Origin of the sequence: Paucibacter sp. XJ19-41 (genome assembly GCF_028462495.1) — a bacterium.
Classification (GTDB): Bacteria; Pseudomonadota; Gammaproteobacteria; order Burkholderiales; family Burkholderiaceae_C; genus Roseateles_E.
In genome coordinates, this window is the sequence record NZ_JAQOWX010000018.1 from 1 (window position 1) to 54,184 (window position 54,184).

General features: G+C 66.5%; 60 protein-coding genes and 2 pseudogenes (1 of these 62 cut by a window edge). 19 read left to right on the top strand and 43 right to left on the bottom strand.

The features are described 5' to 3' along the window. Together PO768_RS06755 and PO768_RS06760 are read left to right on the top strand one after the other, a co-directional pair. Nucleotides 1–69, top strand: a 69-nt coding sequence (locus PO768_RS06755; protein WP_272645500.1) for a DUF933 domain-containing protein, incomplete at its 5' end; no start/stop codon positions are given. Nucleotides 70–402: 333 nt separating this feature from the next. Continuing rightward, entirely contained in the window at nt 403–1,227 is an 825-nt protein-coding gene (locus PO768_RS06760) for a LuxR family transcriptional regulator (RefSeq protein ID WP_272645452.1), read from the top strand. An 82-nt stretch (nt 1,228–1,309) separates the two neighbouring features. Here PO768_RS06760 and PO768_RS06765 read toward each other — a convergent pair whose 3' ends face one another. The 9 genes from PO768_RS06765 to PO768_RS06805 all read right to left on the bottom strand — a co-directional run bounded on the left by PO768_RS06765 (nt 1,310) and on the right by PO768_RS06805 (nt 12,047). After that, nucleotides 1,310–2,566: a pyridoxal-dependent decarboxylase, exosortase A system-associated gene (locus PO768_RS06765; RefSeq protein ID WP_442953192.1), complete on the bottom strand. Its 1,257-nt coding sequence runs from the start codon at nt 2,564–2,566 to the stop codon at nt 1,310–1,312. Continuing rightward, complete coding sequence (locus PO768_RS06770) at nt 2,563–3,777, bottom strand: acyl-CoA dehydrogenase family protein (RefSeq protein WP_272645453.1); 1,215 nt, start codon at nt 3,775–3,777, stop codon at nt 2,563–2,565. Before PO768_RS06770 ends, PO768_RS06765 begins: the two co-directional genes overlap by 4 nt. Then, complete coding sequence (locus PO768_RS06775; protein ID WP_272645454.1) at nt 3,774–5,549, bottom strand: carbamoyltransferase family protein; 1,776 nt, start codon at nt 5,547–5,549, stop codon at nt 3,774–3,776. Before PO768_RS06775 ends, PO768_RS06770 begins: the two co-directional genes overlap by 4 nt. Nucleotides 5,550–5,556: 7 nt before the next feature. Then, complete coding sequence (locus PO768_RS06780; protein ID WP_272645455.1) at nt 5,557–6,672, bottom strand: acyl-CoA dehydrogenase family protein; 1,116 nt, start codon at nt 6,670–6,672, stop codon at nt 5,557–5,559. Continuing rightward, complete coding sequence (locus PO768_RS06785) at nt 6,669–8,270, bottom strand: acyl-CoA ligase (AMP-forming), exosortase A system-associated (RefSeq protein ID WP_272645456.1); 1,602 nt, start codon at nt 8,268–8,270, stop codon at nt 6,669–6,671. Before PO768_RS06785 ends, PO768_RS06780 begins: the two co-directional genes overlap by 4 nt. Beyond that, nucleotides 8,254–9,789, bottom strand: coding sequence for an MATE family efflux transporter (locus tag PO768_RS06790; protein ID WP_336297752.1), 1,536 nt, complete (start codon nt 9,787–9,789; stop codon nt 8,254–8,256). Before PO768_RS06790 ends, PO768_RS06785 begins: the two co-directional genes overlap by 17 nt. Further along, nucleotides 9,705–10,637: a 3-oxoacyl-ACP synthase gene (locus PO768_RS06795; protein WP_272645457.1), complete on the bottom strand. Its 933-nt coding sequence runs from the start codon at nt 10,635–10,637 to the stop codon at nt 9,705–9,707. Before PO768_RS06795 ends, PO768_RS06790 begins: the two co-directional genes overlap by 85 nt. A gap of 2 nt (nt 10,638–10,639) precedes the next feature. Continuing rightward, a complete protein-coding gene (locus PO768_RS06800; RefSeq protein ID WP_272645458.1) occupies nt 10,640–11,704 on the bottom strand; it encodes a 3-oxoacyl-[acyl-carrier-protein] synthase III C-terminal domain-containing protein in 1,065 nt (354 codons plus the stop codon). 61 nt (nt 11,705–11,765) lie between these two features. Then, a complete protein-coding gene (locus PO768_RS06805) occupies nt 11,766–12,047 on the bottom strand; it encodes an acyl carrier protein (protein ID WP_272645459.1) in 282 nt (93 codons plus the stop codon). Nucleotides 12,048–12,261: 214 nt separating this feature from the next. Here PO768_RS06805 and PO768_RS06810 point away from each other — a divergent pair, with 214 nt between their 5' ends. Genes PO768_RS06810 through PO768_RS06830 form a run of 5 tightly spaced genes read left to right on the top strand, consistent with a single transcriptional unit; the run spans nt 12,262 to nt 17,061 of the window. Beyond that, nucleotides 12,262–13,380 carry a 3-oxoacyl-[acyl-carrier-protein] synthase III C-terminal domain-containing protein gene (locus PO768_RS06810; RefSeq protein WP_272645460.1) on the top strand — a complete coding sequence of 373 codons (1,119 nt, stop codon included), beginning with the start codon at nt 12,262–12,264 and terminating at the stop codon, nt 13,378–13,380. Next, nucleotides 13,380–14,357: a 3-oxoacyl-[acyl-carrier-protein] synthase III C-terminal domain-containing protein gene (locus PO768_RS06815; protein WP_272645461.1), complete on the top strand. Its 978-nt coding sequence runs from the start codon at nt 13,380–13,382 to the stop codon at nt 14,355–14,357. The genes PO768_RS06810 and PO768_RS06815 overlap by 1 nt, the downstream gene beginning before the upstream one ends. A 31-nt stretch (nt 14,358–14,388) precedes the next feature. Continuing rightward, nucleotides 14,389–15,468, top strand: coding sequence for an LLM class flavin-dependent oxidoreductase (locus PO768_RS06820; RefSeq protein ID WP_272645462.1), 1,080 nt, complete (start codon nt 14,389–14,391; stop codon nt 15,466–15,468). Between the two features lie 17 nt (nt 15,469–15,485). Beyond that, nucleotides 15,486–16,724, top strand: coding sequence for an ATP-grasp domain-containing protein (locus PO768_RS06825; protein ID WP_272645463.1), 1,239 nt, complete (start codon nt 15,486–15,488; stop codon nt 16,722–16,724). A 25-nt stretch (nt 16,725–16,749) separates the two neighbouring features. Beyond that, nucleotides 16,750–17,061 carry a pentapeptide repeat-containing protein gene (locus PO768_RS06830; RefSeq protein ID WP_272645464.1) on the top strand — a complete coding sequence of 104 codons (312 nt, stop codon included), beginning with the start codon at nt 16,750–16,752 and terminating at the stop codon, nt 17,059–17,061. A 6-nt stretch (nt 17,062–17,067) separates the two neighbouring features. On the opposite strand, the pseudogene PO768_RS06835 reads toward PO768_RS06830, so the two are convergent. The 4 genes and pseudogenes from PO768_RS06835 to PO768_RS06850 all read right to left on the bottom strand — a co-directional run bounded on the left by PO768_RS06835 (nt 17,068) and on the right by PO768_RS06850 (nt 20,096). Then, nucleotides 17,068–17,895 (bottom strand): annotated as a pseudogene (locus tag PO768_RS06835) (IS5 family transposase). 162 nt (nt 17,896–18,057) lie between these two features. Further along, the gene (locus PO768_RS06840) at nt 18,058–19,059 is read right to left on the bottom strand and encodes a porin (RefSeq protein ID WP_272645465.1); all 1,002 of its coding nucleotides are present in this window, start codon (nt 19,057–19,059) and stop codon (nt 18,058–18,060) included. A gap of 68 nt (nt 19,060–19,127) precedes the next feature. Beyond that, a complete protein-coding gene (locus PO768_RS06845; RefSeq protein ID WP_272645466.1) occupies nt 19,128–19,649 on the bottom strand; it encodes a flavin reductase in 522 nt (173 codons plus the stop codon). Nucleotides 19,650–19,655: 6 nt separating this feature from the next. Beyond that, entirely contained in the window at nt 19,656–20,096 is a 441-nt protein-coding gene (locus PO768_RS06850; protein WP_272645467.1) for a DUF2141 domain-containing protein, read from the bottom strand. 441 nt (nt 20,097–20,537) lie between these two features. Here PO768_RS06850 and PO768_RS06855 point away from each other — a divergent pair, with 441 nt between their 5' ends. Continuing rightward, a complete protein-coding gene (locus tag PO768_RS06855) occupies nt 20,538–20,768 on the top strand; it encodes an MASE1 domain-containing protein (protein WP_272645468.1) in 231 nt (76 codons plus the stop codon). Between the two features lie 2 nt (nt 20,769–20,770). Here the strand turns inward: PO768_RS06855 and PO768_RS06860 are convergent, their stop codons facing one another. Next, nucleotides 20,771–20,920 carry a hypothetical protein gene (locus PO768_RS06860; RefSeq protein ID WP_272645469.1) on the bottom strand — a complete coding sequence of 50 codons (150 nt, stop codon included), beginning with the start codon at nt 20,918–20,920 and terminating at the stop codon, nt 20,771–20,773. Nucleotides 20,921–20,994: 74 nt separating this feature from the next. On the opposite strand from PO768_RS06860, the gene PO768_RS06865 reads away from it, so the two are divergent. The 6 genes and pseudogenes from PO768_RS06865 (at nt 20,995) to rpoH (ending at nt 26,808) form a co-directional block, all read left to right on the top strand. After that, nucleotides 20,995–21,261, top strand: coding sequence for a hypothetical protein (locus PO768_RS06865; protein WP_272645470.1), 267 nt, complete (start codon nt 20,995–20,997; stop codon nt 21,259–21,261). After that, nucleotides 21,179–21,460, top strand: a complete 282-nt coding sequence (locus PO768_RS29265) for a hypothetical protein (RefSeq protein WP_442953193.1) — start codon at nt 21,179–21,181, stop codon at nt 21,458–21,460. Before PO768_RS06865 ends, PO768_RS29265 begins: the two co-directional genes overlap by 83 nt. Next, nucleotides 21,421–21,963 (top strand): annotated as a pseudogene (locus tag PO768_RS06870) (DUF933 domain-containing protein); the annotation flags it as partial. The gene PO768_RS29265 and the pseudogene PO768_RS06870, both read left to right, overlap by 40 nt. 58 nt (nt 21,964–22,021) lie before the next feature. Further along, nucleotides 22,022–25,195 (top strand): CHASE domain-containing protein, encoded by a 3,174-nt coding sequence (locus PO768_RS06875; RefSeq protein ID WP_272645471.1) that lies wholly within the window; start codon nt 22,022–22,024, stop codon nt 25,193–25,195. Nucleotides 25,196–25,232: 37 nt separating this feature from the next. Then, nucleotides 25,233–25,739 (top strand): chemotaxis protein CheW, encoded by a 507-nt coding sequence (locus tag PO768_RS06880; RefSeq protein WP_137943112.1) that lies wholly within the window; start codon nt 25,233–25,235, stop codon nt 25,737–25,739. 151 nt (nt 25,740–25,890) lie between these two features. Then, entirely contained in the window at nt 25,891–26,808 is a 918-nt protein-coding gene (gene rpoH, locus PO768_RS06885) for an RNA polymerase sigma factor RpoH (RefSeq protein ID WP_137943113.1), read from the top strand. Nucleotides 26,809–26,859: 51 nt separating this feature from the next. Here the strand turns inward: rpoH and PO768_RS06890 are convergent, their stop codons facing one another. Genes PO768_RS06890 through PO768_RS06910 form a run of 5 tightly spaced genes read right to left on the bottom strand, consistent with a single transcriptional unit; the run spans nt 26,860 to nt 30,871 of the window. Then, nucleotides 26,860–27,477, bottom strand: coding sequence for an SCO family protein (locus tag PO768_RS06890; protein ID WP_272645472.1), 618 nt, complete (start codon nt 27,475–27,477; stop codon nt 26,860–26,862). Beyond that, complete coding sequence (cyoE, locus tag PO768_RS06895; RefSeq protein ID WP_137943115.1) at nt 27,474–28,385, bottom strand: heme o synthase; 912 nt, start codon at nt 28,383–28,385, stop codon at nt 27,474–27,476. Before cyoE ends, PO768_RS06890 begins: the two co-directional genes overlap by 4 nt. Then, nucleotides 28,382–29,488 (bottom strand): COX15/CtaA family protein, encoded by a 1,107-nt coding sequence (locus tag PO768_RS06900; RefSeq protein WP_272645473.1) that lies wholly within the window; start codon nt 29,486–29,488, stop codon nt 28,382–28,384. The genes cyoE and PO768_RS06900 overlap by 4 nt, the downstream gene beginning before the upstream one ends. After that, entirely contained in the window at nt 29,488–30,132 is a 645-nt protein-coding gene (locus PO768_RS06905) for an SCO family protein (RefSeq protein WP_272645474.1), read from the bottom strand. The genes PO768_RS06900 and PO768_RS06905 overlap by 1 nt, the downstream gene beginning before the upstream one ends. 16 nt (nt 30,133–30,148) lie before the next feature. Beyond that, nucleotides 30,149–30,871 (bottom strand): SURF1 family protein, encoded by a 723-nt coding sequence (locus tag PO768_RS06910; RefSeq protein WP_272645475.1) that lies wholly within the window; start codon nt 30,869–30,871, stop codon nt 30,149–30,151. Between the two features lie 42 nt (nt 30,872–30,913). Between PO768_RS06910 and PO768_RS06915 the strand changes: the two genes are divergently transcribed. Then, nucleotides 30,914–31,126 carry a DUF2909 domain-containing protein gene (locus PO768_RS06915; protein WP_272645476.1) on the top strand — a complete coding sequence of 71 codons (213 nt, stop codon included), beginning with the start codon at nt 30,914–30,916 and terminating at the stop codon, nt 31,124–31,126. A 75-nt stretch (nt 31,127–31,201) separates the two neighbouring features. Here PO768_RS06915 and PO768_RS06920 read toward each other — a convergent pair whose 3' ends face one another. The 7 genes from PO768_RS06920 to PO768_RS06950 all read right to left on the bottom strand — a co-directional run bounded on the left by PO768_RS06920 (nt 31,202) and on the right by PO768_RS06950 (nt 37,157). Further along, the gene (locus PO768_RS06920) at nt 31,202–32,086 is read right to left on the bottom strand and encodes a cytochrome c oxidase subunit 3 (protein WP_137943120.1); all 885 of its coding nucleotides are present in this window, start codon (nt 32,084–32,086) and stop codon (nt 31,202–31,204) included. 43 nt (nt 32,087–32,129) lie between these two features. Further along, nucleotides 32,130–32,369: a DUF2970 domain-containing protein gene (locus PO768_RS06925; RefSeq protein ID WP_171018254.1), complete on the bottom strand. Its 240-nt coding sequence runs from the start codon at nt 32,367–32,369 to the stop codon at nt 32,130–32,132. Next, nucleotides 32,366–32,971 (bottom strand): cytochrome c oxidase assembly protein, encoded by a 606-nt coding sequence (locus PO768_RS06930; protein WP_269837895.1) that lies wholly within the window; start codon nt 32,969–32,971, stop codon nt 32,366–32,368. Before PO768_RS06930 ends, PO768_RS06925 begins: the two co-directional genes overlap by 4 nt. A 7-nt stretch (nt 32,972–32,978) precedes the next feature. Then, nucleotides 32,979–33,092 carry a cytochrome oxidase small assembly protein gene (locus PO768_RS06935; protein WP_262971178.1) on the bottom strand — a complete coding sequence of 38 codons (114 nt, stop codon included), beginning with the start codon at nt 33,090–33,092 and terminating at the stop codon, nt 32,979–32,981. Nucleotides 33,093–33,102: 10 nt separating this feature from the next. Further along, a complete protein-coding gene (ctaD, locus tag PO768_RS06940; RefSeq protein WP_272645477.1) occupies nt 33,103–34,725 on the bottom strand; it encodes a cytochrome c oxidase subunit I in 1,623 nt (540 codons plus the stop codon). A gap of 28 nt (nt 34,726–34,753) precedes the next feature. Continuing rightward, nucleotides 34,754–35,932, bottom strand: coding sequence for a cytochrome c oxidase subunit II (gene coxB, locus PO768_RS06945; protein ID WP_137943179.1), 1,179 nt, complete (start codon nt 35,930–35,932; stop codon nt 34,754–34,756). A 304-nt stretch (nt 35,933–36,236) separates the two neighbouring features. Further along, nucleotides 36,237–37,157, bottom strand: a complete 921-nt coding sequence (locus PO768_RS06950; protein ID WP_272645478.1) for a biotin synthase — start codon at nt 37,155–37,157, stop codon at nt 36,237–36,239. A gap of 21 nt (nt 37,158–37,178) precedes the next feature. On the opposite strand from PO768_RS06950, the gene PO768_RS06955 reads away from it, so the two are divergent. Both PO768_RS06955 and trmL read left to right on the top strand, forming a co-directional pair. Beyond that, the gene (locus PO768_RS06955) at nt 37,179–37,925 is read left to right on the top strand and encodes a ComF family protein (protein WP_272645479.1); all 747 of its coding nucleotides are present in this window, start codon (nt 37,179–37,181) and stop codon (nt 37,923–37,925) included. A gap of 10 nt (nt 37,926–37,935) precedes the next feature. Further along, entirely contained in the window at nt 37,936–38,406 is a 471-nt protein-coding gene (gene trmL, locus PO768_RS06960; RefSeq protein WP_272645480.1) for a tRNA (uridine(34)/cytosine(34)/5-carboxymethylaminomethyluridine(34)-2'-O)-methyltransferase TrmL, read from the top strand. Here trmL and PO768_RS06965 read toward each other — a convergent pair whose 3' ends face one another. The 9 genes from PO768_RS06965 to PO768_RS07005 form a co-directional block, all read right to left on the bottom strand. Continuing rightward, nucleotides 38,407–39,372: a Bug family tripartite tricarboxylate transporter substrate binding protein gene (locus tag PO768_RS06965; protein WP_442953194.1), complete on the bottom strand. Its 966-nt coding sequence runs from the start codon at nt 39,370–39,372 to the stop codon at nt 38,407–38,409. 14 nt (nt 39,373–39,386) lie between these two features. Then, complete coding sequence (locus PO768_RS06970) at nt 39,387–40,394, bottom strand: NAD(P)H-dependent glycerol-3-phosphate dehydrogenase (protein ID WP_272645482.1); 1,008 nt, start codon at nt 40,392–40,394, stop codon at nt 39,387–39,389. Nucleotides 40,395–40,467: 73 nt separating this feature from the next. Further along, complete coding sequence (gene secB, locus PO768_RS06975) at nt 40,468–40,935, bottom strand: protein-export chaperone SecB (protein WP_137943127.1); 468 nt, start codon at nt 40,933–40,935, stop codon at nt 40,468–40,470. Between the two features lie 91 nt (nt 40,936–41,026). Continuing rightward, nucleotides 41,027–41,287: a glutaredoxin 3 gene (gene grxC / locus PO768_RS06980; protein WP_137943128.1), complete on the bottom strand. Its 261-nt coding sequence runs from the start codon at nt 41,285–41,287 to the stop codon at nt 41,027–41,029. A 9-nt stretch (nt 41,288–41,296) separates the two neighbouring features. Further along, nucleotides 41,297–41,704: a rhodanese-like domain-containing protein gene (locus PO768_RS06985; RefSeq protein WP_269837902.1), complete on the bottom strand. Its 408-nt coding sequence runs from the start codon at nt 41,702–41,704 to the stop codon at nt 41,297–41,299. A gap of 57 nt (nt 41,705–41,761) precedes the next feature. Beyond that, a complete protein-coding gene (locus PO768_RS06990) occupies nt 41,762–43,276 on the bottom strand; it encodes a methyl-accepting chemotaxis protein (protein WP_269837903.1) in 1,515 nt (504 codons plus the stop codon). Nucleotides 43,277–43,321: 45 nt separating this feature from the next. Next, complete coding sequence (locus tag PO768_RS06995) at nt 43,322–43,747, bottom strand: hypothetical protein (protein WP_137943131.1); 426 nt, start codon at nt 43,745–43,747, stop codon at nt 43,322–43,324. 17 nt (nt 43,748–43,764) lie between these two features. Then, entirely contained in the window at nt 43,765–44,991 is a 1,227-nt protein-coding gene (locus PO768_RS07000; RefSeq protein ID WP_171018268.1) for a porin, read from the bottom strand. Beyond that, nucleotides 44,991–45,194: a hypothetical protein gene (locus tag PO768_RS07005; RefSeq protein WP_269837904.1), complete on the bottom strand. Its 204-nt coding sequence runs from the start codon at nt 45,192–45,194 to the stop codon at nt 44,991–44,993. The genes PO768_RS07000 and PO768_RS07005 overlap by 1 nt, the downstream gene beginning before the upstream one ends. Here PO768_RS07005 and gpmA point away from each other — a divergent pair. Further along, the gene (gene gpmA / locus PO768_RS07010) at nt 45,193–45,936 is read left to right on the top strand and encodes a 2,3-diphosphoglycerate-dependent phosphoglycerate mutase (protein WP_272645483.1); all 744 of its coding nucleotides are present in this window, start codon (nt 45,193–45,195) and stop codon (nt 45,934–45,936) included. The two genes, PO768_RS07005 and gpmA, sit on opposite strands and share 2 nt — an antisense overlap. On the opposite strand, the gene PO768_RS07015 is transcribed toward gpmA, so the two are convergent. From PO768_RS07015 to PO768_RS07050, 8 genes are read right to left on the bottom strand one after another with little or no spacing between them, the layout of a single operon-like run. Further along, nucleotides 45,921–46,820 carry a ribose-phosphate diphosphokinase gene (locus PO768_RS07015; RefSeq protein WP_272645484.1) on the bottom strand — a complete coding sequence of 300 codons (900 nt, stop codon included), beginning with the start codon at nt 46,818–46,820 and terminating at the stop codon, nt 45,921–45,923. The genes gpmA and PO768_RS07015 overlap by 16 nt on opposite strands. Next, nucleotides 46,820–48,382, bottom strand: coding sequence for a thymidine phosphorylase family protein (locus PO768_RS07020; protein WP_272645485.1), 1,563 nt, complete (start codon nt 48,380–48,382; stop codon nt 46,820–46,822). Before PO768_RS07020 ends, PO768_RS07015 begins: the two co-directional genes overlap by 1 nt. Before the next feature lie 45 nt (nt 48,383–48,427). Continuing rightward, nucleotides 48,428–49,159 carry a lysophospholipid acyltransferase family protein gene (locus tag PO768_RS07025; RefSeq protein ID WP_272645486.1) on the bottom strand — a complete coding sequence of 244 codons (732 nt, stop codon included), beginning with the start codon at nt 49,157–49,159 and terminating at the stop codon, nt 48,428–48,430. 1 nt (nt 49,160) lies between these two features. Continuing rightward, nucleotides 49,161–50,477, bottom strand: a complete 1,317-nt coding sequence (locus PO768_RS07030; RefSeq protein ID WP_272645487.1) for a dihydroorotase — start codon at nt 50,475–50,477, stop codon at nt 49,161–49,163. Next, the gene (locus PO768_RS07035) at nt 50,474–51,436 is read right to left on the bottom strand and encodes an aspartate carbamoyltransferase catalytic subunit (protein WP_272645488.1); all 963 of its coding nucleotides are present in this window, start codon (nt 51,434–51,436) and stop codon (nt 50,474–50,476) included. The genes PO768_RS07030 and PO768_RS07035 overlap by 4 nt, the downstream gene beginning before the upstream one ends. A gap of 16 nt (nt 51,437–51,452) precedes the next feature. After that, nucleotides 51,453–51,947 (bottom strand): bifunctional pyr operon transcriptional regulator/uracil phosphoribosyltransferase PyrR, encoded by a 495-nt coding sequence (gene pyrR / locus PO768_RS07040; RefSeq protein ID WP_272645489.1) that lies wholly within the window; start codon nt 51,945–51,947, stop codon nt 51,453–51,455. Further along, the gene (gene ruvX, locus PO768_RS07045; RefSeq protein WP_137943140.1) at nt 51,944–52,336 is read right to left on the bottom strand and encodes a Holliday junction resolvase RuvX; all 393 of its coding nucleotides are present in this window, start codon (nt 52,334–52,336) and stop codon (nt 51,944–51,946) included. Before ruvX ends, pyrR begins: the two co-directional genes overlap by 4 nt. Continuing rightward, a complete protein-coding gene (locus tag PO768_RS07050) occupies nt 52,333–52,911 on the bottom strand; it encodes a YqgE/AlgH family protein (protein ID WP_272645490.1) in 579 nt (192 codons plus the stop codon). Before PO768_RS07050 ends, ruvX begins: the two co-directional genes overlap by 4 nt. A 33-nt stretch (nt 52,912–52,944) precedes the next feature. Here PO768_RS07050 and PO768_RS07055 point away from each other — a divergent pair, with 33 nt between their 5' ends. Beyond that, nucleotides 52,945–54,184 carry the 5' portion of a cryptochrome/photolyase family protein gene (locus PO768_RS07055; protein WP_272645491.1) on the top strand. 188 nt of this gene lie beyond the right edge of the window, so only the first 1,240 of its 1,428 coding nucleotides appear in the window; its start codon is at nt 52,945–52,947; its stop codon lies off the right edge, out of view.

Sequence of the window (54,184 nt, forward strand, 5' to 3'; positions counted from 1 at the left end):
ATGCGGGCCGAGGGCAAGGAGTACGTCGTCAAGGATGGCGATGTGCTGAACTTCCTGTTCAACGTCTGACGGCAATCGAGGCGTGCCGCTGAATGAACCACGCGGTGCGCCGGGAAATGCTGCGTACCATGATGCATGGACCGCACCGACGGGCTCGTCGAGACGGGGCCGGCCACCCAAGCTCGCACCGCCCATCTTCAGGGTGATGGAACTGTAAGCTCTGACAGCTTGATGCCTCAGATCCTTTTCATAGACTCGCACGCGCTATTGAACTGGCAAATGCCACCACCTGAAGGGTGGCCAGAACGATGACTGACGGCTGACGAAGAGCGCCCCACAGACCATCGATGACCAGGACAACCGCAGCAATAAATGCGTGTGGCATGGGATGGAGGGGAGCAGATGTATCACATCGACGAAAGACCATTCGCCAGCACTCAGGCGTTGGCGGAAGTCTTCAACGAACTGGATTCCGTCGGTAACGTCGCCGAGTTGAAGGCGACGCTCGGCAGGGTCTGCAAAGGCCTTGGATTCGACAAGTTCCTCCTTACCATGGTGATGCCGACCATGACGGGGAGGTACAGCAAGTTCACGCTGACAAACTATCCGGAAGACTGGTCGGAGATCTACCTTAGACATAAGTACTTCCACGTGGACCCCGTATTGCACCACTGCAGACTGCGCTCCACGCCGATCGACTGGCGGGACTTGCGCTGCCCCGCCGCAGTAGGTCTGGATCAGTTTCTACCGTTCACGGAACAGGTCAGGCAGTTCGGCCTGCTCAACGGTGTGAGCGTGCCATTGCGCGGCGTGGGTGGGGCCTGGGGACTGCTCAGCCTGAACTACGCCGACACCACGGGTGCGGGCAGACGGAGCTGGACCGACATGGCCACCGCCAAGCTGCTGGGCTCCTACTTGCAGGATGCTGTCTATCGCTTGATCGTGGAGCAGGGACGTGAGCCGCGCAAGGAGGGCCTCTCCGCCCGCGAGACCGAGTGCCTACACTGGATCTGTGCCGGCAAGACCGCCGGCGAGGTAGCCCAGATACTCGAGATCTGCGAATCCACGGTGGTGTTCCATCTGAAGAACATCATGCGCAAGACGGACGCCGTCAACCGGCTACAAGCCGCTGTCCGGTCGAGTCACTGGCTTGCCACCGACCCGGATTTCTTCTTCTCTAATTCGGCCGCCGCTCCTTTGCTGGAACAGTTTGGTTCGATGGGCTAGGGCCCGTTGTTGAGCAGGCTCTGGTTGCGAGGCTTCGTCGGGCTGCGGGCCGGGCCGCTCGGGACCTGCGGCTCGGCCCCGCTCAAACCAGTACTTCGGCCGGCCCCGGGTGCCCAAGGAAGCCAGTCGGACTTGCAGACAGGCCATAGGCCCCCGACTGGGCGACCACCACCAGATCCCCGTCCTGCGCCACCGGCAGGGCCATGCGGTCACCCAGCAAGTCAAGCGGCGTACAGAGCGGGCCTACGACCGAGACCACCTCCGTCCCACCCTGCTCCCCTTGCACGCGGTTGCCGATCAGCACGGGATAGTTCTTGCGTAGAACTTGCCCGAAATTGCCGCTGGCGGCCAGATGATGGTGCATCCCGCCATCGGTCACGAGGAAGACCTCGCCGCGCGAGACCTTGCGATCGAGGACACGGCACACGTAGAGGCCGGCTTCGCCGACGAGATAGCGCCCCAGCTCGATCACCAGTCGCGCCGACGGAAGTTCGCCCGCCGCCGTCGCCGCGAGCTCATGCAGGTGCGCGCCGACCGCCGCGAGATCGAGCGGGCGGTCGTTCGGGAAGTACGGGATGCCGAAGCCGCCGCCCAGGTTGAGCACGCGCGGCGCACACGGGGCGTGTTCACTCAGACGCACCGCCAACGCGAAGGCCTTGGTCTGCGCCTCGCAGACAGCCGCAGCATCCAGATTCTGCGAGCCCCAGAAAATGTGAAACCCTTCGAAATCGAGCTCTCGGGACCGGATCTCATGCAGCGCCTGCGGTACCGCTTCGGCATCGATGCCGAAGGGCTTTGCACCGCCGCCCATGCGCATCCCGGACGAGCGCAGCTCGAAGTCCGGGTTCACGCGCACCGCCACGCGCGCCGCGCGACCATAGCGCCGGGACAGCTCGCCGAGCAGTCGGATCTCGCGCATCGACTCAACATTGACCAGCACCCCGGCCATCAGCGCCTGTTCCAGCTCGGCCTCCGTCTTTCCCGGGCCGGCGAAGCTGATGTCCCGGACCGGCATGCCGGTGTCCAGCACCAGTTGCAGTTCGCCGCCGGAAGCCACGTCGAAGCCGTCGACCTGCCCGGACATCCAGCCGACCAGCGCCGGCATCGGATTGGCCTTCACCGCATAGTGCAGCTCGACGCTCGTCGGCAATGCGGCCCGCAGCGCCGCGATCCGCTGCGCCAGCAGCGCGCGGTCGTAGACGTAGAACGGTGTGCGTCCGACGCGCGCGGCCAGTTCGGGCAGCGTCATGCCGCCAACCTGCAAGGCATTCGCGTGAACGGGCCATGAGAGCGGCGCGCCGGCATGACCCAGCGTCATGTTGTGTCGGGTGTCAGTCATGATGTCGTGTTGATCAGAGCCGCGAAGTCCGCACGGTCACGGCGATGCATGCTGCTGACCATCTGCCTCTGCATGTCTCCGGTCCCTTCCAGGATGTCGAAGGCTTTCGCGTCCCGATAGGCGCGTTCGAGCCTGGACCCGGGGCGCAGCGCCTGCACGCCCGCGATGCGCAGGGCCTGTTCGGCCAGTTCCATGGCCACCCGCGACGCGTAGGCCTTGGCCATGGAGGCGTCCTTCGACATCGGAATGCCGTGGTCGAACTTCCAGGCCGCCTTCAGGCCCAGCAGGCGGGCGCCGTAGATCTTCCGATCCATTTCGAGCAGGATCGTCTCCACATCGCGGCCGCTCAGGCGCCGGCTCGCCCCACCCTCGCTCAGCAGCTCCGCCAGCGCATCGCGGATGCGACGGCAGGTTCCTACGATCACGCTGGTCAGCATCGGACGCATGAAATCCCAGGCGCCCTGCGCGCCAGAGAAGGCATCGAGATGCCGACCGACATGCGGCCCCCACAAAAGCCTGTCTTCGCCGACCTCGCAATCCTGGAAGGACAGCACGGCCAACTGGCTCGCCCGCAATCCAAGCATCCGCTCCGTACGCACGACCTCGAAGCCGGGGGTGTCTCGATCCACCACGAACGCCCGGATCCCGAACCGGCCGCGCGAAGTGTCCAGCGTCGCGAACACCACCACCTGGTCGGCACGCGCCCCGTTCGTGATGAAGCACTTGCTGCCATTGAGCACATAGCCTCCGGCGCAGCGGCGCGCCGTGGTCCGTAAGGCCGTGGCATCCGATCCGGCATGGGGCTCGGTGATCGCGAAGGCGCCCCAGCGCGGCAGGTCCGATCGATAGATCGAGAAGAAGCGCGCCTGCTGCTCCTGCGAGCCGAGTGCGCTGAGCGGTGGCATCGACAGACCCGGACCAGGCAGCGCGATCGCATACCCGGGATCGGCGCGACCGACCTCCTCGTAAAGCGACACGCGCTCCACAGCCGAAGGCAGATGGCCTTCCGGATTGAACTGACGCGGCACGAGCATCATGTTCAGCCCACGCACGTCGACCTCGTCCCAGAAGGCATCCGGAATCTCCCCGGTGCGGTCGGTATGGGGAGAGTGCCGTTCGATCGCCGCGATCAGCGCGTTGAAGTCGCAACCGAGCGAAGCCTGCTGGGCCCGGGCGAAGTCGCCGAGCCGGTCAATATCGAGTTGGATCATGCTTGGGTTCCTTCCGCGCGCCCGCGCGTCACGAGGAAGTCCTCGATGAACAGGGCGTCGATGCCGGTATTCAGGAAAGTTGCGATGGCTTCGCTGGCGGTGGGGACGATGGGCTGCCCCTTCACATTGAAGCTGGTGTTGAGCACCATGCCGCAGCCGGTGCGCTCGCGCACGGCCAGCAGCAGGGCATGGAAGGCCGCATTGCCCGAGCCCTCGACGGTCTGGACTCGCGCCGTCCCGTCGACATGGGTGATGGCTGGGAAATGCGCGCGCCAGGGCTCGCGCACGCGGGCCACCATCGTCATGTACGGGAGCTCGGCCTGCGGCTCCAGCTCGAACCATGTCGCGGCCTCCTCGCGCAGCACCGCCGGGGCGAAGGGGCGGAATGCCTCGCGCTTCTTAACTGCGCGGTTGATACGTTCGCGCATGTCCGGGTGGCGCGGATCGGCCAGGATGCTGCGATTGCCCAATGCGCGCGCGCCGAACTCCATGCGGCCACGGAACCAGCTGATCACCTCGCCCGCAGCGATGCAGGCGCTGGCCGCGGCACAGGTCTGCGCCAGCGAGTCGAACCGTTGCACCTCGATGCGATCACCGAACTGCGCCAGCGCGTTCTCGATGTCCTGCGCGCTGCTCGACGGACCCCGATAAGGGGTGGACAGCCGGCGTACCGCCAGCGGCCGGCACAGCGACGCGCGGTGCAGGGCCGCGCCCATAGCGCAGCCGTCGTCGCCCGAAGCGGGTCCGACATGAACCTCGTCGAACAGGCCGCTGCGGCGCAGGGCACCGCTGGCACTGCAGTTGAGTGCCACGCCGCCCGCATAGGCCAGGCGTCGGTGGCCGGTCAACGCCTGGTAATAGCGGCACAGGTGGAAAACGGCCTGCTCGAGCCGCTGCTGCAGAGCCGCCGCCACGTCGGAGTGGACCTGCCCGACCTCTCCCGCAGGCAGACGCGCGGGCAGCAGGTGCTCGGCCAGATAGGCGCGCGAGCCCAGGTACCGCATGCGTTCCTCGGGCGTCTTGTTCAGCTTCAGCATCGGGATGTCGATGCCGCCGTCGTCGAGCAGCCGCAGCTCGCGTTCGAAGAATCCCTTGAAGCGTTCAGGATCGCCATAGGGCGCCAAGCCCATGATCTTGTATTCGTCGGCGTTGAAGTCGAAGCCCAGGTGAAACGTCACCAGCGAATAGAGAATGCCGACCGAGTCGCTGGCCGAGACATGACCCAGTTCGCGCAGCCGGCCATCGCGCCCCTCGTAGGCCGAGGCGCTCACGGCCTCGCCCTGCGCGTCAATGACCATCACCAGACAGTCGGACCAGCCCGAGGTGTAGTAGACGCTCGCGGCATGGGAGAGGTGATGATCCATCTGCACGAACCGCCTGGAGTCGAATCCAGGGAACGCTTTCTTCACCGCATCCAGCTGCGCATCGCGCGAGAGCACTTCCCGGTAGAACTGCGCCCCATGCTCGCCAATGCTCAGCAACTGCTCCAGGCGCGTGTAGTCGAAGCCGTGGACCACCTCGTCGACGTCGTGGATGTCGATGCCGCCCTCCTTCAGGCAGTAGCGGATCGCATCCGCCGGGAACTCGCCCGTGTGGGTGACCCCGCAGAAGCGCTCTTGCGCGGCGGCGGCCACGACCTCCCCGTCGCGCACCAGCACGGCGGCGGAATCGTGCCCCTGTGTCAGGCGGTACTCGCGCTCGTCGAGTCCGGGCTGCGCACGACGCTGGAATGGGACAGCGTGCGTCAGCCCGCTGATGCCGATGACATTCATATTGCTCTCACTCTTGACTGACCAGGTCCTGGCCTGGCTGCTGCGCGAGCTGGCTCAGCTGCGCCGGATACAGGCCGTAGGGGCCGACGAACTCGCACAGCCAGGCGCTGATAGCCGCACCGTTCTGCAACCATTTCGCGGTCGGCAACCCGTCCACGTAGCCGTGCGCGCCGCCGATCTGCAAGGCATCGCGAAACACATGCTGCGAAGCGTCGCGCAGCTGGGCTGCGAGCATCGGCAAGCCGACTCTGTCCGGCCGGCTGGCCGCCTGCCACAGCAACAGCTTGCTCGACTCGAACTGGATCAGGATGTCCGCCAGGCGGGCCGCCACCAACTGATGCTGGATGATGGGCCGGCCGAAGCTCTGACGCTCCTCCGCGTAGCCAAGCGCAAACTCGGTCGCCGCACGCATCGCCCCCACCAGCGCGCCGCCGAGCGCCAGACCGACGCTGGATCGCGCGGCGTCCAGCGCGGCCACGTCGGCGCGATAGTTCGCGGCGCCCGCCATGGCCTGGGCGTTGAGCAACCGGAATCCCAGCCGTTCGAAGCCCGCCTCCTCCAGGTCCTGGCGCGACCGCGCCAGCATGTCGCCCGTCAGGCATGCAAGCGCGAGGCCCCCGGCCGTCACGGCAGGCCCCACCGCCAGCACGGCGTCGGACCGTCCGAACAGGCAGGCGCCGCCGTGCGAATCGCCAGCCGCCAGGGCAACGCTCAGCTGGCCGGAGAGCAGCCGCCCCCGCTCCTCGTCGTCGAGAAAGCTCGGGCCGGCCGCATCGGCGAGCCAAGCCGCGCAGACAGGCAGCAGCAGGTCCACGGCGGACTCGAGATCAGCCGCGCCGAGTTCCTCGCTGACCAACGCGAGCATCAGCGGATCCGCCGTTTCATCGCCCGCGCCCTCGTCACCGCACGCGCGGGAACGCAGCGCGAAGTGCTCCAGGCCAAGCTGCGCGCCATCGAGCAGGATGCGCTCGCGCTCCTCGCGGCGACTGCCGACCCCGCAGGCAGCCAGCCTGCGGCTCAGGCGCTGGCCGAAGCGCTGCGCCGTGTCGCGCACACTGCTCTGGATGTCGCTGTAGCGAAGGCTGAAACTTTCGGCAATGCAGTCCTGAATGGTCTTGCTCATGGTCGATCTCCGTCGATGGTCTTGCTGGCAGCCTCGGGGCGGAGTTGCGCCGCCAGAAGGTTGCGGTCGTACTTGCCGTTCCCGTTCAGCGGAAGCGACTTCATTGCGATGAAGCGGGCCGGCACCATGTACTGGGGCAGCTTTCTACGGCAATGCTCAAGCACGGTTGGCAACTTGCAGCCCTCCTGCCCGACCACGTAGACCACGATCTGCTGACCCAACTCGGGATGTGCTTCGCCGACGGCCACCGCCTCCAGGACACCCTCGGAGGCAAGCACGACCTCTTCGATCTCGGTGGGACTGACGCGGTATCCCGAGGTCTTGATCATGCTGTCCCCGCGCTCGACGAAGTACAGGAAACCCTCGGCGTCACGGCGCACCAGATCGCCCGACCAGACTGCCGTGCGCGGCCGCAAGCCCGGGGCCGCCGGATCGTGGAAAGGGCGAAAGCGGTGCTCGGTCAGATCCTGCCGTTTCCAGTAGCCCTGCGCGACATGGGCGCCCAGATGGACGAGCTCGCCGACCTCGTCCGGGCCGCATTCGGTGCCGTCGGGACGCAGCACCAGGATCCGAGCGTTCGGGATCGCCTTGCCGATCGATTCGGGACGCCGGTCGAGCTCGGAAGGATCCAGGTAGGTTGAGCGGAATGCTTCGGTCAGCCCGTACATCAGGAAGGGCCGCGCCGCCGGGAAGGCCTCGCGCAGGCGCTGCAGGAGCCCCCGTGGCATATGCCCGCCGGTATTGGCGAAGTAGCGAAGCGGCGCGCCCACGCCATGCGGCCAGTCTGCGCCGGCGAGCTGGTGCCACAGCGCGGGTACGCCGGTGATGCCGGTGATCCCCTCGCTCTCGCATACGCTCACCACGTCCTTGGCCAGCAGGTAGTTGTGCAGCACGACCCTGGCGCCGCTGAAAAAGGCGGTGGTCACCTGGCTGAGCCCCGCATCGAAGCTCAGGGGCAGCACGCTAAGAATGCGATCGTGCGGACCGTTACCCAGATACTCGACGACGCTGCGCGCGCCCTCGATCAAATTGCGATGCGACAGCACCACCCCCTTGGGACGGCCCGTGGAGCCGGACGTGTACAGGATCGCTGCAATATCGTCGTCCAGGATTACGGCCGGAACATCCTCGGTTCGCAGGGCCCGCGCCATCAGCTCCAACCACCCCACCACGGTCTGTCCCAGGTCGGGCCGCGCTGCGGGGTTGTTATCCACCAGCATCACCGTCAGCAGGCTGTGCTGCTGCTTCAATAGCTCACCTAACTGCGCAGCCCGCAGGTTGGTGGTGACCAGCAGACTGGCCTCGCTGTCCTTCAGGATGTGGCAGGCCTGGTCAGGCTTGAGCTGCGGATTCAAGGGGACGAACACGGCGCCCATATGCGCCGCGGCGAGCATGGCAACGACCGTCTCGACGCGCTTGTCCAACCAGACGGCCACGCGATCACCCGGCTCCACGCCCAGGTCGACGAACGCCTGCGACGCACCCGTCACCAGGCACCAGAGCTCCAGGTAGCTGAGGCGCTCCGCCCCAGCCACGAGGGCCAGGTCAGCGGGTGCGCGGAGCGCAGAAAGTCGAACAATGTCAGTGATGTTTCGCATGGTCTTGCAGTACCTTGTGGATGACTTCATCAATGAATTCCTGCGTCAACTGCATGCGGCGGTGCAAGGCCACTGCCGCCACCGCGAATCCGGCAGCCAAGCCCACCCAGATGCCCTTCCCGCCCCAGCCGAGTCCGATCGCCAGGCCCCAGCAGCAGCCGAACCCGACACCCCAGTAGCCGAACGCCACGGCCGACAGCACGGACACCTCTCGGCAGGCGCGCAACATGGCGGCCAGCACCACGACCCAGGCGCGCAGGCCCTGCGTCAGGGCGCATAGCAGGACGAACCCGACGGCAGCCTCGACGATGGGCAGGGCCTTGGCATCGAGCATCAGCTCGACCGCAGGCTGCGGCCAGACGAGCAGCGCGGCGCCGCTGACCAGGGCGACCACCAGGGTCAGCTGCCGACTGGTATTGCAGACGCTCAGAGCGGCGTCGCGGTCGCCCTTGCCTATCGTCACGGCCAGCCGGACCATCGCTGCCTGCGACAGGCCCAGCGGCAGGATCAGCAGGACCTGCAGCCACTGCATCACCACAGTGTGCGCCGCGAGCGCCGTGACGCTGACCCAGCCCATCAGCCAGTAGGAAGAGCTCAACAACAAGGTCTCGATGAAGAGCACCGCGCCATTGGGCAGGCCGGTGCCCAGCAGCTGCCGCCACAGCGCGCGATCAAACCAGCGCCCCGCGCCTCCGGCGCGGAAGTAGGTACTCGTGAGGCTGCCCATTCGCAGCACCGCGAGCTGGGCAACAAGCATGACGATGTTGCTGAGACTCATGCTCCAGCCGATGCCGGCCAACCCCAGCTTGGGCATGCCCCACCAGCCGTTGATCAGAACCAAGTTGCCGAGCAAGTTGACCAAGAGTCCCAGCAGCCCGATCCACACCGCCGAGGCGGTACGCTGCACCGCATAGACTGTGGACCTGGCCACCGTCAGCAGCAGGCCGGGCAGCAGGCCCACCAGCAGCGACAGCGTATAAGGCTCGGCAGCTGCGGCCACGCCCGGCGCCAACGGCACGAGCTGGAGCAGCCAGGGTAGCGCCAGAAGCAGCAGCGTCATCGGCACGCCGAGCAGCACCGTGATCGCGAACATGGCCCGCAGCACGCTGCTGGCCAGCCCGTGCTGCTGCGCGCTCACCGCAGAGCTGAACATCGGCATCATCCCCTGCAGCACGCCGAAATGGCTCAGGTTCAGGAAGAGCAGGACGCTGCCGATCAGCCCGCCCGCAGCCAGCGCGGTGCCGCCGAGTTCCGCCATCATCACCGTGCTGAGCACCGCCATCCCGACCTGGCTCAGCTGGCCGAGAACGATGGTGAAGGCGAAGCGCGTCAGCGCACCGGCCTCGGCGCCGTCCCAGCGCTGCCAGAGCGACGGGACGGCGGAGGCGGTCATGACGCCGGCCGCGTCGCCGAAGGGGGGCCGCCGCTCCGCGCTCATGGCGCCACCACCATGGCGCCATAGCACCCGCACAGGCCGTTCGAGTAAAGCACCAGCGGACGATCTTCCCCGCCCTTCCATTCGGAGAAATCGATGATGGCGTCGCAGCCGAAAACATGGCCCTTGCTCGCGAACCCGTCGGTGTGGAGCCGCTCGGGCGGCAGGCGCAGGAACCGCATCACCTTCTGCCACGCGGTCAGGCCAACGTGATGCGGCAGAATCGCGCCGATGTCACTCATCTCCAGGCCGGCGTCGTGCACGGCGCGACGCAGCGTCGCGGCGGTCGACAGGTAGTAGCCCTCGATGAACTCCATCGCCTCGAGGCTGCCGAGGTAGTAGCGCGCCTCGGTGCTGTTCGTCGTCGCCAGGACGCGGTTGCGCTCCCAGTCGCGCGTCAGCACCATAGCGCAGGCTCCGTCGCTGTGCATGCCACCGAGCTCGATGACCCGCAGATGATCGATCCCGCTGCGGATCTGATCCGAGGCCACCACGAGCACATGGCGCACCGAGGCGTCCGCACGCATCATGGTCTCGGCCAGTCGCACGGCCACGATCGGCGAGACACAGTTCTGCTGCGCCACGGAGAAGCACCGCGCCTTGCTCATCCCGAGACGGGACTGCAGGAAGCTCGTGAGACTTGCGGGCGGCGGCACGACGCTCTCGACGGCCGTGTGCGCGAACATCAGGACGTCGACCTCGGCCGCGTCGAGCTCTGCCTTCCCGAAGGCTGCAGCTGCGGCGTCCAGCGCCATCTCGCGCGTGGGCCTGTCGCAGCTGTCGTGATAGCGGCCCACCCCGTTGACACGCAGGGCCTCGACCCGATCCCGGGCCAGGCCGTGGCGCTGCGCCCATTCGCCGATGTCGAACGAACGGGGCGGCAGGTGGTAGGCCGCGGAACGGATTCCGAGCACGGGTTCTGTTTGGGCCATGATCAATGCGTCTGCGTTGAAGGAGTGGCGACGACGTCGCGATACTGGAAGAGGGCCGCCGCGCAGGCGCCCTCGAAGCCGCAGACCCAGGCCAGCGCCAGGTCTCCGTCGCGGAGTTGCGGTGATTGCCGCAGCTCGTGCAGACGCAGCAGCGGCTCGACGGTGCACAGATAGCCGTGCTCGCCGAAATCCGACGGTCCGCGCCGCTCGCCGCGCATGCCGCACAGCGCCTCCACGCGCGCGAGCACCGAGCGATTGAAATGGGGCGGCAGCGTCCATTTCAGATCGCTACCCTGCATGCGCCGCTCGGCCAGCATGGACAGGATTAGATCCGCCACGGGCGCCGCGAAGTCGGGCACGCTCGCCTGGCCAAGCAGGTAGCACCAGGGCTCCGCGAAGCCCGGAAGCGCCTGCGTGCTGCTGCGTACGTCGAGCACATGCCAGCCCGGACCGTCACCTGGTTCGAGCAGCCACGCTGCCGCCCCGTCGCCGAGCAGGGTCAGCGCACCGATCACGCGCGGGTACGGCTCGCGCCAGCGCTCGACCGAGCACAGCATCGCGCGCTGCAGGCCGGGGTCGGTCTTGAACATGTCGCGCAGCAGGCCCAGCGCGATGAAGGGCGATACCGCATCCTGCGATCCGATGGCGAAGGCCCCGGTATTCAGGCCGAGTTCGCACTGCAGGCGCAGGACCGACGACACATTGGTGTTGTGATCGTTGTCCAGCGAGGTCTGGCACAGGACGATGGCCTGCGGCGACGCAGCCGGCGCGGCTTCGAGCAGCCGCCTCATCGCCGTCACGCACATCTCGGGCATGCGCAGCTCGCGCTCGACGGCCACCTGGCCGAGACCGGCCCGCCCGCGCAGCTCGACGGCACTCACCGTCGCCACCGCATCGCAGACCGCGTCGGCGTCGTAGCCGTGCATGGCGAAGATGTGCTTGGTCAGCTCGCAGGTAGCCTCCCATTCCGGCACCGGAGAGCGCAGCGTGCGAGGGTCCAGCAGTTCATTCAACCCCAGCCTCGTCGCCGGCACATAGGCCGACGTGGCAACAATGCGCAGCGTCATGATGGGAACCTTTCGTGACAGCGGGAGATACTCACCATCGGCATCCCGACCATTCTTTGCTTCAAGCCGACTCGAGCTTCTTGATCACAAAGCCGAGCATGGTTCCGAAGTTGGTCAAGACCGCTGGACTCAGTTCGTCGTCGTTCAGCTTGATGCCGAACTGGTCCTCCATGGCCAGGAAGAGATCGACGACGGACATCGAATCGGCACCGAGATCGAAGGGGCTCGTGTCGTGCTGGATCGCCGCAGGTGCTATCTCGATGCGCAGCACGCGAATCACGAGGTTCTTCAGATCGGCTTCGATCTTGGCCTGGTCCAGATCAACCTTGTTCAGAACAGTCACATCGTCCTCCTAACGTCAGCAGTGGGTGGGGGGGGGTTCGCCGCAGACCGAATGACCGTGGCGCGTTCGAGCGAGCGAGATCATTGCATTGCTATCGCGGCTTGCCACCCCACAAATTTGATGGGTCGTCGCCTCTTTCGCCCCCATAGGAATGGGAGTTGTTGCGGCGCCGTCCGTACTACACACTGCCGGCCGACCACATCTGGGGAATCGCATGACAAGCACAGCCCTTGAAATCGCGCGGCTCGCGTGCTTCGTGCCCAAGGCCGTCGACATCGAACATGGCCTGGCGGGCCAAAAGTTTGAAGACAGGAACTGGGCCATGACCTTGGCGCAATGCGATGTGCGCTGGCACCTGGGCATGCCGGCGGAGCAATTGCCGTACGCGGACGGAGACATGCAGCGATTTGGAGTCGGAGCCGAAGCTCCCGAGTTGCCGTTTCCCGACCTGGCCAATGCCAAGGCGTTTGTCGCGGCAACAAAACTGCGCAGCACGTGCATTTGTGACGCCACGATGTCGGCATCGGACATGGCGGCGCGAGCCCTGCAATCATTGCTCGATGCCTGCTTGGCATCGGGTGAGACACCGAAGCCGGATTTCCTGCTGTACGCCCATGTGCAGCCGGAGCAGAACAGTAACCTGAACCCGGCCTTCAGGCTCCAGCACCTTCTCGGCGACGAAGAAGCGCTGCCCTTGGCGATTTCGCAGAACGATGTCGTGTCAACGTTCCGCGCGCTGGAACTGGCGCTGCGACTGGTGCAGGCTGGCGAGGCGCAAGAGCTGGTTCTGGTGGCCGCCGACAAGTGCATGCTGCCGGCGCCACGCCGGCTCGGCGACATCACATTGCTCGGCGATGCGGCCGGTGCGGCTTGGCTGCGCCGCGCAGGCCCCGGCTCGTCGCTGACCCTGCACGACGTGCTGGTCCAGCATGTCGATCACGAGCCATTGAGCCAGCTCGATCCGGCGCAATTGGCTTCGCTCGAGGCACAGTACGTCGAGGCGGCCGTCGAGAGCATCAAGGCGCTGCTATCACGCAACGGGATGAGCGGCACGGATCTGGGGGCGGTGGTGCCGCAACGCCTGCAGCGTCGCATGATGCAGGCCGTTCACGAGGGGCTGGGCATCCCGGCGACGCGCATCTGCGAGCACGACCTGGCTTCCCTCGGGAATCTCGCCAGCGCCGACTTGCTTGTCAGCCTTGAGGCGTTGCTGCGAGGGCCGGCGCCGGTGCGGCGCGACATGTGGCTGCTGGCGTGGTCGATCGGGATAGGCGGATATGTCGGCAGCGCGCTGCTGCGTTGGCGCGCCGGCGGCGAGGCGAAACCGAGGTAATGAAGATGCTGCAACAACCCACCATGAGCCAAGCCGTCAAGCTGGGCATAGCCGCAAGCACGTATCTGCTGGGTGACCTGCATGACGCCTATCGGGAATGGGCAGAGCCCGCCGGAAAAGACGCGGCGTTCGTCGGCCAGATGCGCCACTATGAGCTTGGGACCTTCTCGCGCGACGCAGGCGCATCGATCACTTCGCTTGTGGAACGGGCTTGTGACAAGTTCTTTGCCGAGAACGACGTGCAGCCGGCCTCCATTGATCTGGTGATCAATTTCCATTCGCTGCATGAGAGCGTGCCGGTTGCGCCGGACACGCTGGTGCAATTGCTGCGCCGCCGCCATGGCATGTCGCGCGCGCAGGGTTTTTCCATCGCTCAGCAACGCTGCGTGTCCTTCCTGACGATACTGCGCCTCCTACCCGCCCTGATGGCCGGCGACCCGACACTGCGCCGAGTGCTGGTGGTGGGCGCCGACATCGTGCATCAGGAGCGCTATCGCAATACCGACGCCATCGCCATGGAAGGCGATGGCGCCGTGGTGGCCCTGCTGGAGCGCGACTGTCCGCACAAGCAGCTGCTAGCGGCGGGTGTGCACACCCAAGGGCGCTATTTCCAGCACATGGACACGCCGGCCGACGCAGCGTCGGCTCAGCAGTACAGCCTCAGTTCGGCCCGAACCATGCAGACCTTGGCCAGCAGGACATTGGAGCGCGCCGGGCTGCAAGCCTCGCAATTGCGCGCCGTCCTTCCGCACAACGGGAACCTGCACTTTTGGCGACGTTTCGGGCGGCAGTTCGGACTGGGCGAGGAGTGCCTCTTCAGCGACAACATCGGCCGCAGCGGTCATATCTACGGCTGCGATGCGCTGATCAACCTGCACGACTGCCTGCGCCAGGGTCGTTTGAATGCGGGCGACCACTATCTGATCGGCGCCATCGCCTTCGGCCGCTCCTACGGCTGTGCGGTGCTGCGCGCTTGACACCACCCAACAATCCACTCACGAGGCTGGCATGAAATTTTCTCTGTTCTATGAAATGCAGATGTCCAACGATGAGCCCGGCACGGAGGCACGGACGTTTCACGAAGCGCTTGAACAGGCGGTGCTGGCCGACCAGCTCGGATTTCATTGCGTTTGGGCCGTCGAGCATCATGGCCTGTACGAGTACGCGCATTCCTCAGCCCCTGAAATCTTCCTGTCCTTCGTCGCCGCGCGCACCGAGCGCATCCGCCTGGGCCACGGCGTGACCCTCACGCCCCATAGATTCAATCATCCGATGCGCATTGCCGAACGGGTGGCGACTCTCGACATCCTGTCAGGTGGACGCGTCAACTGGGGATCGGGCAAGAGCAGCAGCGTAGTCGAAGCCAAGACCTTCGGAATTCCCGAAGAGGATCTGCACGGCCAATGGGAAGAGGCTCTCGAGATGGTGCCGGCCATGTGGCGGAACGAGGTCTTCGAGTGGTCCAGCGACACGTACAAGATCCCGCCGGTCCATATCGTTCCGAAGCCCGTGCAGAAGCCGCTGCCCCCGATGTTCGGGCCGACGGCGAACCCCCGTAGCCTTCAGCGGGTGGCGGAGCTGGGTCTCGGCGCGCTGAATTTCAGCATGGCCAGCTTCGAGGACCTCAAGCAGAAGGTGGACCTGTATCGCAGCGTGCATCGGGCCGCCCCTGCCCCCAAGAACTACGCTAAGAATGAACACTTCTGCGTGACGGTGAACACCTGCGTGCTGCCGGACGACGATGAGGCTTGCCGCCATGGCTTCCGCGGTGCGCGGTTCTTCCGCGACAGCTTTGCCAAATACTACTTCACCGACAAGCGGCCACCTCTGGGTGCGCTCGAGATCGATCGCGATCCGCTGTCGCCGATGGCGCATGCAATCGCGAAGAACTCGCGCTTCGTGGCAGGCAACAGTCACGGGCTGTCCATCATCGGCGACCCCGCCATCGCCCGGGACAAGGTCGGCATGTTCAAAGCCGCCGGCGTGGACGAGCTGATCCTGATCGTTCAGCTGGCCACCATACCGGGTGATGTCGTCCAGCGGGGCTTGCGGACATTCGCTGAAGAAGTCATGCCGCACTTCGGCTGATCACGAAAGGACTTCCCATGAACAAGAGGATCTTGCTGATTGCGACCGGCGACACGCATGCGCTTTTCGATTTGAGCGGCGCCTGCGTATTAGAGACAATCGACGCGGAGATCGTTGCCGCCATCGAACCGGGTGCCGCTAAGAAGCTGGGCGATCGGTCCGGCGTCAGCGTCCTGCCCACACACTTCGGAGACCTGAGCCGTAACGAGCCGCTGCTGGATCAGCTCCACGCGGTCCACGAGGCAGCACCGTTCGACGGCGTCGTCACGATCGATGAACGCTGCGTGGAATTGGCCGCGTCGGTACGTTCCAAGCTCGGAATTCCGGGCGTCCAGCCGGAGCTGGCATTAAGGTTTCGCGACAAGGTCGAGATGAAGCGGATCGTGCAGGCGGCCGGTCTGCGCGTCCCGCACTACACCGGCGGCGAGAGCCAGGCAGATGCGCTTGCGCTCCTGCGCCAGCACGGACGCCTGGTCGTCAAGCCGCGCAGCGGCTACGGATCCCGGGGGGTGCATTTCGTCAGCAATCCCGACGAACTCGCGGCAGCGTGGACGCAGGCGCAGGTCGAGGGCGACTTCGAAGCCGAGGAATACATCGACGGCGTGCTTTACCACACCAACTCGATCGTGCTGGACGGCGAAGTGCTCTTCACCGCTGTAGCGCCCTACATCCCCGGCATGGGCAATATCGACTACGCGCGCGGCACCCCCTTCGTGACGGCCAGCCTGACCGAAGGTGTGCTGCTGGACCGCCTGCGCGAGTTCTCGCGGCAGGTCATCGAGGCGCTCGGCATCGAGCGCGCGGTCACGCATATGGAAGTCTTTGTGACACCCGGCGAAGAGATCGTCTTCTGTGAAGTGGCAATACGGCCGGGCGGCGGAGGCATCGTCCAGATGATCGAAGCCCAGTACGGCATCCATATCGCGCGCGCAGCCATCCAACTGGAATGCGGGGCGGACAAGACCCGGTTGCTGGCCGGACTGCACTCCCGACCCGGCGTGATGGGCCTCGTGGGCATGCGAAGCATTGCCACCGGCTTTGTCAGACAGGTTCCCAGTGCCGCGGAGTTCGTGCAGGACTGGATTCGACAGAAGCTGATCAACGTACAGACGGGCCAGTTTCTCGCACCGAGCGCGCACTGCACCGATTTCACGGGGCGCTTTGTCATCGAATGCGACGACCACGCGGACTTCGCGCGCAAGACGGAGAGCCTGCAACAACAGTTTGACGCAGCGCTCATGGTGGCGCCGCTGTGAACCATTGCCATCAACGGAGAACGCCATGAGCCTGATCCCACTTCACAACTGCGAGCACCACGTGCACGGCTGCGACTCGAACCTCTCGAACAGCGAGTTCTCGCGCTGCAACCTGGACCGCGCTCGATTCAACGACGTCAAGATGTCGGCCTGCAGCTTCACGGCGGTGCGCATGGACGAACTTGCCATGAGCGAAGCGACTGTCGAAGGGAGCGTTTTCGAGAACGTGAACTTCAGCAAGGTTCAGTTCAAGGGCTGCCAGTTCGAAGGAAGTTCCATCAACGGAATCCCCGTCGATAAGTTGCTGGCGAACTATGAATCGAGCCGGAATGCCTAAGAACGGCTAACAAAACTGCATCAATGTGCGCAAGCAAATGACGCAGCAAGCCAGAGACAAGAAGGCGAGATGAGTCGATGTGGCGCTCGAAGCACACACGCAGCCTGCCGCAGGCGACCAGTCAGGCATGGGCGCGTTCAACGACCTAGCGACGACGGCCCAGTCGGTCGTTGCGCTCGATGCCCTTGCGTGCGATCCGGTCCTTGATGCCGAGCAGACTGAGATGCGCATGACAGCGCGCGAAGTCATAGCACTTGTCTGCATGCAGTTTGTTGGGGAGAGGACGGGGTCTGCCGCGCAGCCCCGCAACGGTCGGCAAGGCATCCATCATTTGCTCGAAGACCACCGAGTCATGCAGGTTGGCCCCGGTGACGCAGAACATCAGCGGGATTCCTTGGCGGTCCGTGGCGAGGTGGCGCTCGCTGCCGGGCTTGCCGCGGTCTGTCGAGCTGGGGCCGGTGTACGAGCACGCCGGGGGTTGAACACGATGGCTCCGTCCAGACTGACGCTGCTCAGGTCAAGTTGGCCTGCGCCTCGAAATTGCTCCAGCAAGACCATGTGCAGGCGATGCCATATGCTGCCGGTCTGCCAGTCCCAAAGCCGGCGCCAGCAAGTCATGCCGCTACCAAGGCCCAGTTCCTGGGGCAGGTCTTCCTGAGGGATACCGGTGCGAAGCACGAACAGGATGCCATTGAGCGGAAGCTCATCGTCCAACCGAGGAGGTCCGCTTTTGTGTAACGGCTTGACCTTCGGCGGCAATGGCTTGACCTTCTGCCACAGCGCGGCGCTGATTTCTCTACTTCTTCTCTCGCATCGGCCAACGCACGATGGCAGTTTGCAATGATAGGGTTTTGTCGGCCGCTCTAAGCTCTCCGGAGCCGTACGCGTCCGGTCGGCTCGCCCGGACGACCATCTTCGACTCCGCGACGCGGTAGATGCACGGGCCGCAGTACGCGCCGGGCCGGACTTGATGCAGATCCGGCCATTCACGCGCGATCAGAAGCTATGCCGAATGCCCAGTTGGGTACCCTTCAATGTGGCACCCAACGGCGGTATCACGAAGGATGGATTCAAGGGCAGGCCCATCCACTGGCTGTTGGTCTGGCGCGCAATCGCTGCATACAGTGCCGTGCGCCGGCTAAAGTTGTACCAGTAGCCCAGTGCCCAGCGCCTGCTCCTTTCGTCGCCCTGACTCAAGCTCGCGAAGCTCAGGCGCAGCTCCGCAGCACCCACCGGCCAGGTGCCGCCTAGCACGTAGGAACGCGTGTCGTCAGCGACACCATCCTCGCGCCCCTGATAGACGATGGTCATCAGACGCGGTCCGCCGAACTTGAGGTCCGCCGCGAGCAGGTACTCGCGCCTATCGTTGTTGCCGACGACGCCCTTCGTCAGGGTGTAGGCAGCCTTCACGTCAAAGGCGGGCTGCTTGTACAGCGCACTGAAGCCGAGCTGCTTGGAGGCAACCTGCCCCTCGCCAGCGGCGACCATAGCCTCGCCGACGAAGCCCTCATGCTTCGGGCTGATGTACTTGACGGAGTTGTTGGCTCGACTCTCGTAGGGCAGAAACATCCATGCCACGCCCAGTCCCGCGTAGTTGAATGCATCGAAATACCAGGTGTCGTCGTCCATCGGGAGGTAGTTCCGCCCCAGATGCACCGCCCCCCATGGCCCCGAAATCCCTACAGTGGCCTGGCGCCCCCAGGCGGTGCCACCTTCGGTGATGTGACCTCGATCCAAGGCGAAGCCTTGCTCCAGGCTGACGAGCGCGCGCCAGCCCTGCCCCAGATTTTCGGTAGCGCGAAAGCCCAGCCGTGATCCATCGCTGGAGAGCAGTCGGTAGTGCCGGGTCGGGCCCGTCCGCAACGATACAGACACTTGCTCGATCGAGGCATCCAGGCGACCGTAGACGGTGACTTGGGTTTGCGCATGAGCCATCGAGATGCCAGTCGTCATCAGCATGGCGATGAACAGTCTTAGCGTTTTTCGGAGACGTTTCATGGAATCTGGATTTGATGATGGAAGCGGAGCCGCGAGCCGGACGAGCCTAGCGAGCGCCGGCCTGCGCGCTATGCAGGCCCAATCTCGCTGGCAACCAGCTCGGCGTAGGCGCGGCGAAAATAGAGGGTCGGGGAATGACGCCCGTCGACAACGGCGTGCTGCACATTGACGATGAACACGCTGTGCGTGCCGACCTCGTGGACTTGAGCGACGGCCCCCTGGATCGACATCAGCGCCTGCGCCAGACATGGCGCCCCTGATGCACCGGTCTGCCATGCGGGATCGGAGAACCGCTCCTCGATCGACCTGTCAGTGCGGCTCGAAAAGCTCTGCGCGATCCGGTGTTGTGCACTGTTCAGCAGATTGATTGCAACGACACCGTTGGCCTTAATGATTGCAGTGCTTCTGCTGCTGCGATTGATACAGACCAGCACGGTCGGAGGATCATCGGTCACGGAGCAGACCGACGAAGCGGTGATCCCGCATCGCCCTGCGCGCCCATCGCTGGTCACCACGCTTACCGCAGAGGGAAGCTGGGCCATGGCCTCCCGGAATTCCGAAGCGGTGATCAATTCGTCAATCGGATTCATGGCGACTCAGTAGTGCATCCGGCCGCTGACGCGCACGTTGCCCCCGTGGACCCCGAATCTGGCGGCCTTGAACTCGGGCGGAGCGTTATAGGCCACGACGTTGTTGCTGTAGGCCAGGCCTTGAATGGGGATGCCTTGGTCGTTGAACTGCAGCGCGCCCTGGTCATCCTCATCATGGAATGCCTGCATGGCCCAGTTGCCGTTAGGCACCTTCTCAAAGGTCGCGTGAACCACACCCGCCCGCGCCTCGATCTTTGCCACGCGCAAGCACGGCTTCAAAAATTGCTCGGCGGTGCACAACTCGACCACGAGGTGGCCTTTTGCAGAACGCACGTGGCTGATCTCCACCTCGACCTTGAAGGATTCGTCCTCGGCAGCTCCGACGCTGGTTCCCAGCGCCAGGAGCAGCAGCATGGACAGCCGCCGAACTGGAAGCTCGTAATGCATGAAGATCTCCTGATTGATCCCTGCGGCATGGGCTATGGAATCGCCTGTACATCGTTGCGCCAGTCTATTCATCCGACCTGGCCAAACGTACTCTAAAAAATGTGAGGTGAATCGACCTTGACTCTCCGCAGACTCGCTCGGAGCGACTCGCCCCGGCGGCCGACCGCAGTCGGCCGCCATTGATGGCGCATCGATGGCGATATGCAACAGGCGGACATGCCCGCCTTGCGGCCCGGCGCCGAGCGCCGAGAACATCGGGGGCCTTCGTCATCGACTGGCACGAGCCCTGCCCCGACTTCCCCGCGATGCGCACCAACCGCAAGCTCCTCTGGTGGACCGCGACCTTCGCCGGCCTCGCGCTGGCTGCGCTGCTGCGCTTCGGTCCGGGCCATGCCCCGGCGATCGCACTCGGCGCATTTGCGGTCAATGTGCTGCTGAGCCATGAGCAAGGCGCCGGCGCTGATCGGGGCCGGCGCGATGCTGCAGGCGCTCTTCGGCGCCTGGGCCGTCAAGCGCGGGGTCGGCCAGCCGCTGCTGCTGTCGGAACCACGCGATCTCGCGCGCTTTCTTGCGCTCGGCGCCGGGTTCGCCTGCGTCATCAGTCCTACGGTCGGCAGCCTCGTGCTCTATCTGAGCGATGCCGTCGATGCCGCGCGCGTTGCCGCGAACTGATCCTACTGGTGGGTCGGCGACACCATGAGCATACTGATCGCCGCGCCGATCACGCTCACACTGATCGGCCGGCCGCGCAAGGCCTGGGCGCCGCGCCGCCTAAGCGTCGGGTTGCCGATGCTGCTGACGACCTTCGTGATCGTGCTCGGCATCGTTGCAGTGACCGAATGGGACCGCCAGCGCGGGCAACAACTTCGAGCGCGACGCCGACAATGCCGCCCATCGCGTGGAGACGCTGCTGCGCGAGCCGCTGATGGCGCTCGAGGCGAGCTGCGGCCTGCTGGTCGTGTCGCCACAGCTCGATCGCGCCGCGTTCGAGCGCGCGGTCGCAGCCTACCTGCGCACCGACAGCCCGCTGCTCGCGCTCGGCATCGCGCAGCGTGTCGATCGCGCGCTTGCCAGCCTTCGAGGTGGCCGCGCGTGGCGACGGCCTGACCGGGTTCGCGGTGCGCGACCGCCAGCGCCCCGGCGAACGGCGTCCGCCGGTCGATGAGGAGATGCTTGCGATCCGGCTCGTCGAACCGCTGCCGCGCAATGCGGCTGCCCTAGGCATCAATCTGCGCTCGAGCAGGCGATCGCCAGCGGCCGGGCGGCCGCCGCAGCGGCCTTGCAGCTCTCGCAGGATGCCAAGCCGGTGCGCACCATCGATTTCAGCAAGGAAGAGCTGGTGCTGCTCAAGCCGCTGTGCCTGATCACCGCCAAGCCGGCGATGTTTGTGGCCAATGTGGCCGAGGACGGTTTTGACAACAACCCCTTCCTGGACCGCCTGAAGGAATACGCGGCCGCGCAGAACGGCCCGGTGGTGGCGATCTGCGCCAAGACCGAGGCCGAGCTGTCGGAGATGAGCGACGAGGACCGTGCGATGTTCCTGGCCGAGATGGGCCAGGAAGAGCCGGGCCTGAACCGCCTGATACGCGCCGGTTTCAGCCTGCTGGGCCTGCAGACCTATTTCACGGCCGGCGTCAAGGAAGTGCGCGCCTGGACCATCCACAAGGGCGACACCGGCCCGCAGGCCGCCGGCGTGATCCACACCGACTTCGAACGCGGCTATATCCGCGCCCAGACGATTGCCTTCGAGGACTTCATCCAGTTCAAGGGCGAGCAGGGTGCGAAGGACGCCGGCAAGATGCGGGCCGAGGGCAAGGAGTACGTCGTCAAGGATGGCGATGTGCTGAACTTCCTGTTCAACGTCTAAACCAAAGAAGCGGCATTGCGGCCACACCGGCCGCAAGCTCTGGGCTAGGATGGGGCGAATGCCGCGCCCTCATCGTCTGCTCACCAGCTGGCCCGTGCAGGCCCTGGCTTTGGCCCTGGCCTATGCGCTGCTGGGCCTGCTGACGGTCAAGCTGGCCATCCCTCCGAACTACGCTTCGCCGCTCTACCCCGGTGCCGGACTGGCGCTCGCTGCGGTGCTGTGCCTGGGCCGCAAGGTCGCGCCGGGAATCTGGCTGGGCTCCTTCGGCGTCAATCTGTGGCTGGGCCAGGACATCGGCCTGAACTCCCTGCTGGTGCCGGCCGTGGCCGGGGCCGGCGCGACGCTGCAAGCCCTCGCGGGGGCCTGGCTGGTCGGGCGCTGGGTCAGCCAGCCGCTGACGCTGTCGGAGCCGCGCGACCTGGCGCGCTTTTATCTGCTCGGCGCCGGCCTGGCCTGCGTGGTCAGCGCCAGCTGCGGCACTGCCGCCCTGCTGCTGGTCGGCGCCATCGCCCCTGCCGATCTGGGCGCCAACTGGGCGTCCTGGTGGCTGGGCGACACGGTGGGTGTGCTGATCGGCGCGCCCGTGGCCCTGACCCTGCTGGCGCAGCCGCGCAGCGCCTGGGCGCCGCGCCGGCTCAGCGTCGGCCTGCCGCTGTTGATCGCGACCCTGCTGATGGCCCTGGCCACGCTGAAGGTCAGCGAATGGGACGCCCACCGCGAGCGCAGCAATTTCGAACGCGAGGCCGCCGCCGCCGCCAGCGCGCTGGAGACCGCGCTGCGCGAGCCGCTGGGCGCGCTGGAGGCCATGCACGGGCTGCTGCTGGTGGCGCCGCAGATCAGCCGCGCCGATTTCGAGCGCGGCAGCGCCGCCTACCTGCTGCCCGGCGGCAATCTGTTGGCCCTGGGCTGGGCCGCCGAGCTGGCACGCGCCGATGTCGCGGCCTTCGACCTGCAGGCCCGGGCCGACGGCCTGCCCGACTACCACGCCAAGGATCGCCAGCGGCCGGGCGACTTCAGGCCCGCGGCCGACGAGCCGATGCTGGCGATCCGGCTGATCGAGCCGCTGGCGCGCAACGCACCGGCCCTGGGTGTCAACATCCGTTCGATCCCAGCCTCGCGCCTGGCCTTGCAGCGCGCCCAGCGCACCGCCCTGCCCTCGGCCACCGCCGGCTTTCAGCTCTCGCAGGACAGCGGCGTCTCGATCGGGGTGGTGGTCTACCAGTCTCTGTACTGGGGCCAGCCCAGCACCGAGGCGCTGCGCCGGCTGACACACCGCGGCGTGGTGTTCGCCACCATCCGACCCGATCTGCTGGTGCAGACCGTCTCGACCACGATGCCGGCCCATCTGCGGATCTGCCTGGTCGACACCGATCCGGCCGCCCCGCACCGGCGCCTGGCCGGCCCGGCCGGCTGCGAAACCCTGCCCGGCGCGGCGCTGCACACGCTGCGTCCGGTCAGCTTCGCCGGCCGCAACTGGGACATCGTGATCTACGCGCCGCAGGGCGGGCCGCGCGAGTCCGGCCGCAGCAGCTGGGCCTTCGCGATGGTGGGCCTGCTGTGCACCGCCCTGCTGGGAGCGTTGCTGCTGACCGTGACCGGCCGGGCGCGCCGCATTGCCGACCTGGTGCAGGAGCGCACGGCCGAGCTGCAGCATGAGGTCGGCGAGCGCGAACGTGCCTCGCGCGCGCTGATCGAGAGCGAACGGCGCTTCCGCAATATCTTCGACAACGTGCCGATCGGCATCATCTTTGCCGACCTCGACGGCATGCCGCAGGAAGCCAACCCGCACATCTGCCGCATGCTGGGCTATACGGCCGAGGAGCTGCTCAGCCGGCGCAGCCTGGCCATCACCCATCCGGACGACCGCAGCGAAGACGTGCGCCTGGCCCGCCTGCTGCTGGCCGGCAAGATCGGCATGTACCGGCGCGAGAAGCGCTATCTGGCCAAGGACGGCCGCATCGTCCATGGCCGCGCGCTGGTCAGCCTGCTGCGCGACGCCAAGGGCGAGCCCTATCGGCTGGTCGGCGTGGTCGAGGACATCACCGACCAGCTGAAGATGCGTGAGCTCGAGCATGCCCGCGCGTTGGCCGAGGCGGCCAACCGGGCCAAAAACGAGTTCCTGTCACGCATGAGCCATGAGCTGCGCACGCCGCTGAACGCGATGCTGGGCTTCACCCAGCTGCTGGAGATGGACCGCACGCAACCGCTGTCGGAGCGCCAGCGCGGCTGGGCTGCCCAGGTCCAGCAGGCCGGCTGGCATCTGCTGGAGATGATCAATGACACGCTGGACCTGTCGCGCATCGAGTCGGGCTCGATGAAGCTGGATTTGCAGCGCCAGAACCTGGCCGAGCTGCTCGACGATGCGCTGGCACTGATCGAGAAGCCGGCCGGCCAGCGCGGCATTGCCATTCACAAGGCGCTGGATCCGCAGGCGCTGCACGCGCTGGGCGACGCGACCCGGATCCGCCAGGTGCTGACCAATCTGCTCAGCAATGCCGTCAAGTACAACATCGAGGGCGGCAGCATCACCATCGGCACGCAGCGGGTCGATGCGCTGAGCGTCGAGCTCAGCGTCAGCGACACCGGCCTGGGGCTCAGCCCGGCCCAGCTGGCCGCGCTGTTCCAGCCCTTCAATCGCCTGGGCCGCGAGCACAGCGGCACCGAGGGCACGGGCATCGGCCTGGTGATCTGCAAACGTCTGGCCGAGCTGATGGGCGGCGCCCTGACGGTCAGCAGCGTCGAGGGCCGGGGCTCGCGCTTCGCGCTGCGCCTGCCGGCCGCGACCGAGGCCGGCCCGGAGATCGGCGCCAGCGCGGCGCCGGTCGCCGAACCCGCGTATGCCGCGCCCCGGCGGGTGGTCTATATCGAGGACAACGCCACCAATGTCGAGGTGATGCGCGGCATCCTGGCGCAGCGCCGACAGATCCGGCTGGAGGTTCATGCCGATGGCCGCAGCGGCCTAGCCGCCGTGCTGGCCGATCCGCCCGATCTGCTGCTGCTGGACATGCAACTGCCCGACACCACCGGCCTGGCCCTGCTGCAGGCCTTGCGCGCCGCGCCGCAATGCGCGGCGCTGCCAGTGGTGGCGGTGTCGGCCAATGCCCTGCCCGACCATATCGAGCGCACCCGCGCCGCCGGGGCCCAGCACTACCTGACCAAGCCGGTCGAGGTGCGCGAGTTGCTGGATCTGCTGGACGAGTTGCTGGGCGGCATCGGGCCGCAGGCAAAATAAGAACCTCCCGCCAACCGTATTCAAGGTCCCGCCGCTCATGAGTTCCAACGCACTGGCCCCTGCCCCGTCCACCGCCCTGCTCGCCGCCGACTCCCGCTCCGCACGCGCCAGCGGCCAGTACCTGAGCTTTCGCATCAGCGCCGAGGAATACGGCATCGACATCCTGAAGGTCCAGGAAATCCGCTCCTACGAGGCCCCGACCCGGGTCGCCAACGCACCGGCCTTCGTCAAAGGCGTGGTCAATCTGCGCGGCGTGATCGTCCCCATCGTCGATCTGCGCCTGCGCCTGGGTCAGGCGGCCGAGTACAGCAGCTTCACGGTCGTGATCGTGCTGAATGTCTGTAACCGGGTGGTCGGCATCGTCGTCGACTCGGTCTCCGATGTGCTGGAACTGAAGGCCGACGAGATCATGGCCGCTCCCGAGGTCGGCTCGGCCATCGATACCCGCTTCGTCACCGGCCTGGGCAAGGTGGCCGAACGCATGCTGATACTGCTGGACATCGAAGGCATGGTTGGCAGCCCGGATTTCGGCCTGATCGACTGAGGCCAAGCTCCACATGTTAGTACCCGCTTACGCGGGGATTGTTCATGAATATGAACTGCAGCATTGACCCCAGCGGTTTAGCACTCTTTTGTGGGGAGTGCTAATATTGGCCCCGTTGGAGCCATGGGCTCCGTTTGGCTGAGGACATTCAATGACCACACCTACCGCACTGGCTGTTCGTGACCCCTGGGCTCTGCTGCCCTCGCTGGGCAATCTGGATGCCTACATCACGGCCGTGAACCGCCTGCCGATGCTGACCCCGGAGGAGGAGCTGTCCTTCTCGCGTCGCCTGCGCGAGCACGGCGATCTGGAGTCCGCCGGCCGCCTGGTGCTGTCGCATCTGCGTCTGGTCGTGTCGATCTCGCGCCAATACGTCGGCTATGGCCTGCCGCAAGGCGACCTGATCCAGGAAGGCAATGTCGGCCTGATGAAGGCGGTCAAGCGCTACGACCCCGAGCAGGGCGTGCGCCTGGTCAGCTATGCCATGCACTGGATCAAGGCCGAGATCCACGAGTACATCCTGAAGAATTGGCGCATGGTCAAGGTCGCGACGACCAAGGCCCAGCGCAAGCTGTTCTTCAATCTGCGCTCGATGAAGCACAGCCTGAAGGAAGACGCGGCCGAGGGCCAGACGCACCGCAATACGCTGACCGAGGCTGAGCTTGAGCATGTTGCGCGCGAGCTCAACGTCAAGCGCGAGGAAGTGCTGGAGATGGAGACGCGCCTGTCGGGCGGCGATGTGGCCCTGGAGCCGCAGACCGACGACGACGGTGAGAGCTTTGCGCCGATCGCCTATCTGGCCGACGACAGCCAGGAGCCGACCCGGGTGCTGGAAGCCCAGGCGCGCGACGACCTGGCAGGCAATGGCATCAGCCGCGCGCTGGCAGTGCTAGATGACCGCAGCCGCCGCATCGTCGAGGAGCGCTGGCTCAAGGTCAACGACGACAGCTCGGGCGGCATGACCCTGCACGAGCTGGCGGCCGAGTACGGCGTGTCGGCCGAGCGCATCCGCCAGATTGAGGTGGCGGCGATGAAGAAGATGCGCAAGGCGCTGGCCGAGCCCGCATAAGCGACTTAACCGCCCTATCAAAAGGCCCCTGCTCGCAGGGGCTTTCTTCATTCAGGCCTTCTCGGCCAGCAGCAGCTTCAGGTCATCGGTCAGCGCCTGGGCACCGGAACCATAGCGCGAGAACACCCGCACCCGGCCCTGAGCATCGAACAGAAAGCTCGCTGCGGTGTGGTCCATCGTGTAGGAGCCTTCGGTCTTGCCGGGTACCTTGGCGAAATAGATCTTGAATTCCTTGGCCACCGCCTTGGTCTGCTCCTCGCTGCCACGCAGCGCGACAAAGCTCGGGTCGAAGCTGGCAAGATAGGCTTTCAGCAGCGCTGCGGTATCGCGCTCCGGATCGACCGTGACAAAGATGCCCTGCACCCGGTCGCCGTCCGGGCCCAGCGCCTTCTTGACCTGGGCCAGCTCGGCCATCGTGGTCGGGCAGACATCGGGGCACTGCGTGAAGCCGAAGAACACCACCAGCACCTTGCCCTTGAAATCGCCCAGCGTGCGGGGCTGGCCGTCCTGGTCGCTCAGATTGAGCTGGCGGGCATATTCGGCACCGGTCAGGTCCACGCCCTTGAAGGCCGGCTTGGCGGTGTTGCCGAAGCCGAGCTGGTCGCAGCCGGCCAGCAGCAGGGATGAGGAGACGGCGGCGAGACCGAGCAGGAGGTGGCGTTTGTTCATGACAGCAGGGGCATCAGGTAATGGTCCAGCAGGAGCGCTGCGAACAGCAGCGACAAATGCCAGATCGAGAAGCGGAAGGTGGCACGCGCCAGCTCGTCCGAGTAGTGGCGCCAGAGTTTCCAAGCATAGCCACAGAATCCCAGGCCCAGCACGACGGCCGCCACCAGATAGATCCAGCCGCTCATGCCGGTCAGAAAGGGCAGCAGGGTCGCGGCCAGCAGGATCCAGGTGTAGAGCACCACCTGCAGCTTGGTGTAGTCGGCGCCATGGGTGACCGGCAGCATCGGCAGGCCGGCTTTCGCATAGTCCTCGGCGCGGTACAGGGCCAAGGCCCAGAAATGCGGCGGGGTCCACAGAAAGATGATCAGGCACAGCATCAGCGCCTCGGGACCGACCTCGCCGCGCAGCGCCGCCCAGCCCAGCACCGGCGGCATCGCGCCCGAGGCGCCGCCGATCACAATGTTCTGCGGCGTCGCCGGCTTCAGGATCACCGTGTAGATCACCGCGTAGCCGACAAAGGTCGCGAAGGTCAGCCACATCGTCAGCGGGTTGACCCAGAACCACAGGATGGCCGAGCCCAGCGCGCACAGCACGGCCGAGAACGTCAGCGTCTGCGCCCGGCTCAGCTGTCCCTTGGCGGTGGCGCGCCAGGCGGTGCGCTTCATCTTGGCGTCGATCTGCTCCTCGATCAGGCAGTTGAAGGCGGCCGCCGCGCCGGCCACCAGCCAGATGCCGGCGGTGGCCGCCAGCATCACGCCCCATTGGGCGCTGCTGGGCATGCCGGGCACGGCCAGGGCCATGCCGATGACGGCGCAGAACACGATCAGCTGCACGACGCGGGGCTTGGTCAGCTGATAGAACTGCTGGAAGCGCGAGGCCGGCAGCGCGGTAGAGGAGGCTTGGGTCATGGCGAGGGTCGGGCCGCCTGAGACAGGCGTGCCAGCATAAAACTCAGCAGTGTCAACAAGGCGGCCGCGCCGCCGGTATGGGCCAGGGCCGCGACGATGGGCCAGTCCAGCACCACATTCGACAGCCCGCTGATCAGCTGCCAGACGGCAACCAGGAGCAGGCGGCGCGACCAGCGGCGTGCATCGGCGGAACCACCATGCCACAAGCGCCAGGCCAGCAGGCCCAGCACCACGAAGACGATCAGCGCACCAATGCGATGAACCATGTGGATGGCAGTCAGGGCAGCAAAGGGCAGCCAGGCGCCATCAGCCCCGACACCGAGCTCGCGCCACAGCGTGAAGCCCTGCCCGAAGTCCATCGCCGGCCACCACTGGCCGGCATGGCATTGTGGGAAGGCGTCGCAAGCCAGCACCGCGTAATTGGTGCTGACCCAGCCGCCCAGCGCCACCTGGGCGATGGACAGTGCCAGCAGCAGCCAGGCCGCGCGCCGCAGGCCGGCGCTCAGCAGCAGCGGCTTGTGCTGATAGCCCTGGGCCTGCCAGGCCAGCAGCATCAGCAAGCCCATGCCGCCCAGCAGATGCAGGGTCACGATCGCCGGGAACAGCTTCATCGTCACGGTCAGCGCGCCGAACGCGCCCTGCATGCAGACCCAGACCAGGGTCAGAGTGGCCCACCAGGGCGAGACCTGCAAGTTCTTGGCTCGCCAGCTCATGATGCACAGCACCAGGATCAGGAAGCCGACGCCGCTGGCCAGATAGCGGTGGATCATCTCGACCCAGGCCTTGCCGTGCGTGACCGGGCCGGTCGGCATCGCGGTCTGCGCCGCATGGATCTCGTCCTTGGCGCCCAGGGGGCTGGCGCTGCCATAGCAGCCCGGCCAATCGGGGCAGCCCAGGCCCGAATCGCTCAGGCGCGTGAAGGCGCCGAAGATGACCAGGTCAAAGGTCAGGAACAGGGTCAGCAGGGTCAGCGCACGCAGGCGCTGCTGCGGCGTCGCGCCCTTGGAGCGCAGCGCCAGCCACAGCAGCGGGCCCGCGCCCAGCAGGGCACCGGCCAGCAGCAGCTGCCATAGCGGCGACAGATCGATAAGCTCGGTCCCCATCAGCGCCCCGGCTTGTCCCAGCTTGCGTTGGCCTTCAGCACGCGGTTCAGATCGTTCTTGAGCTTGCCGGGCACGGGATCGACCGGCGATCGCAGCATCCAGCGACCCATCGGGTCGATCAGATAGAAGTGATCCTGCAAGACCTGACCCTGGGCCGGCTCGAGCCAGGCCTGCAGCTGCTCGCGCGGCGCGCGCAGCACGGTCACCGGCACGCCGGCCGCCAGGGCCTGCTGCAGCTCGGGGCGCAGCGGCGCGCCATCGGGAATCAGCAGCAGCTTGTCGACCTTGTCGCGCTCCTTGCCCAGCATCTCGCGCAGCTGGCGCTGCATATAGAGGCGGTCCTCGCAGGCCTTGGCGCAGTTCGAGTCCTGCACCAGGGTCAGCAGCCACTGCCCCTTCAGCGACTCGGCCGCCACCGGCCGCCCCGCCAGATCGCGCAGCGCCAGCGCGGCCGGCAGTTCCACCGTCGGCTCGATCAGATCGCCGTAGGGCTTGCCACTGAGCTTGAGCACATAGAAGCTGAAGTAGGACGCGATCACCGGCGCCGCGCAGGCCAGCACCACCAGCAGCATGCTCAGCCGGCCGGCGCGGGTGCGCTGCTGGGCGGCCATCGCGCCCGGGTCGGGCAGGCTGTGCACGCTCATCGACAGGGGCTCGCTGTCAGGGCGAGCGGAGGCGGGGGCGGACGAGTTGGAACCAGACATAAAGACCCAGGAACAGCGCAGCGAGCGCAAACCATTGAAAGGCGTAACCGTAGTGCTTTTGCAGGCCGGCCTGCGGCACCGGCCAGTCGCGCAGCAGGCCGTCATCGGCCGCATCGACCTGCTGGATGACCGTCAGCGGCAGCAGCGGCCGGCCGATCTCCTGCGCATAGGCAGCGGAGCTCAGATTTTGCCGGATCGCGCCGCTGGCCGGCGCCGGCAGCTCAAAGGCCCTCGATGGCGATGCCGCCAGGCGCCCGCTCACCTCGACCGGATCGGCGCTGCTGCGCAACGCCGGCACCTGCGCGAGCTGCCGCTCGTCGCGCGCCACCCAGCCGCGCTGCACCAGCACGGCCTCGGCCCGGTTCTCCAGCTGCAAGGGCGTCAGCACATAAAAGCCGACCCGGCCATTCATGGGCCGGTTGTCGAGGAATACCGTCCGGTCGGCCAGCCAGCGCCCGCGCAGCAACACCCGGCGATGCAGCTGGCCCTCGGCCTGAGCCGGCGCAACGGCCAGCTCGGCCGCGCCCAGCGGCGGCAGCGCACCGCGCTGATCGAGCGCGGCTTGCAAGGCGCGTTTCTGCGCCGCCCGGTCCAGCTGCCAGAAACCCAGGCGCGCGGCCAGGCCCACGGCCAGCATGGCGGCCAGCAGCACGACCCAGCGGCGGCCGGCCGCCGTCATGGCCTCCCCCCGCTGGACAGCCCGGTGGAATAATCAGCAGCCATGAAAACCGTTTTTCTGCTCGCCTTCATCGGCATCCTCGGCGCGCTGGCCGCTGCCGGCCTCTTCATGCTGCGCAATAGCGGAGGCAAACCGCGCGGGATGGCACGCGCGCTGGCCGTGCGGGTCGGCGTGTCGGTGGCGCTGTTCCTGTTCATTCTGCTGAGCTACTACATGGGCTGGATTCAACCGACCGGGGTGCCGCTGGCGCGCTGACGAACACGCCAGCAAGCAATGAAAAAGCGCCGCTGCTAGCGGCGCTTTCATTTCAGCGCGAGGCCGCGCCCATCATCACATCCAGTAGACGACGACGTACAGGCCCAGCCACACGACGTCGACAAAGTGCCAGTACCAGGCCGCGCCCTCGAAACCGAAATGGCGGTCCTTGGTGAAGTGGCCCTTGTGCAGGCGCAGCGTGATGAACAGCAGCATCAGCATGCCCACGAACACATGGAAGCCGTGGAATCCGGTCAGCATGAAGAAGGTCGAGCCGAACACGCCGGAGCTGAGCTTGAGGTTCAGGTCGCGGTAGGCATGCATGTACTCGTAGCCCTGCACGAACAGGAAGACGATGCCCAGCAGCACGGTGGCCCACATGAAGGCGATGGTCTTGCCGCGCTTGCCGTCCAGCATCGCGTGGTGGGCGATCGTCAGCGTCACGCCCGAGGTCAGCAGCAAGGCGGTGTTGATGGTCGGCAGCGGCCAGGGGCCCATGGTCTGGAAGGGCTCGACGATGCCGGCCGGCGAGGCCGTCATGCCTGCCGCGACGCTGGGCCACAGGGCCTTGAAGTCAGGCCACAGCAGCGCATTCTCCAGGCTGCCCAGGCTGGGCACCGACTGGATGCGGGCCCAGTACAGCGCGCCGAAGAAGGCGGCGAAGAACATCACTTCGGAGAAGATGAACCAGCCCATGCTCCAGCGGAAGGAGACATCGATGCGGTCGCTGTAGAGGCCGCTCTCGCTCTCGCGGATCGCGTCGCCGAACCACTGCGTCAGCACCACGGCCCACCACAGCAGGCCGAAGCCCAGCGAGTAGGCACCCCAGTCATGCCCGTTGATCCACTGGCCCGCGCCCAGGATCACGAAGAACAAGCCGATGGCTGCCATGACCGGATGCCGCGAGGGGCCGGGCACAAAGTAGTAGGGGGTCTTCCCCGCCGTGGTCGCTGCCGACATATTTTTCTCCTCGAACTTAATCTCTGTTCAGTTCCGCTGACTCTCAGGCGCCGGCCACACCGCTGCCGATCACCCAGTTGACCAGCAGCACCAGCACCAGCACAAATAGCAGGGCCCCGATCACCCCGGCGATGATCACATGCACCGGATTGAGCTTGGCCACATCTTTCTCATAGTCGGCGCCGCGCCGCACACCGAAGAAGGCCCAGGCAATCGCCTTGACCGTCTGCAGGAACGAGGCCGGCCGCGCCGCCGCTTCTTTCAGATCCTGACCGGCTTTCACAGCTTGGCCTCCGGCTGCACCAGCGCCTGCTGCTGCCCCTTGCCCGCCACCTCGAAGAAGGTGTAGGACAGCGTGATGGTCTTGACGTCCTTGGGCAGCTTGGGATCGATCACGAAGGCCACCGGCCATGCCTTCTTCTCGCCTGGCTGCAGCGTGTACTCGTTGAAGCAGAAGCACTCCAGCTTGTTGAAGTGGGCCGTGGCCTGCTTCGGGGCATAGCTGGGAATCGCCTGCGCCGACATCGCGCGCGACTGGATGTTCTGGAACTCGTACATCACCGTGGTCAGCTCGCCCGGATGCACCTCCAGATGCCTGACGGCCGGCTTGAAGTCCCAGGGGCCGCGCGCATTGGCGTCGAACTCGATGGTGATCTTGCGGCTGTAGTCGATCTGGCTGTTCTTGACATCCTCGGCACGCAGCGCGTGCTGACGCTCCGAGAGCGACAGCACATTGATGCCCAGCGCGGTGCAGATGGCGTTGTAGACCGGCACCAGCGCGTAGCCGAAGCCGAACATCAGCGCCACCACCAGGCTCAGCTTGCCGACCAGCTGCAGATTGTCTCTGCGCAGCGCGGCGGCGAGCATGTCGAGGCGGCTTTTCATGGCGATCTCAGGCGCCCAGCATCAGGATCTTGGCCGTGAAGCCGATGGCGAACATCGCCGCCACCGAGGCCAGAATCAGGGCCAGGCGCAGATTCTTCCTGCGTTGCTCAGGCGAGTTCATCGGTCAGTCCTCAGCCAATCACCTTGGTGGCGCTGGCATTGAGCTTGGGCGGCTCCTCGAAGGTGTGGAACGGGGCCGGCGACGGCACTTCCCACTCCAGGCCTTCGGCGGCTTCCCAGGGCTTTTGCGGCGCCTTCTCACCCTTGCCGCGCATCATCGGCAGGACCACGAACAGGAAGAAGTAGACCTGCATGAAGCCGAAGCCGAAGGCACCGACCGAGGCAATCGCGTTGAAGTCGGCGTACTGCATCGAGTAGTCGGCATAGCGACGCGGCATGCCGGCCAGACCCAGGAAGTGCATCGGGAAGAAGGTGATATTGAAGGTGATCAGCGAGCCCCAGAAGTGGATCTTGCCGCGGGTCTCCGAATACATCACACCGGTCCACTTCGGACCCCAGTAATAGACGCCGGCGAACATCGAGAACAGCGAGCCGGCCACCAGCACGTAGTGGAAGTGCGCGACGACGTAGTAGGTGTCCTGCACCTGGATGTCGATCGGCGCCATCGCCAGGATCAGGCCGGTGAAGCCGCCCATCGTGAACACGAAGATGAAGCCCACGGCCCACAGCATCGGGGTCTCGAAGGTCATCGAACCGCGCCACATCGTGGCCAGCCAGTTGAAGATCTTCACGCCGGTGGGCACCGCGATCAGCATGGTCGCGTACATGAAGAAGAGCTGGCCCGTCACCGGCATGCCGGTGGCAAACATCTGGTGGGCCCAGACGATGAAGGACAGGATCGCGATCGAGGCGGTCGCGTACACCATCGAGGCGTAGCCGAACAGGCGCTTGCGGGCGAAGGCCGGCACGATCTGGCTGACGATGCCGAAGGCCGGCAAGATCATGATGTAGACCTCGGGGTGACCGAAGAACCAGAAGATGTGCTGGTACATGATCGGGTCGCCGCCGCCGGCCGGATTGAAGAAGCTGGTGCCGAAGTGGCGGTCGGTCAGCGTCATCGTGATCGCGCCGGCCAGCACGGGCATCACCGCGATCAGCAGGTAGGCGGTGATCAGCCAGGTCCAGGCGAACATCGGCATCTTCATCAAGGTCATGCCGGGCGCGCGCATGTTCAGGATGGTGACGATGATGTTGATCGAGCCCATGATGGACGAGGCGCCGAGGATGTGCATCGCGAAGATGCCGGCATCCATCGACGGGCCCATCTGCAGCGTCAGCGGCGCATACAGCGTCCAGCCGGCGGCGGGCGCGCCGCCGGGCATGAAGAAGCTGGCGACCAGCATGATCGCGGCCGGAATCATCAGCCAGAAGCTGAAGTTGTTCATGCGCGCGAAGGCCATGTCCGACGCGCCGATCTGCAGCGGGATCATCCAGTTCGCGAAGCCGACGAAGGCCGGCATGATGGCGCCGAACACCATGATCAGGCCGTGCATCGTGGTGAACTGGTTGAACAGCTCGGGGTTCACGAACTGCAGGCCGGGCTGGAACAGCTCGGCACGGATGGCCAGGGCCAGCAGGCCGCCGATCATCAGCATCGTGAACGAGAACAGCAGGTACAGGGTCCCGATGTCCTTGTGGTTGGTGGCAAACACCCAGCGCCGCCAGCCCGTCGGGGCATGGTGGTCGTGATGGTCATGAACGTCGTGACCGTGATGGTCGAGCACTGCACTCATCTTGCTTTCCTTTTTTCGACGTCCGGGCTTACTTGCGAGCCGCCACGATTTCGGAGGGCTGAACGATCTGACCGGTCTTGTTGGTCCAGCTGTTCTTGGTGTAGGTGATCACGGCGGCGATCTCGGTGTCCGAGAGCTGTTTCCAGGCCGGCATCGCGCCGTTGGCAGCGCCGTTGAGCAGCACCGCGATCTGCTTGCCATGATCGGTATCCAGCACCAGCGGCGAGGCGTCCAGGCGCTTGATCGGGCCGGCGCCGGTGCCGTCGGCCTTGTGGCAGGCCGCGCAGTTGGCGTTGTAGACCTTCTCGCCGCGCGCCACCAGGGCCGCCAGCTCCCAGACCTTGCTCGGATCATCGGCCTTGGCGGCCAGCTTCTTCTTCTCGCCGTCCACCCACTTGCTGTAGTCCTCGGCCGAGACCACCTTGACGTGGATGGGCATGTAGGCGTGTTCCTTGCCGCACAGCTCGGCGCACTGGCCGTAGTAGTCGCCGATCTTCTCGGCGCGGAACCAGGTGTCGCGCACAAAGCCGGGGATCGCATCCTGCTTGACGCCGAAGGCCGGCACCATCCAGGCGTGGATCACGTCGTTGGCCGTCGTGATGATGCGCACCTTCTTGTTGACCGGCACGACCAGCGGGTTGTCGACCTTGAGCAGGTAGTTGTCGACGGCTTCGGGCTTGCCGGAGTCGGACATCTCGCGCTGGGTGGCGTCCAGCGTGGCCAGGAAGCCGATGCCCTCGCCCTCGCCCTTCAGGTAGTCATAGCCCCATTTCCACTGGTAGCCGGTGGCCTTGATGGTCAGGTCGGCATTGGTGGTGTCCTTCATCGCGACGACCACCTTGGTGGCCGGCAGGGCCATCAGGATCACGATCACGAAGGGCACGACGGTCCAGGCAATCTCGACCTTGACGCTCTCGTGGAAGTTGGCCGACACCGCGCCCTTGGACTTGCGGTGCTTGAAGATCGAATAGAACATCACGCCGAACACGGCGAAGAAGATGACCAAGCAGATGACCAGCATGAAGTTGTGCAACCACATCTGTTCGGCAGCGATCTTGGTGACCGGCTCGTGCAGATTGATCTGGTTGACCTTGGGGCCACCTGGCAAGTCATTCACCGCCAAGGCCGCCTGGCTGGCCAGCGTGGCACCGAAGGCCAACGCCAGCTGGCTGATCTGGCGCCCCAGCTGATGCACTCGTGCGTTCATCATCGTCATGGTCGTCGCTTCTAGTTCAAATTCAACCCACGGACTTAGCGGCAGAGAACGGTGTCGTTCGCTGCCGCTACATCCTTCGCAATCTTCGCCTGAGACCAGGTCACGCCTATGCGGGGCACAGCGGGCGCAAAACTTCGGTGTATCACTTCTTGCCCGCCACCCTGTCGCACAAGACGACTGACCTGAATCAACAAGGGACTCGGGCCACTGTGGCTGGAACCTGATCGGCGGCGGATTTTAGCCTACGCCTCTGTCGGCCCTGTGGTCTTTGCGCGTCGCTGCGCAGCCCCATTCGCTATTCCTTGCCCGCCCCGCGCACCATCGTACGCATTTGATCCAGGGAAACCCGGGTCTCGGCCGCCATCTTGAGCTTGGGGACAGGTTTGAACGCGTGGCCATAGACCAGCTCCAGGCTCAGCTGCAGGCGCCCGTCCGGCCCGCGCAGACCCTCCAGGGCCTGCAGCAGCCGGCCGCGCCAGGCCCGCGAGCGCAGCCCGGCAAAGCGCGCCGGCGACAGATTGCCACCCAGCGCGCGCAGGTCGGCCAGCAGCCGCTCAGGCTGGGTCCAGGTCAACGTGATGCGCTCCTGGTCCATCACGGGATCGGCAAAACCTGCCCCCACCAGCATGTCGCCGACATCGTGCATATCGATCCATTCGGGCCCCGGCAAACCCCAGCCCAGGGCCTCATATAACGGCCGCAGCTCGCGCAGGCTGTCCGGCCCCAGGCAGGAGAACATCACAAAGCCGTCCACCGCCAAGGCCCGGTGCCACAGCTTCAGCAGCGCCTCGGGGTCCGGGCTCAGATGCAGATACATATTGGCCCACAGCAGCTGGGCCACACCCTCGCCCGCCTGCTGGGGCAGACTGACCGAGGGTTTGGCAGTGCCGCGCAAGACCTGCCACCAGCCCTTGTGCTGCGCCAGGCTGCGCTCACGCAGCGCGGGCACCGGCTCCACCAGCAGCTGGGCGGCCTGCGGATAGGCCTGGCGCAGGTCCTCACCACTGCCCCCGAGAAAAGCCGACCACTGCAGGACGCGCTCGGGCTGCAGCTTGATCACCGGCAGGCGCTCGGCCATGCGGCGCGAAATCTCGGCGTGCAGCCAGGGCGGATCATCGGCACGCGCCAGGCGGCGCAGGTGGTGGACCAGGGCCCGCGCATCGATCTGCTGGCGTTCGGGACGCCGGGCGTCGGTGGATTCATCGGGCGGGAACATGGGGCGGCAGTATATTGAGCCATGGACCGCCGCGCCCTGGCCTCTTCCAAACCCTCGCTGGTCGAGCGGGTGCTGATGCGCTGCCCCGGCCAATGCGCGGTGTGCCGGGCCTGGTCGGCGCAGCGCGTCTGCGTCGACTGCCTGATGCGCTATGCCCGCCCGGTGCCACGCTGCTGGACCTGCGCGGCGCGGCTGCCGGCCGAGCTGACCGGCCACCCCGAACCCAAATGCGGCGCCTGCCTGCGCCATCCGCCGCCGCTGACGCGCTGCATCGCGGCGCTGGACTATGCCTTCCCCTGGGACGCGCTGCTGCAGCGCTACAAATTCCACCAGGCCCTGGACCTGCGCGAGACCCTGCTGGACCGGCTCGACCAGGCCCTGGCCAGCGCGCAGGCCGAGGAGCCCGACTGGCTGCTGCCGGTGCCCTTGTCGCGCGAGAGGCTGCGTGAGCGCGGCTACAACCAGAGCCACGAACTGGCCCGCGCGCTGGCCAAGCGCCGCAGACTGGTCTGCCACGCCCATCTGCTCTTGCGCGTGAGGGATACTGCACACCAGCTCAATCTGCCCCCGGAGCAGCGCGCCGCGAACGTCAAACACGCCTTCGCGATCGAACCCAAGCGACTGCGCGAGCTGCGCGGCTGTCATGTGGCCCTGGTCGACGATGTGATGACCACCGGCGCCACCCTGTTCGAGCTGGCCAGGGTGCTGCGCAAGGCCGGGGTCAGCCGCGTGCAGGCCTGGGTGGTGGCGCGCACCGCAGACAACTGATCACCAAACCATGTTCAATATCGTCCTGGTCCAGCCGGAAATCCCACCCAACACCGGCAACATCATCCGCCTGGCCGCCAACACCGGCTGCCGTCTGCATCTGATCGAGCCGCTGGGCTTCTCGATGGAGGACAAGCTGCTGCAGCGCGCCGGGCTCGACTATCACGAGTACGCCCAGCTGACTCGCCATGCCGACTGGCAGGCCTTTCTCGACCAGGCAAGACCCGACCCCGCGCGGATGTTCGCGTTCACGACGCGCGGCAGCCGCCATTTCGGCGATGCGCGGTGGCAGCCCGGCGACTGGCTGGTGTTCGGCTCCGAGACCGCCGGGCTGGCGCCGACACTGCGCGAGAGCTTTGCGCCCGAGCAGCGCCTGCGCCTGCCGATGCGGCCCGAGCAGCGCAGCCTCAACCTCAGCAACAGCGTCGCGGTCGCGGTGTTCGAGGCCTGGCGGCAGAACGGCTACGCGGGCGCCGCCTGACTACTCGGCCACCACCCCGGCCGCCTTGATCATCTGGCCCCAGCGCCCGCGCTCACTCTTCATCAGCGCCGCCAGCGCATCCGGCGTCGAGGCCGCCGCGCTGAAGTACTGGCTCAGCATCTTGCCGCGCACCTCGTCGCTCTTGATGATGCGCACCAGCTCGGTCGAGAGCCGCTGAACAATGGGCGCGGGCGTCCTGGCCGGTGCCAGCATGGCCTGCCAGGAGATCGCCTCGAAGCCGGCATAGCCCGACTCCGCCAGGGTCGGCAGCTCGGGCAGCGAGCCGACCCGGCCCATGCTGGTGACGCCCAGCGCCTTCAGCTTGCCGGCGCGCACCTGGCCCATCGCGATGCCGGGCACCATGAAGCCGGCCTGCACCTGGCCAGCCAGGATCGCGTTGACCACCTGCGGAAAGCCCTGGTAGGGCACATGGACCAGATCGATGCCGGCGCGCTGCTTGAAGCTCTCCATCGCCAGATGGGCGGCGCTGCCATTGCCGACGCTGCCGTAGTTCAGCTGGCCCTTGCGCTCCTTGGCGATGCGCACGAAATCGGCCAGCGTCTGGGCGCCCAGCTTGGGGTCGACCACCAGCACATTCGGGCTGGTCGCGACCAGGCCGATCGGTTGCAGCTCCTTGACCGGGTCATAGGCCAGCTTGCTGCTCAGCAGCGGCGCCGTCACCAGCGGACCCTGGATCGTGAACAGCAAGGTGTAGCCATCGGGCTCGGCCTTGGCCACCGCGCCGGTGCCGATATTGCCACCAGCGCCGGGACGGTTGTCGATCACGACCGGCTGGCCCAGGCTGGCGGCCAACGGCTCGGCGATCGCGCGGGCGATGATGTCGGGCGAGCTGCCGCCCGGAAAGGGCACGACCAGCTTGATCGGCCGGCTGGGCCAGGCCTGGGCCAGGGCGGGCAAGGCCCACGAAGCGGCCACGGCCTGCAGAAGATGACGGCGTTGCATGATGACTGGATTCCTGTTCAGTGTTCGGGCCGCGCCTCGCGGCCCATCAGCAGCTCGACCGCCTCGACCGGGCTCAAGCGTCCCTCCAGCACGGCCACAACAGCAGCGGTGATCGGCATGTCCACACCGGCCGCGGCGGCGCGCGCGAGCACGGTCGGCGCGCTGTAGACGCCCTCGGCCACATGGCCCAGCTGCTGCAGGATCTGCGGCAGCGCCAGGCCTTCGGCCAGCAGCAGGCCGACGCGGCGGTTGCGCGACAGATCGCCGGTGGCGGTCAGCACCAGATCGCCGATGCCCGACAGCCCCATAAAGGTTTCGGTCCGTGCGCCCAGCGCCTGCCCCAGGCGCAGCATCTCGGCCAGGCCCCGGGTGATCAGCGCGGCGCGGGCGTTCAGGCCCGGCAGCAGATTGCCGGCCCCGGCGCGCTGGCCCAGGCCGTCGGCAATGCCTACCGCAATGGCCATCACGTTCTTGACCGCGCCGCCGACCTCGACGCCGACCGGATCGGCCGAGGTATAGACGCGCAGCCGCTCGCTGTGAAAGGCATCGACCGCCAACTGCGCCAGCGCCGCGTCGCCGCTGGCCGCGACCAGGGCGGTGGGCTGGCCGGCCGCGACCTCCTGCGCAAAGCTGGGGCCCGACAAGATGCCCACGCGCAAGCGCGGCTGCACGGCGGCCGCGATCTGGTGGCCCAGCAGACCGGTGCCGGCCTCGAAGCCCTTGCACAGCCACAGCACGCCCGCGCTATCGGGCAATGCGGCCAGCATCTCGCGCAGCGCGGCCATCGGTGTGGCGACGATCAACAGGCCATCGCGGCCATGGGCGATGGCCGCCGCCAGATCGGCGCTCAGCGCCAGGCCGTCGGGCAGGACGGTGTCGGGCAGGTAGCGCTGGTTGCGGCGGGTCGCGGCCATCTCGGCCACGGCGGCGCTGTCGCGCGCCCACAGCAGCACCTCGTGGCGCGCGGCGGCCTGGATGGCCAGCGCCGTGCCCCAGGCTCCGGCGCCAAAAATCGTGATCTTCATGACAGTGGATCTGAAATGCAAAAACGCCCCGGCCGCAGTTGCTGCTCGGGGCGCATCATCACCGAGACCCGTCTCAGTTGATCGTCGGGGTGGCGGCCTGCTCGGCGCGCTGAGCCTGCTGGGCTTCGAACATGGCCTGGAAGTTCACCTCGGTCAGCAGCACTGGCGGGAAGCCGGCGCGGGTGCAGACGTCCGAGACCACGGCGCGCAGATAGGGATAGATCATCTGCGGGCAGACGATGCCGACAATGCCTTCGACCTGGTCTTGCGGCAGATTGCGGATCTCGAAAATGCCGGCCTGCTTGGCCTCGATCAGGAACAGGGTCTTGTCGCCATTGACCTTGGTCGTCACGGTGGCGGTCACGCAGACCTCATAGATGCCGTCGGCCACCGGCTCGGCGGACAGTGCGAGGTTGATGTCGACCTGGGGTTGGGCCTGGTCCAGCAGGATCTGGGGCGAATTCGGCTGCTCCAGCGACAAGTCCTTCAGGTACATGCGCTGGATCTGGAACACGGGGGTGTTGTTGCTCTCGTCGGCCATGATGTCTTTCCAAATAAAAGCCCGTCGGCCAAGCGCCACGGGCAGCAGGGCGGGATTATGGCCCAGGCCACCCGGCCGCCATCCCCCGCGCTCAGGCGCCTTGCAAGAGCGTCTGCAAGCCCCCACGCTGATCCAGGGCCATCAAATCGTCACATCCGCCGACATGGGTGTCGCCGATGAAGATCTGCGGCACGGTGCGCCGGCCGGTCAGCGCCATCATCGCCTCGCGCGCCGCCGGGTCCGTATCGATGCGGACCTCCTCGATCTGCTCGACGCCGCGCTGCTTCAGCAGGCTCTTGGCCCGCACGCAGTAGGGGCAGACCTGGGTGGTGTACATCTTCACGGCTTGCATAGGATTGACTCAGGCACTCTTCTCGACAGGCAAATTCGCCTCGCGCCAGGCATTGACGCCGCCGGCCAGCGGCTGGGCCTTTTCGTAGCCCAGCTTGCGCAGCATGCCAGCAGCGCGCGCAGCGCGTGCGCCGGTCTGGCACACCACCACCACAGGCAGGGCCTTGTTGCTGGGCAGTTGCTTATGGCCCTCTTGCAGGGCAGACAGCGGGATATTGCGGGCACCGCTGACATGCGATGCGGCGAACTCGGCCGGCTCGCTGACATCGATCAGCACCGCTTTCTCACGGTTGATCAGGCGCACGGCCTCGGCCGTCGAGATGGCCGCGCCGCTGCGCGCCAGGCTCGGCCACAGCAGCAAACCGCCGGACGCAAGCGCCGCCAGCACCAAATACCAGTTGTCGAGCAGGAAGTTCAAGGGCAGGTCCGATTGGAGAAAAGGGCCGGATTATAAAACCCGGCCACCCCACAGGCCTCAGCCGAGCTTGAAGGTCGAGACCGCCGTCTGCAGCGCCTGGGCCTGCTGCTCCAGGCTGCTGGCCGCCGCGGCGGCCTGTTCGACCAGGGCCGCGTTCTGCTGGGTCATCTGATCGAGCTGGGCGATCGACTGGTTGACCTGGCCGATGCCGGCGCTCTGCTCACTGGAAGCGGCGGTGATCTCGCCGATGATGTCGGAGACCCGCTGCACGCTGGCAACGATCTCGCTCATCGTGCTGCCGGCGTCCTGCACCAGGCGAGCACCGGTCTCGACCTTGTCGACCGAGGTGCCGATCAAGCCCTTGATCTCGCGCGCCGCCTCGGCGCTGCGCTGCGCCAGCGAGCGCACCTCGCCGGCCACGACCGCGAAGCCGCGACCCTGCTCGCCGGCCCGGGCCGCCTCGACCGCCGCGTTCAGCGCCAGGATATTGGTCTGGAAGGCGATGCCGTCGATCACGCCGATGATGTCGGCGATCTTCTTGGAGCTCGCATTGATCTCGTCCATGGTCGCGACCACCTGGCCCACCACCGCGCCGCCCTTTTGCGCCACCGCCGCGGCCGAGCCGGCCAGCTGATTGGCCTGGGCGGCGGCTTCGGCGCTTTGGCGCACCGTGCCGGTCAGGTCCTGCATATTGCTGGAGGTCTGCTCCAGCGAGCTGGCCTGCTTCTCGGTGCGCAGCGACAGATCATGGTTGCCGACCGCGATCTCGCGCGAGGCCACCGTCATCGAATCGGTGCCGCTGCGCACATTGGCGACGATGGCCGAGAGGCCCTGCGACATCGCCCGCACTGCCGCCAGCAGGCTGGCCTCGGCGCCGGGAGCCACCGCAATGGTCTGCGACAGATCGCCGTCGGCCATCATGCGCATCACATCGCGGGCGTACTCGGGTTCGCCGCCGAGCTGGCGCCACACGCTGCCTATCACCAGCCAGGATCCGACCCCCAGCGCCAGCACCACCACCAGGCCGCTGATCAGGATGGCCATCAGGCTGGCCGACACGCCGTCATTGGCGCGCGCCAGGCCGGACTCGAAGCCCTCGTTGGCCTCCACCCGCGCCTGCGCGACGACCGTCTCGACGGCCTTCAAGGCCGCCTGCATCTTGGGCACGGCGCCGGCCTGGTCGCCCTGCTTGATGCCCATGAAGAGCTCGGCCGTCTCGACCGAGGCCGCGAAATAGGCCTCGAAGCTGGTCTTCAGCTTGGCGCCCATCTCGGCCTTGCCGTCGATGCGGGCGATCGCATCGAGCAGCTTGCGCATCGTTGCGGCGCGTTCGTTGGCCTCGTCCAGGCGCTTTTTCTCGCCCTCGGCCACCGCGCTCTGTATCGTCACGCCCAGCGCCTCCAGATTGGAGGCGAACTGGGTGGTGGCGTCCAGATAGGGGTAGTCGGTCTGCCCCACCGCGGCGATGGCCGCCGAGGTGCGGGCCGAAAACGCCCACACCACGGCAATGCCCACGGCAAAGATCAGGGCGGCAAACGCTGGCAGCAGCCAGATCCGGGTTCGGACATTCATAGTTATTGTCTCCAGCGGCTCGGCACCGCGGCCTCAACAAAGCAATCAGTCAACGCTCAGCACGACCTTGACGCTGCCGTCCACCGCCGACTTCTCGATATAGCCGATCGCATCGGCATTGGCGGCGACGAACTTCTTGATCTCGGCCGAGCTCGCCAGCTCCTTGGGCGGCGTGGCCTTGCCCGAGAACACCAGGCGCGACCAGGCGGCCTTGACCTGGGCGGCCTGCTTGCCGGTCACCTTGGTATAGAACTGCTCGCGCACGGCCGCGCTTTCGGGCTGGTCCAGCGCCGCAGCGGTGGCGCCGCCGGGCAAGGTATTGCTCTTGCCGAGAAAGATGCCGGCCACCTGGTCGGCCGTCATCGCGGCAGTGGCGTTCTTCGGGTTGACGATCACGGCCACCTGGGCCTGGGCCAGACCGGCTGCGCTCAGGGCCAAGGCGGTCAAGGAGAGACGAAGTTTGTTTTTCATCATGACTGCACCCCGCCTCAGAACACCACATCCACAGCCAGGCTGTAGACATTGACATGGCCGCTGCCGAAGCCGGGCTGGACACGGGTGAACAGGCCGCTGCCCTTGGGGCTGATGCGGTCGAACTGGGTCTTCACCGCGACATTGCGCATCGCGTCCCAGCGCAGGCCCAGGGCCACCGTCTTCTGCTCGGTGCGCTGGCCTTCGACCGTAGCGTCCACCAGGGCCTTCAAGCCGTTGAGCTGGGGCGACAGGCCCAGCGGAATGGTGTTGTCGACATTGTTGTCGTCCACCTTCAGGCGCGACAAGGTCAGATAGGGTGTGAACTTGCCGACTCGGTAGCCCAGGGTCGTGTACCAGCCGGTGGTGTCGGGGATGTAGGTCTTGGTGCGGCGCAGCGTGTACTCGCTGTTGAAAAGCCAGTTGCCCTCGTCGAAGGCCAGGCCGACGCCGGTGAAGCTGACGTCCTTGGAGCGTGCCGACAGTTGGTCACCAACGCTGGAGACCGTCGGCAGCGGCACACCGCGCAGGCCGGCCACCAACTGGTCCAGCGTGGCGCTTTCGACCGTGATCTTGCCCACCGCATGGCCCAGGCGCAGCGTGATGCCGCCGTCCAGCTCGGCCGTGGTGTTGAAGCCCATCAGGTCCTTGAACTTGAGCTTGGTGCGCTCGAAATGCGCCGAAGAGCTGCCGGCGAACAGCTGGGCGCTGACGGTGGCCGAGCCGATATTCGTCTGATACAGCCCGTCAACGCCATCGAAATGGCTGACCGGCACCTGGCCGTAGACATCCAGCGGCGGGCGCAGCCAGGTATTGGCATAGCCGACATCGCGGAAATCGGAGACCGCGAAGAATGGCGCGCCCATGCGGCCGGCGCGCAGCGCCAGCGACGGCAGCAGCTGGGCCTTGACGAAAGCCCACTCCAGCTCGGGCGTGAAGCTGCCCTTGCCGTTCTGCTTGGTCAGCAGCTGGGCGGTGCCGGAGAACACCGAGTTGAGCCGGCCGGTGGCCTGCAGGCCCAGCTTGCTGTCGACCTCGCCGCTGAAGGACTTGTCGCCGCCGCGGACCTGGCCGGGCAGCACATAGTGGGCCTTGTTCGTGTCCGTGCCCACCACGCCCAGCGTGGCAAAGCCCGAGAACGTGAACGCGGACTGGGAGCTCTGCGCCTGCGCGCCCAGGCTCGCCAGGGCGGCGACCAGGGGCAGCAGACGGTACAGGCTCGATCGAGCGGTCGACAACATCATCACAACATCTCCTTCAACGACAAACTGGTTTTCGGTGCGCGAACACAGCACAAGCGTGCGATGTTCGCCCCGCACATCACCGGGTTTTCGGCCAGCGCCGCCCGGTCTTGAATCACAACTGGCCGGCAATAGCCCGGCTTTTGCTCGCATTTAGAATCGCGCCAGCCCAAAAACGGGCTGCATCCAACAAGACCCACGTCCATGTACAAGCTCGTGCTCATTCGCCATGGCGAATCCACCTGGAATCTCGAAAACCGCTTCACCGGCTGGACCGATGTCGACCTGACCCCCACGGGCGTCGAACAGGCCAAGCAGGCCGGCCGCCTGATCAAGCAGGCCGGGCTGGATTTCGATGTCGCCTACACCTCGGTGCTCAAGCGCGCCGTCTGGACGCTGTGGCACTGCCTGGACCAGATGGACCGCACCTGGCTGCCGGTGGTGCACGAGTGGCGCCTCACCGAGCGCCACTACGGCGCGCTGCAAGGCCTCAACAAGGCCGATATGGCCAAGCAGTATGGCGACGAGCAGGTGCTGATCTGGCGCCGCAGCTACGACACGCCGCCGCCGGCGCTGGAAGCCAGCGATCCGCGCAGCGAGCGCAGCGATATCCGCTACGCCAAGCTCAAGGACGGCGATGTGCCGCTGACCGAATGCCTGAAAGACACGGTGGCCCGCGTGATGCCGTTCTGGAACGAAAGCGTTGCGCCAGCGATCCTATCGGGTAAACGCCTGGTCATTGCGGCCCATGGCAACAGCATCCGCGCCCTCGTGAAGTATTTGGACAATATCGGCGACAACGAGATCGTTGGCGTGAATATTCCCAACGGCATCCCGCTGGTCTACGAGCTCGATGCGAACCTGAAGCCGATCAAGAGCTACTACCTGGGCGACGCCGAGGCGGCCGCCAAGGCCGCTGCGGCGGTGGCGAATCAGGGCAAGGCCTGAGTCAGTAGTGGCCGCAGCGTCGCAGCCAGCAGCGGCACCACGCTGACGGCATTGCTGGCATGCGGCACGCTATTGCTGCTCCACACATGGCGCACGCCCACCGCTTGCAGCGCCGGCAGCGCGTCGCCGTTGAATAGCGCGTGGGTCACCGCCACATCGACCGAGGCCGCGCCGCGCGCCAGCAGGCCCTGGGCCGCGCCGATCAGGGTGCGGCCGGTCGAGGCCATATCGTCCAGCAGCACCACCGCGCGGCCCTGCACCTCGACCTGGGGCAGCGCCAGGCTGACCGCATGGTCGCCATGGCGGACCTTGCGGCCCACCGCATGATCGAGGCCGCCGGCGCGGGCCGCCTCGCTGACCCACTGGCCCGATTCCTCGTCGGGGCCGAGCAGCAGCGCGCCAGGCACCCGCTCGGCGATCCAGCGCCCCAGCAGCGGCGCGGCCGATAGGGCAAGACCCGTCCCCGCCGGCATCACCTCGTCGAGGCTGGCGATGCGGTGCAGATGCGGGTCTATCGTCAGCACACGGTCGAACTGCGCGGCCAGCAGCCGCGCGATATGGCGCTGGCTGACCGCCTCGCCGGGCGTGAACTCCATGTCCTGGCGCATATAGGCCAGATAGGGGCTGACCAGGGTTAGCACTTGCGCGCCCAGCTCGCGGGCGGCTGGCGCGGCGATCAGGAGCTCGACCAGTTTCTCGTTGGGCTGCTGCAGGCCGCGCAGCAGGATCACGCGCGCGGGCAAGGGTTTGGGCAGGACCAGGCGCAACTCGCCGTCCGGAAAACGATGGCGTGTCACAAAGTCCAGCGACATGCCCAGGGCCTGCGCCAGCTCCTCGGCCAGCGCGCGTTCATCGTCAAAGGCAAGCAGCAGGGTATCGGTCATCACAGCGAGAAGATTGAGCCGCCGGCAAAGTCCTGCGGCAGTTGTTCGGGGGCGCCGACCCGGCAGCCGGGGTCCTTGTCGGCATGAGCACGGGCAAAGGCCAGGTCGGCCTCGAACGCGGCATGGATGCGGTAGAGCGGCTCGCCGCAGCGCACCGGATCGCCCAGCTTCTTCAGCAGCAGCAGGCCGGCGCCGGCCGCCTGGGGCGCACCGGCCAGGCGGGCGATACGGGCGATGCGCAGATTGTCGAAATCGATCACGACACCCTGCGCACTGGCCAGCACCTCATGGGTCAGTGCGCCCAGGACGGGCCTGTCGGCACGCCGACCCTGGGCATCGATGAGGGCGTTGAAGCGGGCCAGCGCGCGGCCTGAATCGAGGATGTCCCGGGCGATCCGCTCACCCTGGCCGCCGCGCACATCGGGATCGAACTCGATCATGCGCCCGGCCAGCCGCAAGGCCTTCTGACGCAGATCCTGCGGTGCGCCGGGCTCGCCCTGTAGGACGGCCATCACGTCGCGCGCCTCCAGCACCGGGCCGATACCGGCACCGATGGGCTGGCGACCATCAGACAGCAGCACATCGAGCTGCAGGCCCAGATGGCCGGCCACATACTCGAACAGCTTCTTCAGACGCTGGGCATCCGGGGCCGAACGCACCTTGGCGCTGGGCCCCACGGGAATGTCCAGCACCAGATGCGTGGCACCGGCCGCGACTTTCTTGCTGAGGATGGAGGCCACCATCTGGCCCGGCGAATCGATGGACAGCGGGCGCTCGACCGAGATCAGGATGTCGTCGGCCGGGGAGAGATCGGCCGTGCCGCCCCAGGCCAGGCAGGCCCGGGTCTGGCGCACGATCTCGACCATGCGCTCGAAACTCAGCTCCACAGTCGCAAGCACCTCCATGGTGTCGGCCGTGCCGGCCGGTGAGGTGATCGCGCGCGAGCTGGTCTTGGGGCATAGCATGCCGTGCGCCGCAACGATGGGCACGACCAGCATCGAGGTGCGATTGCCGGGAATGCCGCCTATGCAGTGCTTGTCCACCACCAGGCCGGCGCCGACCTGGTGCTGCCAGTCGAGCGTGCGGCCCACGGCAATCATGGCCTCGGTCAGATGCAGCACCTCCTCGCGGTCGAGCTCGTACTGCTTGGTCGCCACCACGAAGGCCGCCAGCTCGATCTTGGAATAACGGGCCGAGGCCACATCGCGGATGATGGCGGCGAGCTCCTGCCGGCCCAGCCGCTCGCCATTGATCTTGCGATGCAGCGCGGCAATCGAGGCCGGCGGCTCGGCATGGGCAATGCTGGCGCTGTGGCCTTCCAGCACGCCCAGGCGCTTGAAGGCGTCCTCGCTCAGGCCCAGCTCGCAATTGCTGACGATGCGTTCGTCATCGACCACATTGAGCACGGCCAGGATCACTTGTCCGTTGGCATGGACCTCGACCTTGGACAAGGCCTGAAAGCCCGCGGCCCGCACCACCGGGCAGTCGCGGTGCAGGTAGGCCACGTTCTCGCGCCAGGTGTCGATGCCGACCCGGCGTATCTGCAGCGGTGCAAGCGTCATGCCCCGACTGTAGGCCAGCAGCGTGCGAGCCGGGGGCCCGTCAGATCAAGCCAGGGCTTCGGCGATCTCGCCGCGCAGGCGCTCGGCCAGCGCGCGCCGGTCGGCATGCGCGCTGCCATGAGCGCTCAGGATCTGGATCTCGATGGCCAGGCCCTGCGCGCTGGCCACGCTCCACAGGCTGCGCACCAGGGTCATGTCGCCGACGAAGCGGGCCGTCGTGCTGAAGCGCTCACCGGGCTCATGCCAGCGCAACACCACCGGCTGGATCGGCATCTCGGTGGCGATGGCCGCCTGCAGCAGATTGGCATGGAATGGCAAGGGCTCGGGGCCGGGGCCGGTCGTGCCCTCGGGGAAGACCGCCACGGTGTCGCCGACCTGCAGCGCCTCGGCCGTCTGGTGCACGACGCGCAGGGCATCGCGCTTGCTGGAACGCTCGATGAACAGGGTGTTCACGCCCACCACCAGCATGCCGACGATGGGCCAGTGCTTGAGCTCGGCCTTGGAGACAAAGCGCGCCTCGGGCAGCACCGCATGCATGGCCGCGATATCCAGCCAGGACACATGGTTGGCCACCACCAGCTTGGCGCCCGGCCGGCCCTGGCCGCGCAGCTGCAGTTCGACCCCCAGCAGCCGCAAGGTCTTGCGCGACCACCACTGGATGTGGTGCTGGCGCTGCGGCTTGGTCAGACTGTCAAAGCGCAAGGCGATCAGCGCCAGGCCATGCAGGATGTGCAGGCTCAGGCGCAACAAGCGCCACACGGCGATGGGGGCTCGCATCTCAGGTCGCTGAGGTCTTGGCTTCGTGGGCGATATGGCCCGCCACCAGGGTATAGCGCACCCGGCCCGGCAGCTCAAATCCGGTGATGTCGGCGGCGAAGGGCGTGTACTTGCCCTGGCTCAAGAGCTGATCCGGCGTGACCGCCCAGCGCGCGCCCGCATCGAAGACGCAAACATCGGCCACCCCGCCCTCGACCAGGCGGCCGGCGCTCGCCGACAGCGAACCCAGCGCATTGCCCAGCACCCGCACCGGCTCGTTGCTGACCACGGCCAGCGCCCGCGCCAGCGGCAGCTGCAGGTCCTCGGCCCATTTCAGCGCCAGGCTCAGCAGCAGCTCCAGCCCGGTGGCGCCGGGTGTGGCCTCGGCAAAAGGCAGCATCTTCTCGTCCTCGTCGACCGGCATATGGTCGGACACCAGCGCGTCCAGCGTGCCATCGGCCAGGCCGGCGCGCAACGCGTCGCGGTCGCGGCCCTGGCGCAGCGGCGGCGTGACCCGCATCGCCGAGTTGAAGTAGCCGATGTCCACATCGCTCAGATGCAGCGAGTTGATCGACACATCGGCCGTCACATTCAGCCCTTCGCGCTTGGCCGCGCGCAGCAGCTCGACGCCGGCGGCGCTGGAGAGGCGGCACAGATGGACCCGCGCGCCGGTGACGCGCACCAGCTCGAAGATGGTGTGCAAGGCCACGGTCTCGGCCGCCACCGGCACGCCGGACAGGCCCAGCCGGGTCGCGACCGCGCCGCTGGCCGCGACGCCGCCAGCCAGCCAGGGGTCCAGCGGGTGCAGCCAGACCGTGTAGTCGAAGGTGGCCGCGTACTGCAGCGCGCGCAGCAGGATCTGCGTGTTGCGGATCGGATGGTCGGCTTGCGAGAAGCCGACGCAGCCGGCCTCGGTCAGCTCGGCCATCTCGGTCAGCGCCTCGCCCGCCAGGCCGCGGGTCAGCGCGCCGAGCGGGAAGAGACGGCACAGGCTGAGCTTGCGGGCGCGGAACTTCAGCATCTCGACCAGGCCCGGTTCGTCCAGCGCCGGGTCGGTGTCGGGCGGGCAGACCAGGCTGGTGACGCCGCCGGCCGCGGCGGCATTGAGCTCGCTCTCCAGCATGCCCTCATGCTCATGGCCGGGCTCGCGCAGCCGCGCCGCCAGGTCCACCAGGCCGGGGGCCACCACCAGGCCGCTCGCGTCGATGACACGCTGCGCCTCGAACTCGCTGACATCGCCCAGTGCGACGATGCGGCCGGAGGCGATCGCCAGATCGCCGATGCGGTCCAGGCCCGAGGCCGGGTCGATCAATCGACCGTTTTTTATGAGGATCTTCATGCTTCGTTCCCAGCCAGGATGGACATCACCGCCATGCGCACCGCGATACCAAAGGTCACCTGCGGCAGGATCACGCTCTGCTTGCCGTCGGCCACGGCCGAGTCGATCTCGACGCCGCGGTTGATCGGCCCCGGATGCATCACGATGGCATCGGGCTTGGCCAGCGCCAGCTTCTCCGGCGTCAGGCCGAAGTTCTTGAAGAACTCGCCGGCGCTGGGCAGCATCGCGCCGCTCATGCGCTCGTTCTGCAGGCGCAGCATGATGATGACGTCGGCGTCGCGGATGCCCTCGGCCATGTCGTGGCAGACCCGCACGCCCATCTCGCGCAGATCGCCGGGCACCAGGGTCTTGGGGCCGACCGCGCGGATCTCGGGCACACCCAGGATGTTCAGCGCATGGATGTCGGAGCGGGCCACGCGCGAATGCACGATATCGCCGACGATGGCCACGGTCAGATTGCGGAAGTCCTTCTTGAAATGCCGGATCGTGTACATGTCCAGCAGGCCCTGCGTCGGGTGCGCATGGCGGCCGTCGCCAGCGTTGACCACATGGACATGGGGCGCGCAATGCTGGGCGATCAGATAGGGGGCGCCGCTCTCGCTGTGCCGCACGACGAACATATCGGCGTGCATCGCGGACAGATTGGCCACCGTGTCGAGCAGGGTCTCGCCCTTGGCCGTCGAGCTGCGCGCGATGTCCAGGTTCAAGACATCGGCCGACAATCGCTTGGCCGCGATCTCGAAGGTCGTGCGGGTGCGGGTGCTGTTCTCGAAAAAGAGATTGAACACCGACTTGCCGCGCAGCAGTGGCACCTTCTTGACCTCGCGGTCGTTGACCGACAAAAAGGTGCCGGCGGTGTCCAGGATCTGGTGGATCACGGCCTGGGGCAGGCCCTCGATCGACAGCAGATGGATCAGCTCGCCGTGCTTGTTCAGTTGGGGATTTCGTTTACTCAGCATCTGGTCATCCCCTCGCTCATTCCACATCGAAACTGAAGCGGCCATCGTCGGCGCGCGCCAGCCGCAGCTTGTGCTCGGCCGCCAGCGTCACGCGCGCGGCCGAGAAGGCCGGCTCGATCGGCAGCTCGCGCCCGCCCCGGTCCACCAGCACCGCCAGCGTGACACTGGACGGGCGGCCGAAGTCAAACAGCTCGTTGATGACGGCCCGGGTCGTGCGGCCGGTGTAGAGCACGTCGTCGATCAGCAGCACCGGGCGGCCGTTGACATCAAAAGGCAGCTTGGTGTGGTCGGCGCTGGCGCTCATGCCCTTGGAGCCGAAGTCGTCGCGGTGCAAGGAGCTGGAGATCACGCCGGGCTCGCCGGCCAGGCCCAGATCCTTCTGCAACCGCTCGGCCAGCCAGGCCCCACCGGACCAGATGCCCACCAGGGCGGCATCGGGCAGCAGCAGGCGCCGCACGCCTTTCAGCAGGTCGGCATAAAGGGCTTCGGCATCAAGTAAAAGTGTGCTCATGGATGCTCACGAAAGAACTGTTCAAGAATCAGGGCGGCAGCGGCCGAGTCGATATCGCGCGCACCCATGCTTTCGGCCTCGACGCTGGTGTAGCGCTCGTCGACCTCGAAGACCGGCAGGCGAAAGCGCCCCTTCAGCTGGCGGCCAAAGCGGCGCGCCCGCAGCGTGATCTCGTGCTCGGCGCCATCGGGATGGAAGGGCACGCCGATCACCAGGCCCTCGGGCTGCCATTCCTTGATCAGCCTGGCGATCGCCTCGAAGCGGGCATCGCCTTCAAGATGGATGCTCTTGAGCGGCTCGGCATTGCCGGAAAAGCGGCTGCCGGTGGCCACGCCCAGACGCTTGATGCCGTAGTCGAAGGCCAATAACGATTGCAGCGTACCGCTCATGCGTGGCCGGCGTCCGTGCTGAGCATGCGCGGATCGATCCCCAGCAGGCCCAGCGCCCGCTCGTAGCGCAGCTCGACCGGGGTTTCGAAGATGATCTCGGGCGTGGCGCTGACGGTCAGCCAGCCGTTGCGGCCGATCTCCTCCTCGAGCTGGCCGGCGGCCCAGCCGCTATAGCCCAGGGTCACCAGCACCGTCTTGGGGCCGGCCCCATAGGACAGCGCCTCCAGCACATCGCGGCTGGTGGTCATCTCCAGCCCACCGGGCCCGGCCAGCGTGGCGTTGTAGTGGCCGCCGGCGGCGTCCAGCGGCTCATGCAGCACAAAGCCGCGCTCGGTCTGCACCGGGCCGCCGAAGAACACCGGACGGGCGGCCAGATCGTCGTCGTCCAGGCTCAGCTCGACCTTCTCGAACAGATTGCCCAGGGTCAGCGCGATCGGCTTGTTGATCACCAGGCCCAGCGCGCCTTTGTCGTTGTGCTCGCACAGATAGACCACGGCGCCGGCGAAAGTGTCGTCCGCCATGCCAGGCATGGCGATCAGGAACTGATTGGAGAGGGCCATCTGGTGCTTGGACATCCGTGCATTTTATTCGTAGGCGACACTTCCTCTATGCAAAAGCTTCACGACAAGGCCCTGCTCTGGTTCCGCCGCGATTTGCGCCTGGACGACCAGGCCGCCCTCTACCACGCCCTGCGTTCGGCGCGCCGGCTGTTCTGCTGCTTTGTGCTTGATACCGAGATCCTGGCCGCCCTGCCCCGGGCCGACCGCCGCGTCGAGTTCATCCTGCAGGCCCTGAGTCAGCTCGATGCGGCGCTGCGCGCCCGCGGCGGCGCGCTGATCGTCCGCCATGGCCGCGCCGCCGAGCTGCTGCCGCAGCTGGCCGCCGAGCTGGGCGTGCAGGCGGTGTTCGCCAACCATGACGACGAGCCCCAGGCCTTGGCGCGCGACACCCTGGTGGCCGAGCGCCTGGCCAGCTTCGGCTGCCGCTTCGAGAGCTTCAAGGACCATGTGGTCTTCGAGCGCAGCGAGCTGCTGACAACCCTGGGCAAACCCTATGGCGTGTTCACGCCCTACAAGAACGCCTGGCTCAGGAAGCTCACCCCCTTCTACCTGCGCGCCTACCCGGTCGAGCGCTACATCGATGCCTTGGCGGCCAGCCCGCTGGCCCAGGGCGTGCCAGGTCTTGCCGAGATCGGCTTCGAGCCGGCCGGGCTGGCGCCCCATCTCGGTGCCGACCGTGCCGAGGCCTTGCTGGACGATTTTCTGGACCGCATTGATCGCTACGACCAGTCCCGCGATTTCCCGGCCGTCAAGGGACCCAGCTATCTGAGCGTGCATCTGCGCTTCGGCACCGTCTCGACCCGGCGCCTGGCCCGCGAGGCCTGGCAACGCGCGCAGGCCGGCGAGCGCGGCGCCGAGGTCTGGCTGTCCGAGCTGATCTGGCGCGACTTCTATCACCAGGTGATGCACCACCACCCGCAGGCGATGAGCGGCGCCTTCCGGCCCGAGTACGACGCCATCCAGTGGGAGCGGGGTCCGGCGGCCGAAGCCCTGTTCCGGGCCTGGTGCGAGGGGCGGACCGGCTATCCGCTGGTCGACGCGGCAATGCTGCAGCTCAATCAGACCGGCTATATGCACAACCGCCTGCGCATGGTGACGGCCAGCTTCCTGATCAAGGACCTCGGCATCGATTGGCGCTGGGGCGAGCGCTACTTCGCCGAGCAGCTGCTGGACTTCGACCTCGCCGCCAATAACGGCGGCTGGCAATGGGCCGCCTCCAGCGGCTGCGATGCCCAGCCCTGGTTCCGCATCTTCAATCCCGTCACGCAAAGCGAGAAGTTCGACGCCG

Bases quoted from the DNA above. Each gene is read 5' to 3' on its own strand.
- PO768_RS06760 (WP_272645452.1), top strand. From the start codon at position 403: ATGTATCACATCGACGAAAGACCATTCGCCAGCACTCAGGCGTTGGCG.
- PO768_RS06765 (WP_442953192.1), bottom strand. From the start codon at position 2,566: ATGACTGACACCCGACACAACATGACGCTGGGTCATGCCGGCGCGCCG.
- PO768_RS06770 (WP_272645453.1), bottom strand. From the start codon at position 3,777: ATGATCCAACTCGATATTGACCGGCTCGGCGACTTCGCCCGGGCCCAG.
- PO768_RS06775 (WP_272645454.1), bottom strand. From the start codon at position 5,549: ATGAATGTCATCGGCATCAGCGGGCTGACGCACGCTGTCCCATTCCAG.
- PO768_RS06780 (WP_272645455.1), bottom strand. From the start codon at position 6,672: ATGAGCAAGACCATTCAGGACTGCATTGCCGAAAGTTTCAGCCTTCGC.
- PO768_RS06785 (WP_272645456.1), bottom strand. From the start codon at position 8,270: ATGCGAAACATCACTGACATTGTTCGACTTTCTGCGCTCCGCGCACCC.
- PO768_RS06790 (WP_336297752.1), bottom strand. From the start codon at position 9,789: ATGGAAGGGCGGGGAAGATCGTCCGCTGGTGCTTTACTCGAACGGCCT.
- PO768_RS06795 (WP_272645457.1), bottom strand. From the start codon at position 10,637: ATGGCCCAAACAGAACCCGTGCTCGGAATCCGTTCCGCGGCCTACCAC.
- PO768_RS06800 (WP_272645458.1), bottom strand. From the start codon at position 11,704: ATGACGCTGCGCATTGTTGCCACGTCGGCCTATGTGCCGGCGACGAGG.
- PO768_RS06810 (WP_272645460.1), top strand. From the start codon at position 12,262: ATGACAAGCACAGCCCTTGAAATCGCGCGGCTCGCGTGCTTCGTGCCC.
- PO768_RS06815 (WP_272645461.1), top strand. From the start codon at position 13,380: ATGAAGATGCTGCAACAACCCACCATGAGCCAAGCCGTCAAGCTGGGC.
- PO768_RS06820 (WP_272645462.1), top strand. From the start codon at position 14,389: ATGAAATTTTCTCTGTTCTATGAAATGCAGATGTCCAACGATGAGCCC.
- PO768_RS06825 (WP_272645463.1), top strand. From the start codon at position 15,486: ATGAACAAGAGGATCTTGCTGATTGCGACCGGCGACACGCATGCGCTT.
- PO768_RS06830 (WP_272645464.1), top strand. From the start codon at position 16,750: ATGAGCCTGATCCCACTTCACAACTGCGAGCACCACGTGCACGGCTGC.
- PO768_RS06840 (WP_272645465.1), bottom strand. From the start codon at position 19,059: ATGAAACGTCTCCGAAAAACGCTAAGACTGTTCATCGCCATGCTGATG.
- PO768_RS06845 (WP_272645466.1), bottom strand. From the start codon at position 19,649: ATGAATCCGATTGACGAATTGATCACCGCTTCGGAATTCCGGGAGGCC.
- PO768_RS06850 (WP_272645467.1), bottom strand. From the start codon at position 20,096: ATGCATTACGAGCTTCCAGTTCGGCGGCTGTCCATGCTGCTGCTCCTG.
- PO768_RS06855 (WP_272645468.1), top strand. From the start codon at position 20,538: ATGAGCAAGGCGCCGGCGCTGATCGGGGCCGGCGCGATGCTGCAGGCG.
- PO768_RS06860 (WP_272645469.1), bottom strand. From the start codon at position 20,920: ATGCCGAGCACGATCACGAAGGTCGTCAGCAGCATCGGCAACCCGACG.
- PO768_RS06875 (WP_272645471.1), top strand. From the start codon at position 22,022: ATGCCGCGCCCTCATCGTCTGCTCACCAGCTGGCCCGTGCAGGCCCTG.
- PO768_RS06880 (WP_137943112.1), top strand. From the start codon at position 25,233: ATGAGTTCCAACGCACTGGCCCCTGCCCCGTCCACCGCCCTGCTCGCC.
- rpoH (WP_137943113.1), top strand. From the start codon at position 25,891: ATGACCACACCTACCGCACTGGCTGTTCGTGACCCCTGGGCTCTGCTG.
- PO768_RS06890 (WP_272645472.1), bottom strand. From the start codon at position 27,477: ATGAACAAACGCCACCTCCTGCTCGGTCTCGCCGCCGTCTCCTCATCC.
- cyoE (WP_137943115.1), bottom strand. From the start codon at position 28,385: ATGACCCAAGCCTCCTCTACCGCGCTGCCGGCCTCGCGCTTCCAGCAG.
- PO768_RS06900 (WP_272645473.1), bottom strand. From the start codon at position 29,488: ATGGGGACCGAGCTTATCGATCTGTCGCCGCTATGGCAGCTGCTGCTG.
- PO768_RS06905 (WP_272645474.1), bottom strand. From the start codon at position 30,132: ATGAGCGTGCACAGCCTGCCCGACCCGGGCGCGATGGCCGCCCAGCAG.
- PO768_RS06910 (WP_272645475.1), bottom strand. From the start codon at position 30,871: ATGACGGCGGCCGGCCGCCGCTGGGTCGTGCTGCTGGCCGCCATGCTG.
- PO768_RS06915 (WP_272645476.1), top strand. From the start codon at position 30,914: ATGAAAACCGTTTTTCTGCTCGCCTTCATCGGCATCCTCGGCGCGCTG.
- PO768_RS06920 (WP_137943120.1), bottom strand. From the start codon at position 32,086: ATGTCGGCAGCGACCACGGCGGGGAAGACCCCCTACTACTTTGTGCCC.
- PO768_RS06930 (WP_269837895.1), bottom strand. From the start codon at position 32,971: ATGAAAAGCCGCCTCGACATGCTCGCCGCCGCGCTGCGCAGAGACAAT.
- PO768_RS06935 (WP_262971178.1), bottom strand. From the start codon at position 33,092: ATGAACTCGCCTGAGCAACGCAGGAAGAATCTGCGCCTGGCCCTGATT.
- ctaD (WP_272645477.1), bottom strand. From the start codon at position 34,725: ATGAGTGCAGTGCTCGACCATCACGGTCACGACGTTCATGACCATCAC.
- coxB (WP_137943179.1), bottom strand. From the start codon at position 35,932: ATGAACGCACGAGTGCATCAGCTGGGGCGCCAGATCAGCCAGCTGGCG.
- PO768_RS06950 (WP_272645478.1), bottom strand. From the start codon at position 37,157: ATGTTCCCGCCCGATGAATCCACCGACGCCCGGCGTCCCGAACGCCAG.
- PO768_RS06955 (WP_272645479.1), top strand. From the start codon at position 37,179: ATGGACCGCCGCGCCCTGGCCTCTTCCAAACCCTCGCTGGTCGAGCGG.
- trmL (WP_272645480.1), top strand. From the start codon at position 37,936: ATGTTCAATATCGTCCTGGTCCAGCCGGAAATCCCACCCAACACCGGC.
- PO768_RS06970 (WP_272645482.1), bottom strand. From the start codon at position 40,394: ATGAAGATCACGATTTTTGGCGCCGGAGCCTGGGGCACGGCGCTGGCC.
- secB (WP_137943127.1), bottom strand. From the start codon at position 40,935: ATGGCCGACGAGAGCAACAACACCCCCGTGTTCCAGATCCAGCGCATG.
- grxC (WP_137943128.1), bottom strand. From the start codon at position 41,287: ATGCAAGCCGTGAAGATGTACACCACCCAGGTCTGCCCCTACTGCGTG.
- PO768_RS06990 (WP_269837903.1), bottom strand. From the start codon at position 43,276: ATGAATGTCCGAACCCGGATCTGGCTGCTGCCAGCGTTTGCCGCCCTG.
- PO768_RS06995 (WP_137943131.1), bottom strand. From the start codon at position 43,747: ATGAAAAACAAACTTCGTCTCTCCTTGACCGCCTTGGCCCTGAGCGCA.
- PO768_RS07000 (WP_171018268.1), bottom strand. From the start codon at position 44,991: ATGATGTTGTCGACCGCTCGATCGAGCCTGTACCGTCTGCTGCCCCTG.
- gpmA (WP_272645483.1), top strand. From the start codon at position 45,193: ATGTACAAGCTCGTGCTCATTCGCCATGGCGAATCCACCTGGAATCTC.
- PO768_RS07005 (WP_269837904.1), bottom strand. From the start codon at position 45,194: ATGGACGTGGGTCTTGTTGGATGCAGCCCGTTTTTGGGCTGGCGCGAT.
- PO768_RS07015 (WP_272645484.1), bottom strand. From the start codon at position 46,820: ATGACCGATACCCTGCTGCTTGCCTTTGACGATGAACGCGCGCTGGCC.
- PO768_RS07020 (WP_272645485.1), bottom strand. From the start codon at position 48,382: ATGACGCTTGCACCGCTGCAGATACGCCGGGTCGGCATCGACACCTGG.
- PO768_RS07025 (WP_272645486.1), bottom strand. From the start codon at position 49,159: ATGCGAGCCCCCATCGCCGTGTGGCGCTTGTTGCGCCTGAGCCTGCAC.
- PO768_RS07030 (WP_272645487.1), bottom strand. From the start codon at position 50,477: ATGAAGATCCTCATAAAAAACGGTCGATTGATCGACCCGGCCTCGGGC.
- PO768_RS07035 (WP_272645488.1), bottom strand. From the start codon at position 51,436: ATGCTGAGTAAACGAAATCCCCAACTGAACAAGCACGGCGAGCTGATC.
- pyrR (WP_272645489.1), bottom strand. From the start codon at position 51,947: ATGAGCACACTTTTACTTGATGCCGAAGCCCTTTATGCCGACCTGCTG.
- ruvX (WP_137943140.1), bottom strand. From the start codon at position 52,336: ATGAGCGGTACGCTGCAATCGTTATTGGCCTTCGACTACGGCATCAAG.
- PO768_RS07050 (WP_272645490.1), bottom strand. From the start codon at position 52,911: ATGTCCAAGCACCAGATGGCCCTCTCCAATCAGTTCCTGATCGCCATG.